We start from the raw sequence: 41,681 nt of genomic DNA, 5'->3' as shown, positions 1-41,681 counted from the left end.
GAGAAATCCCACCCTCGAAATGTCCATAGCTCTCGATTGCGGAGCTCGTCATCGAGGTCGCCCAACGTGACATCGATCGTTATTGGCTGCGAGATGTTGCCGAGATGGAAATCTACATCGGTGAATGCGAAGTTTTGCCGGCTGCTCAGGCAAAGATCGATCGCGTCGAGGATGGTTGACTTGCCGCTGTCTCCCGGTCCGATTAGGCAGTTGATACCGGGGTTGGGCCACCACTTCAAATAGGAGATGCGGCGAAAGTTTCTGATCTCGACCTCTCGAATTACAGCCACCGGTCTCGCCTTCCCGCTTTTACTTCTCAATCTTAAGTATCACCGGATTCGCTGAACAATGATGTAGAGAAACGCGAAATAAGGTATTTTCCAACAGAAACATTCATTGCACTAGGTCTGGAACGAAATGGTCCACTTTGATGCCGACGAGGGACCTGATCCTCGAATACGAACCCGAGTTTAACAGCCCGTAGTGGGTGAGTGACGAGCTGAAAGAAAGGGCGAGGTCACGGTTAGTAGGGCGTTCACGTTTGTAACGCGTGACTTGCTGAATCGTCGATCGAAGCGAACGGATGAAGATTCGATCTATCGGTTCCGATTTGCGAAAAGGGAGGCCGGCTATTTTCGAATTCCTGGCTGCGTCTTAGTATGTCAACATGACGTCCTCATCTCAAGCAAGGAAGTTTCTTTCGAGAGAAATACCTTCGTGGCGGAGCGCGGTGTGGGCATCTTTCGCCGTGTTGCTCGCGTAATGGAAGCCGACGGGGAAATTGTAGTCGGCGGCGACCGAGCTGGCACCATTCCGTCCGCGGTTTTCCGTGAGCTTCTCAGCAAGTTTCCAGCTCCATCAAGCTTGATCAGTATGCCAGTGCCCGTGCGGAAACGATCATAGGAGTATCTTACGAATACGTCGGACGCGCGCGAAAATACGAACGCTATCTCAATCGCCGCGCGTCCGACGTACATGACACCCAATTGCCGCACACCGAGTTGATCGAAGCCAAAATAGGAAAGTATCAACTTTTGCGAGAAATGATTTCTGGCTGGCTTGCCAGTTCTGTGAGCTACTCGAGAAGAATTAGGAGGCTGATATTAAAAGTTATCCTTTGTTGTTTCCCAAGTACGTCGCTTTCTTGGAGAATGTGCAGATTGTCGATGCCTACTCTATTCCTGGGCAAAGAAAAGCGCTTTATTGATATTTGTCTCATCGATGCGGGCGGAAATATTGACGTTGCGGGGTGAAAAGCCGTTCGATGAGGCGCTGCTGAGCAAGAGTCTTTATCGGGGCAACAGTATTCCGTCAAAGGAACTATCCGGGGCAAACATGCAGGCGGAGAAGTATCTCTTCCCTCGTTCAAAGTGGGGCATCGATGGCGAGGCTGAACTCACCAGACGCTATTCAAAGCAGGTTCCACCGGCGAGGCAGATCCGGATCAAAAATGCGAAAGCGCTGCTTTTATTGGGTCGCCACTTGCGGCAGTCCGGCCTGCCCGCCTTTTTGGAGCAGCAAAAATTCGATCTCGAAGTCATCAAGCGCAAGTATGCGAATATGAAGGACATCTTGACCTATAATGATCTTCTTCGGCGCTTGGCCGCCACCTGTTCCATGTGCGGGATGGACATCCGTATCCTGTCCCTATTAAGGTCTACGACGAGACGATACGCCTGATGAAGTCGGCGGTCCAAAAAGGAAGATTGGGGCATCAAGAGGAGCTATTGGCCTTGCATCGACTGGACGAACAGGCGAGGCGGCGAGCGCTACGTCACCGGGCCTGATCTTAAAGAGATTATTGCCGGCGAGTTTCATCGATCGCATGAGTTCGGCGGTCGCTCGATATTCGGCCACGAAGAAAATTCGGACAGCGATCGCAAGTCGTAACTTTACAAAACTGTTGCGCCATCAGTAATAGACGTTGCCCCTAAGCTGCGTGTCCGGGACACGATCATCTGCAAATCTGACCTCAGGCTGGGCACAGTATTTTTCTATAATGACCGAAGCCCGGAGGCCCGTCGGCCGTCCTTCAATGAAAGCATAGTGATGGAAAAAGCCGCCGCGATTGATCTCTGGTCGCAGCTCTTGGAGAGGGCAAGGAACAATGAGTGGTCATCATTCGATGACCCAAATCATGTTGTGAGCGATGAAGATCGGGAAGCCCGCGTTCACGCCTATCTCGCCTCTGGATGGACACGGGAAGACGCACGGGTCTTTGAGGAGATAACGCACCAAAAGCGATGTCCTCTCCAATCACCAGTCCGGGTCAATCGCAATTCCGAGGTTATGCTTCAACGGTTGGTTAAGGCCTTGCTGGCCGGATTGTCTCCGTCAGATCGACGGCTTGCCGAAACATTTTGCGGTGGAGCCAAAGGCTGGCCTTGGTGTCTACGATCAATGTGATGATGACTGACCAGACCATAATTGCGATGGGAACGCATTTCAGCGGTACTGCGGCCTTGTCGCTAGAAGTGCGAACCTGATCTGCTCCCTGGGAGACCGGGATAAACTTCAATGAAATGGAGGCCGGCAGCTGCGGCGACACCCTGGCTGGTGGGAATTTTTACGCATACGCGCTGGCCGGAACGTTTAACAGAATTTCGGCCGTCCACGTGAAGAAGTGTTGTTAATGGAGCAGATGGCGACTGCAATGGAATCTTCGCGCTTGCTCACGAATTGGGGCTCATATGTCTCAACCAAATGGGCGTTGACGCAAAAGCGAAGAAACTTGTTCGCTGCTAGATTGTAATGAGCAGATCGAAGGGACCAAAGAACCAGGAGGAGATACAGGGCTCGATCTTTGGACGGGCGCCGGTGGCTGCTTCTTGGTTCGATCGAAATATTTCGAAAAGTAGATATTTCAAAAGATACACATCCTGAATTTGCGAAAGAGCTATATCACTCAAAGGAACGCTTGATACGGCAATCTTCACACACGCGTCGTGTAGTTCCAGGTACTTCAATGCGTGTTGTCGGAGCTCGAGCCAATTATGAGCGTATGGGCTGAAATGCGAGCGCGAATTCCGGCGACTGGGAATAGCGCAGCAGTCGTTCAAGGTTGCGAAGATCTGTTCTTGAGCTTAATTTATTGACAGACGACTCGATGTGGCCAGATTTGCCGTTTGAGTTTAACGTAATGGGAACTCCGGTCAGCTTCAAAGTGAGCTTTTCAGGGTTGCAAATGGCCGCATGCCGGAGGAGCGTCTCTCGACCAAACTCGCCTCTCGGTCACGTTTTATTTTCCTCAAGCACCAATGATTGGCGACGTCGATAATATCATCAAGTTAACTCTCGATGCATGCAAATGGCCTTATTGATCGGGTTGTGGTTCAAAGATTCGGGCCGGATGCAAACGCGGCTTTTTTGGTAGAGGCAAGGATCGGAAGGTCCAATCCTCTATATCGAGTAGATTCATGAGGAACCAACTAATGATTGACTTTGCCGCATCGAAAGAAACTGGATGACTATCTGACCCGTCTTGGTGCGCAGGGTTACAGGGCGTGAGTCCCAAAGATCACCTTCCGGCGTTTCTGGCCGACTATGAATGACGCTGTTGCGATTGGTCCAAAGGGCAATATCGTTGTGGAAGTTGTGGCTAAAGGCAGCCCGACGGCACAAGCAAAGGAAGACTGCGGGAAATTTTGGCGGATCACCCCGACTGGAGGCATCGTTTATGGTGGCAAGCTCAGGTTCCAATGCAACGCCATTGAAACCGTTGAAGCGTTGAACAAATGACTGATCCGCGAGCCTCGTCGTGGGCATCTCGAAGCCATCGCTCGACAAGCCTAGAAACACTAAAACCACAAACCCCTGGACGTGTGGTTGAAACTGGCGGGTTTGTGACTCAAGCCAAGCAGAGACTTTGCGAAATCTCGCCACGATACGCAATCAAATCATCCATGTGGAGAGCCTTCAGTTTGCAGGGCCCATAGGGATTAATGAGCTAGCTTGAAGAGTCAGGCTTAGTTTCGAGACGTCGCAACGGCAGATCTCGGTTCGATTCCTTTCATCGTGGAGATCGCGCCAAGCCGCACCACCTGTCCGCTCATTTCACTGAAAGCGCCGTGCGCGCGTCATCCAGATGACTTTATCCGTGCAAAACGTCGGTCGAGTTCATTTATTCTCTCATTTTGTTTGAAAAGGGTTGCGGCTGACAAGTCCGCCAGCGCCCACTTTAAATAGCGTTATCTCTTCGTTGTTGGAGCGCCCAATAGTAGTATGACGTCAGGCTAATTTTGCTTGAACATGACTACGATTAATTACGCGTTCCTTAATAGGCTGAACGATGTCTTCGTGGAACACGGTATCGATAAAGTTGCCATCGACACGCACTCATCATCACTTTCGCGCATTTCCGAAGAAGGCAATCAGATCCACATTGCGTAAATTTGCCGCATATGAGTGGCGTGAGAAAGTGTGGCGGAGAAATAATGTCTGCTTCTGGCACGGGTCTTCGAGAGGCAGCAATCTCAGTTGTACCCTTTCTGCCTCAAAGCATCAAGTCTTTGTGATGTTAATGTCCCAGATTTTGATTTTTCGATGTCACGGCTTTGTAACATCGGTATTAGACTGGAAATGCGTCCAGAACCCAGTACAAGAAGCGATTTCGCATCTGGACGCGCGAGATAATCAGCGGCAAGTGCTGAAACGGCCACTGTACGCAAGCCCGTGATTGGCCATCCATCGCCGCAAGATGCTCACCGCCATCAAACAAATTATACGTGGAATTTAAGGCGGTTTCGGACTCGGCGTTACCTGAAAATATTAACCTGCTTCACCCCATAAATCTCCTGAAGGAGACCATGCAGGCCAACAGTAACGTGCCTTGCTGATTGTTTGCCTTCAATGGAATGATGTTCAGGTGCGCTGCAGTTGTGAATGATATCCGCAGCGCTGCCTTCATAGAAGTAGCGTCGAAAGCTCATCTGTGAGGATTTACAGGCGTGATGGCTATTAGTTTCGTTTTGACTGTATTAAATGTCACGAGATCACTTGTTCGCCTGGACGTCAGGCAGACTTAGGATCGTCAGGTTCTGAGCCATGCATGTGTTGGAAGCAGAGACAATTCACAGCGCAGTCACACTGGCCAACCCTGGCTGGGCAAGGCAACCCTATCTTCTGCAAAATCAAGAATAGGCCCTTGCGAGCTGACCATTCGGCGTTCTTCGACCGACCGAATAATCTGTCATCCATCATAGTTTCTGGCGGAGAGCGAAACACTTCATGAAAATGTCCTTTGGGACACGCGACAGTCCTTCAGAAAATGCATGCATCATGCCCGGGGTCCACACATATAAATTCGTGCATTTTGATCAGCTCGCGAGGCGCTAATGCGCTGATTGCTGTAGTAATCCTTGCCTTCAACATCGGCGAGGAGCGTCATAGAAGTCAAATACATATTGGCAGTCTGGTGTTCGCGTATTCGACTGAAGGCATGTGTTCTATTAAGATTGCATAAAGCAAGCTGATTTGAATCATTGTCGGGCCAAGTAGACTTATAAAGGTGCTATACCGCCTGCAAGGAAAATAAGCGGCTTAGGGAAAATCTTTAATGGCCTGATGGCGCAGATTAACTGTGTCGCCGTCTTTCAAGGGTGGAATTTGGCTGGACATCTTTCCTTCGAAGCCTTTAGTCACCTTTTTGGTGTCTGACAGCAGTCCTTGCAACGACCGCAACCCGTCAACGAGTATGCTCTGCTTAGCTCGTTATCATCACCTATCTGGATTTGAATATGCGTAATGCAGTTCTTCACCATCAACTTCGAATATCAGGCTTCGCACGCCAGATCGCTGACTGTCTTACTCTAAATTCTTTCCATCCTTTCCAAGACCTCTGACGCAGTTCAGTCCAATTCTATATTATCTGAATGATCTGTGAGGGATTGATCCGCTTATCGGATCGAGGCAAGCTATTTTTCAGACCCTGAGCAGAAAGTTCGGCACGATCCAGTTGCAGGACTGCCCCAGCCGCAGCCACGACGTTCTGCAAGACCCGGCGTGGGTTTGGCCACAAAGCGGGCTGCGCGTAGAGATGCGGACAGTCACCGCTTTGAATCGCCAGACCTTCACCGCTGCAACGGGATCGGGCGGCTTTCTCAATGAGGCACTACGGTGTTGACACGTAGTATCCGTTCTTTGCTGAACTTAAGACCAGAGGAAATTTTCTGCGCAGACCTGTGTCAATCTTCAGCGGGGAATGAAAATCCCATCGTTGCGCTGCAACAATTCCGAATACAGTTCAACACGTCCTGTTTCAGTGTCAAAGGCTCGAACCCTGTTCTGATCACGTGATGAGGTAGGCCTCTAGATCTATCTGTGCTTTGCTTTTACGGAGCAATGCGAGCTCAACAGTGTGTCGAGGGGCTCAAGCATATAGTTCCACCCATTCTCCGACTGCCATATTGCCATTCCCTTAGCCGCGAGATCAAAATGATATTGTCCGAACGAGATTCTCCGCGAGGTTCGACCATTCGTTGACGCAACTGCTGCATCTCGCTGATCTCAAAGCCGAACGAATACCTTCATGCTTATTCACTGGAAGAAATATTCGGCATACTTAGGCGGGTGCAAATTCGCAGTGGACATGAAAACGAGCGCTGCGAGCGAACTGTCCTTGAGAAATGCAAATTCGTACCAAAAGCCATCATTGCTCGTATGCTGTAAGGCATGGAATGGCTTTGTACATATCACGGGCTGTTACCCAGCCCATAGACTGGACCAATGCCTCATTTCTAATGTTTTGGAAACCTATTCAGAAACGGTCGGTAAGCGCGATAATTGAGGATTAAGATCACTTCGAACAGTTGATTTGCGTTGCGATTGCGCTGGATTCAAGTCGCATTCTGGGCAATTGCGCTTGCCGTGCTACCTAGAAGAAGACGCTGCGATGGCAGACGTTCGACAGCATTGGGAGATTCAATCTAGTGCGCGTCAACATGTCTTTCAGCAGATACGCAGTGAGATCATTGCAGGTCACGCGTTACCGGGAAGCATGTACTCGGTCCCGAGCATTGCAGAGACTCTCGGCACTTCAACGACGCCTGTGCGTGAAGCCCTGTTAGAACTGGTTCGGCTGGGCCTTTTGGAACCGCATCGAAATCGTGGTTTTAGAGTAACAGCGCCCTCGCTAAGCGAGACTAAAAATATCTTTGAAATGCGTGAAGTATTGGAAGTGCACGCTGCAAAAATTGTCGCATCCCGACAAGATCGCGATATATCGCATCTGAAAAAGATTGCAGATCAGATTGCAACAGCAGTTGAACGGGAGAATTTTAGAGCTTATTTGATATCAGATCGCGAATTTCACCTCGAGCTTACCAAGGCCGCAGGCAACAATATTCTTACGGAAACTATTTTTTCTTTGAGAGATCGCATGCGCTTTTATGGCGATGTTTCAGATGAGGGTTATAAACGTCAGAAGGCCTCGGTTCCGGAGCATTATAAAATTGCGGAATTGGCTTGTGCGGGTAAAGCCTCTGAAGTTGGCAAGCTCTTATCAAAACACATACGATCGTGGGAGCCGCTTTTCATTAGCGCTCTCAAGGGTGGACGAACGGTGTTTGCGACGAAGCAGGGATCTTTGACCTCTTAAACAAAATGGACCCAAAGCTAGCTGGAACGTAAATCGATATTCTTCCAAAATGGCTTAAGCGCTAGGACAGTTTGAAGATTCAGGTGCCGCGGCGTTTCCTTCCATCGCTTCCGTTACTGAATGCGTTTGAAGCTGCTGCGCGTACAGGGAGTATCACTGCTGCAGCAAGAGAACTAGATTTAACCCAAAGTGCAGTAAGTCGCCAGATCAAAACCCTCGAAGAGCAAATTGGCGTTGAGTTATTCCATCGCGAACGCCAAACAATTAAGTTAACAGCTGGCGGAGAAGGGTATGCACGTGATGTCCGTGAAGCTCTACGTCGTATCAGCAATGCTTCTTTAACCTTCGAGCTAATCCTGCCGGAGGTAGCTTGCGTCTGGCTGTTTTGCCGACATTCAGCTGTCGATGGCTTGCGCAAAGACTGCTTTCTTTTAATGAAAGCCACCCAAACATAAGCATCACTATCATCACTAAATGCAAGGAAGTCGATCTTTTTACACAAGTCGATGGGATAATTGACTTTGGATAGCCAGACGTGGAAGCTATGGAATTCGCTTTTTTAAAGCGTGAAACTGTCATTCCAGTTTGTAGTCCTAATTGTCTTTCAAAATATCCGATTTCTTGTGCTGAGGACATTAAATTCGCTCCTCTAATTCACTTAATCTCACGTCCGAATGCATGGGAGCTTTGGATGTTCTCCAATAATGTTCCGTTCATTTCATTACATGGAATGCTCTTTGATCAACTCGAAACAATCATCAGATCGACTGTTGCCGGATTAGGCGTTGCACTGGTGCCGGAGTTCATGATCCTTGAAGAATTAGCATCCGCTGAGTTGGTCGCTCCTTTGGATATGAAGTTACGAGAAAAGGGAATTTATTTCCTGGCTTGGCTTAGTGAACGCGCAGAGTACTGGCCGTTGGCGGCCTTTAAGGATTGGATCAAGAGTGAATTACGGGATGACAATAACTATATTACAGATTTCGAAAAATGAAACCGTTGAACTTGTGATCGAGCATAACATCTGCGCGATATTCGTCAGCTTTATTGATTGAAATAATTTTGATCAAAGGTGCATTAAATTGCATCTTAATGCACAATTTTCTTTCTGATGATGCAATTCGGATGTTCTTGACTGACAATCTGCAATGGCTGATGGGTGCGTGTTCTTGACTCTAACTCTAAGTCAGATAGGCGCCAACCAAATTGCCCCTCGCACAATCGCAACTGGCCTTGGCGCGTCAGGGCGCCTTTGTCGACCATATCCTGCAAATCACGTGTGGCGGTGGCACGCGAGGTTTTTGCAATGGCCATATAATTGTCGGCACTCAGGCCACCAACAAAGCCTTCGGGTCCGGCTTCAAACATCCGGACTACCACCTTTTCCTTTCGTGGATTGAGGACGCCGCGAAACCGGTCATAAAAATGCGCTTTGGCGATATAGAAGCGCACCAGTTGCAGGGTGAGCTGCTGTGCTGCCAGCACGGCTTGCCAAAACCATACCAGCCATTCTGTCATATCAAGGGTGCGCTGATGGTGTTCCAGTTCGGCTTTGCGGTTCTGTTGCGATGGCAAAACTCAGTAGGATTAGACTGGGCTGGCCCAGCCACTGGGCGAGGGCTTTTCCGGGGGTTGTCACGTTAAGTTTGGATGGCGAGCCTGATGCGAGGTTCTGAATATCCAGTCGAGACCGACTGCAATTTTCCATGCTTCGAACGCTTCGAGACGATGGTAACGAACTGTGTTTGCGGCACGGCGGTGGGATGGAACTGAAAAGCGATTGCGAGTGGCAGAATGCATGGAAACGAACCGTTGCAACGCTCCCGGCGATCGGTGGCCTTGCATAGTTCGCTCCCGTTTTCGAAACGGAAGGTGACTATTCTCAGCTCTGTTATTGAGCCCCCCTATGCGACCAATGATTGAGACTGGGAGCTACATCCGCCTTTGCCGCACCATAGGAGCGCAGTTTATCGGTAACGATCCGTTTGGGAATGAAGCCATAGCGCTTCATCAATGTCACAACGAAACGCTTAGCAGCCTTTTTTATCACGTCGCATTTGCAATATTTCTTCGAGAACGATGCCATGCTGCTCAACTGCGCGCCAAAGCCAGAACTTGGTTCCAGAGCATTTCACGACCACTTCGTCCAGATACCAAACATCGCCGAGGCGTGCTTGTCGCCGCCGCAGAGTATGGGCGATCTGAGGACCAAACTTTGCGATCGACCGTCGGACAGTTTCGTAGGAAACGTCCATCCCGCGCTCAAGCAGCATTTCCTCAACTTCACGTAAGCTCAAGTTGAACCGCAGGTAAAGCCAAACGGCGTGTGCAATAATATGCGGTGCAAAACGGTGGGGGTTGAAATTGATGTATGGTGTTTGCATCACCGAAATCTACAAATAGCCCGACAGGCAGGCAACTGCGAGCCGGTTAACGTGACAACACCGTTCGTATTAATGCTATTGAGTTGTTGCATAACTGCGACGCGCTCTGTTCCAAATAGTATTAAATAGTTCCAAATAGTTACAATTGCGTCCTTTAATAATAAAGACATCGATTATATGCTAAAAGCAGGTCGGAAAAAGAGGACATGACCGAAGGGTGTGGCGTATAGCGGGTGGTTTTCGTCGCACTAAGACATTGGTTTGGCAATTCGCGTGCATTAGAGGAAAAAAGACTGTGGGACTTCATGTTAAGATAGGGTACGCACGAGTATCGACCGACGATCAGAATCTGGACTTACAACTGATTGCTCTAAAAAAAGCTGGGTGCGACCATATCTTTACCGATTACGGGATATCTGGACAAGGTTTTGATCGTCCAGGATTAAGCAAGGCAACATCTGTTTTAACGCCTGGTGACACCCTCGTAGTTTGGCGGCTTGATCGTCTCGGCCGATCGCTGCCCAAGCTCATTCAGCTGGTCGAGGATATCGGTAATCGCAATGCCCAGTTTTCCTCATTGACTGAGAATATAGATACTTCTTCATCTGGCGGCAGGCTTATATTTCACATAATGGGTGCACTCGCTGAATTTGAGCGAACCTTGATCAGTGAACGAACACGCGCTGGTATGGATGCGGCACGACTTAGAGGAATTCACGTTGGGCGACGTCCATCTCTTGGTCCCTCTGATGTGATCGCAGCGCAGCATGCATTAGCAACTGGTGAGCATGCCGAAACTGTTGCGCAGCGCTTTAGTGTTACCTCTCGAACGTTACGCAGGCATCTGAAAAACATGAGTAAAATCGATTGAATATTTGCTTGTATTTACTTGATAACGCGTGCTAAATAGTTTTATACTTATATAGATTGTTGTGGGGGCTCCTCTAACAAGGAAATTTGATGAGATTAACTCGGGAAATTTATTTGCTAGATCCACTCAAACGGACTTTATTTATCTTGGAAACTAGTAGTTGTAAAACTATTACCGAAATAAAAAAGGCGATTGATTGTGAAAGTGTTGATGCAATTTTACTTGATGGTGAGCATGTTCTATACTTTGATGATGAGGGTTTGAAACCAGGGATAGATAATTATACCATTATTGAGGGGCATCCAGATCCGCTCGTTGGTAAAATCTTGATCATGCACCGAGAGCTTGAAGAGTCGGTTCTCTTTGCCGACCCGCAAGAAATACTTTCCAAACTACGGTCTTACAGGCCGGTGGTTGATCCAATTATCCAGATTGTCGAAACTGGAAGTGAAAATATTACAACCTTTCTATCGGCTGTTAACGGTTTCACGGCGCGCATCGTCGAGATAGATTTGGTCGTGAGACGCCTCTCGATGGCGAACGTAGACCAATTGTTTTCGCGTGGTGGTAAAGCATTTGCCTGAATTTGAAATATTAATTTGAAGCAATAAAGTCGCGGGTAATTTGGTGGTTATAGCGGGGCCCATCCGCTTTTAGATTGTTACACGCGCGCTAATGATTTTTTACGGTTGCGTATCATGCGCCTCAGAGCTCTGGGATCGAGTCCATATTTTGAAGCGATTTCAACGGGTAGCTCCAGTCCGTCACGCAGCGCTTTGTCGGCTGCATTAATCTGATCGTTGGATAGGATTGGTCGCCTTCCAATCGTAAGACCACATTCTCGTGCCGCATCCATTCCGGCGCGTGTGCGTTCGCTGATCAGCGTTCGTTCGAACTCTGCAAGTGCAGCCATCATGTGAAATACCAGTCTGCCGCCTGAAGAACTGGAATCAATATTCTCCGACAGGGAATGGAAGTGAATCCCCTTTTTCCCTAACTCGTCCACTAGCTGAACGAGGTGAATAAGGGATCGTCCCAAGCGATCAAGACGCCAAACAACCAGCGTATCACCCTCCGTCAGCATTTTCAGCGCATTATCAAGGCCGGGCCTATCCGTTGTGCGTCCCGACAGGCCGTGATCTGAAAATACTTCAGTGCATCCAGCGCGATTTAAAGCTTGTAGTTGGAGATCTAGTTTCTGATCGCCCGTTGAAACTCGCGCATATCCTATAAGCATAATTTTATTCTTCCGAACGTGGTGTCCGATGTTGACAATAAAGGGTCCCTTTTTTCCGCTTTAAAATGGTAAAATATTGAACTAAAAAACACTAACAATTTCAATGTCAGTATGGCGTTCTGTATCCCTCGAAATATATGTACCTCAAGGGACCCCTTTATGCAGGACGTGATAGGAATAAGCTTCCAGAGCGGCGGGAAGAATATTCGTGTGTTGTGCGAATTGCTTGAGTGTACTCGCGGTATACAGCATGTCCGTGCTACGCCGTCAGTCGATCTCCGAGCGCTTGACATGCCGGTTTTGGCGTACGGTGGTTTTGTCAAAACCTCGTCTATGGCCTTGCCTAAGCTGACGTCATATGCTTGCATTTTGGGGATTTTCACGCGCTTTGCGGTGGGTTTATCACGATGAAACCCACGAATTGCCTTTCAGTTGTGATCGACAACCTGCCATCTATTGAAGCTGCTTACTCTGAAGGAATGGCGGTACGAACGCTTTTTGAGGTGTGGCGACGTATAGATTCCTTCTTTGGATCTGAAATCGAGACATCTGAGATTGAGCCATGGGGCATAACTCTTCACTTCACGGACGAGCACGGTTTCTCGTTTGTCCGGCGGCTTGAGGATCTTCTCTCCTATATTTCGACGACGCCGGTTGGTGTCGGGAAAAACAAGCTGATTGTTGCGGTTTCAATACGCTCGTCGCGGTCTGACGAGTCGTTGGGAAGCGCAAAACTCGATGTCGAACAATATTTAGAGGATATGCGTACCGCTATCGCGGCCTATTCCAGCCTTTCGGACGGAAAGATCATTTTTGCCGAGCAGAATATTGTCAGTGTTAATCAATCGCATGCGCCCCTTTATAAGGAATGCTTGGTTCGGATAGAGGATGCCGATGGCAATGTCATAATGCCAGGCGCCTTTCTTCCGGCGGTTGAAAGACTGGGCCTGATGCGCCCGATCGACCGACAGGTGGTTCGCAGCGTTATGGATGAACTGCGCAGACGTCCAGACGTTATTCTTGGTTGCAATGTTTCCGGCATGTCGGTGTCCAATGACCTTTGGTGGCACTCCATATTGCGTGACTTAAGACATGATCCGCAACTTGCGCGGCGACTTGTTATTGAGATTACCGAGACATTGCTTCCGCCAAATCTTGACAGTGCTTTGGAATTGGTCACGGCGCTGAGGGCAACTGGTTGCAGAGTTGCAGTGGACGATTTTGGTGCGGGATACAGTACGATAGCTTTCGCACGTTCCGCTTCGCCTGATATCGTCAAGGTTGATGGGTCATTCATGCGAGAGTTAAATACGGGGCTCAGCAGACCAGATCTCCTTGAGCACCTTGTAATGCTGGCAAGTCATTTCGCGCCCCCATGTGGTTGTTGAAGGTGTGGAGACGGAAGCCGACTTCCTTGTTGCAAAACGCTCGGGGGCAAATTGGTGTCAGGGATACTTGTTTACGCCACCAGCACTTCTTGGCGTTCGGAATAAGCAAGTCAATACAACGTTGATTTCAAGAAAGCTATCCGAGATGAAAATGATCGATTGACCTCTTGCAAACTGTACCAATGATTTTCTGGTTTAGGCATGAAAATCAAAAAAACAAATACTTGCAAATAAAAATCCTCGGGCTAGCCAGTGTTAAAACGTGGCTTTCCTAGTTTGTATACCCATCAAGAAATAACGCAGATTCCGTACATTGTTGCGGACAGAAATGAAGAAGGAAGTATTGATATGTCGAGCAACCGTTACAAATTGAAAACAATGATGGGTATAGTTGCCTGTGCGCTCGTTGCAGGTGGGGCTGCAGCTACGACTTCGTTAGCGCAAGATAAAAAAGAAGATCGTGTCGCTGTAAGCAATGAACCGGGTGCAACGACTGCCACTTACGGAAATTGGGTCTTGCAATGTGTACGCACCAATGGCGGAGCAGCAGGTGCTGCTGCATCTGAAGGAAAAAGCTGTGAGGTTGTTCAGTCGATTCAGGTTCAGGGTCAGCCACAGCCTGTTGCTCAGATTGCGTTAGGCCGCCTTACGAAGGACTCGAAATTGCAGGTAACGGTCGTTCTGCCTGTTAATATTACACCGAGTCAAACGGTTCGTTTGTCAGGTAATGGAAAAATCGGAGCCGAGGAAAAGGGTTCTGTGGAATTGCCGTGGGTGCGTTGTATCGGTGGTGCGTGTCTTGCGACTGCCGAACCGACGCCTGACTTTCTGGCAACCGTCCGCACTGCTCCAGAAGGCAAAATGCGTTTCGTAGATGCGAATGGTCAGAATGTTGAACTTCCTCTTTCTTGGACCGGGATCAGCCAGGCGCTGAGTGCGCTTGATAAGGCATCATGATCTGTTTCGATTTGGGTCACCCCTAACTTAAATCGAAAAATCATGGTCATTCATTCTCGAAGGTCGGGGCAGTCACACGGTGCGATATCTTATAAGAAGCGTTTGTGACCTCCGGCCTGAGAACAGTTGGATGTAGTTTAGAAACTAGTATATCGCAGCAGGATTGGAAAATCTTATGAAGGCAGATGTTGGTCAGGAAAAAGGAAAAATACTTGAGCTCACCACCAATTTGGTGAGTGCTTATGCAAGCAATAACAAAATTGAATCTCAAGAGCTTGTAAATCTATGTAACCGCCTTTTTGTCGAGCTTTTAACTCTGTCTGGCAGCGATACACAACCAGAAGCGCCTATGCCACAGGAACCCGCAGTGCTTGTCGAAAACTCGATAACACCAGATTATCTCTACTGCCTTGAAGATGGAAAACCATTCAAGTCTCTAAAGAGGCATTTGAGTGCGCATTATGGCATGACGCCAGAGCAATATCGGGAAAAGTGGGATCTTGCTCCCGACTATCCAATGGTCGCACCAAATTACTCTAAGAAGAGATCTCTGTTGGCATTAGACTTTGGTCTGGGGCACTCTCGTAAGACGTGATTGCGTTTGAAAGCTCATTATGATGTGGGCGTATAAAAAAGCGCAGTGCACTCGATTTATTTAAAAGTCCATGTGAGATTTTATCTTGCATGGACTTTTATTTATTAATATCCGCATAAATATATAATTTCACTGAAGCTATCTTATTAGTTAAATTTTTAATAACAAAATCTCGTTGAATACATCGTATTCCAATTTATCTCCTTGCGCCCAATAACCCAGAACTGGCCCAAGAATCAGTGCGCGGGACTACTTTCCATATTAAAAAAGATGCGGTGGGTTATTGTGTTTCTTGGTGTCAGCCCTAATTTGAAAGGGCTTAGCAGGGATGGCTGCGAAAAATCTGTTTATATGTGTTCCGGTTTTGCAACACCGGATCAGCGCATAAGTTTGTGCTAATGAAATATAAAAACTCCATATTCATTTATTTATATAGTATAATGCACGCAATAATTGAAAGCCAAATATTTTTACGATTATATAAATATGGATAATTTTTTTTAAACATAAATAAGTTAGAGTAATGTAGTTAATTGATTTAAATAAATAGAATACTATTTGTCGTGTTATAATTATTACTATTATTATTTTATCATCTGTAAGTTACAAATTTGACCTTGATTAAATGGAGATATATTCAAGAACAGTCTGTGATTAACCTATATGGAAGTTGCGCTGTTCATGAAAATCTCTGCACCGAACACGAAATCGTCGTCCTCTAAAGCTGCCGCTTCGGCAGTTCGTGATCTGCACGAAGATAATTCTGTGATTGCGGCGCAGGCACGGGAGGATCAGCCCGCAGCGGCACAGCGCGGGATATTGAGCCGTATAGGTAAATTGGCAAAAGTTTCTGTGTCGGGTCTCGCACTTGCAGCGGTTGCGTGGCCTGCGACGGTTGGTGCGATCGAGTGGAGCAACAATCGTACGGTAACATCAGACGTAAACTACACTGGTGATGGCCTCATCATTAATAATAGCGCGATTGTTAACATCACCAACAATGCAAGCGTAAGAGCATACGATTTTTCGTTTCAGGGTGGTTCTACCGTCAATATTAATAGCGGAAGTTTCATGACCAACTATAATAGTTGGTCTCTGATCCGAAACAACGCGGTTGTGACAGTTGCGAACGATGCTTCTCTTCGTTCTTGGCAATATGTTAAGGTCACGGGCGATAGCTACGCCTTAGGCGGAACTTTGATCGTCCATGGCGGCGGTGCAATCCGGCGTAATGACGGAACTTCCCGACATGTTGTAGAGCTTGGAAATGGCGGTACGCTAGTGCTTGGGAACGGCACTGCTTTGGCACCGAGACTGGAATACTACGACGGCAATACTTTCAATTCGACAGGTGGCTGGATTGTTTCCGATGGATGGGACGCAAGCATAGTCGTCAATATGGCCGGTAGTTATGTAATTCCTAACATCCGCCCATATGCTGATGAAACAAGCAGAATGCGCTTTATCGGCCTCACTGTCCAGGCTGGTGCGGTGGTTCTTGATCAGCCTACTAACTGGGTAGGCTCACTTCGTGAGGTAACAGTTTCCGGTGGATCTCTGGAGATCGCTGACGTAATGGGCAGAATTGCTGTTGGCAATACAACTATCGCCGCGAGCGGTACGCTTATTATCAACAACGGCGGGGGCATGCGTCTTGATGGTGTGACCGGGGCGGGCAGTGTTGAGGTCCGTGGCACTTCGACGGCAAATGTTGTAGATGGGGCTGGAGCAGCATCCTATACTGGCGATACAAGGTTGTACAACACCGCTCGTTTCTCGGTGACCAACGTTAATCTTGATAGCACAGTTACCCAGAGTAGTTCTGGTAGCACTGTCTCGGTCAATAGTGGCAGTCTCAAGGGCGTGTATGGTCAAGGCACGCTATCCCTCAGCAACGCTGCACTCACAACACAAAGTAATCATAGTGGTACTTTGGGAATGTCGGGCGCAGTTTCTCTATCTGGCGGCATTCACCGTTTCAGTGGGACTTTACAATCGGGATCGACTGGAAATATTACGGTAACGGGCGGCGGAACATTCGCAGCCGCGGGCAATATTGATCTCAGCCCTCTTTCTTCTGTCACGGTTGCGAGCGGCAGCGCGCTCGATCTCTCTGAGCTCTCAAATGCTGTATCCTTGAACCGCTTGTTGAACAGTGGATCAAATGGCGGCAGTGTGCGGCTTGGTGCTGGCGGGCTTGTTGTATCCAATGGGCAAACAGGCGATCGCTTCTCTGGCGTAATTTCGGGCGCTGCAGGGTTTACTCTGAATGGGGGAGCGGGAAGTTCGTTAGAACTGGGTGGTATCAACACCTACACAGGTACGACAACGGTCCATAATGGCGCAACGCTCAAGCTGGTCGGTACAGGTTCGGTTGCAACGAGCGGACAGGTTAATATTTACAGCAACGGTACTCTGGACATTTCCGGCATTTCGCCGGGTACGACGTCGATCCGCGATCTGCGTGGAACGGTCAACGGTAATATTGTGCTTGGCAATAAGACGCTGCGCATAACAAATGCGACTGACAGCGACTCTTATAACGGCACGATCAGCGGCACAGGTGGCTTGAGACTGTCCGGCGGAACGCAGAAGTTCGGAGCAGACCTAACTTATACCGGCAACACTCTGGTGGATGCCGGTGCCGTCATGTGGCTGGGCAATGGTGGCACGACAGGGAGCGTTTTGAATGGTGCGACGGTCAACGGTGAGCTTGTCATCGACCGTAGCAACACTTACGAATTAGTCGCAGGTGGCGTGATCACTGGTAGCGGAGCTCTTTCCAAGCTCGGTACAGGCGAATTGCGTGTACGCGTCGCTCAGACCTATACCGGTGCCACCAATATTCGTAACGGCAGCATTGTCATTCTTGACGACGGTTCTCTCGCTCAATCAAGCACAGTCAATATTGATGCAAGCGGCACATTCGATCTTTCCAGATCCAATGATGGCGCAACCATTCAGGCTCTGAGTGGCGATGGTACTGTGATCTTCGGATCGCAGAACGGTCAGCGCGGCATGACCATCACCGCTGGCGGTGTGTTCGGTGGATCGATTACGGGCTATGGCGATCTGCGTATTGCGGGTGGCAATCAGACCCTGACCGGGAACAACAGTTTTACCGGTACAGTTTATCTCGGCGGTAATGGCAACCTGACCATCGGTTCTGCCAGCATTCCAAATCGCGGTTCATTGCTGAATGCGAATGTTGAAACCGGAACAAGCGGCCGGCTTATCTTCATGCGTTCGGATGCGACCGGTGTATTTGGCGGGCGTGTGTGCAGGGCTCGGGCGGTATCACACAGGCGGGAACCGGGACGACCACGCTCACCGGTAACGCCAATACATATACAGGCGATACCGTTATTTCTGCCGGTACATTGCGCCTTTCAGGCGCAAGCAGCCTTTGACCGCTCAAGCGGTATTTCGATTGCAACCGGCGGTACGTTCGACATTTCTGCAATCACCAGTGCCACGACCGTAAAGAGAGTATCGGGCAGCGGCACGGTCAATCTGGCAGGCAAAACGCTTACGCTTGCCGAGCAAAATGGCGCTTTCGGCGGGCGCTTCACAGGCGTTGGCGGCAGCCTCGTCCTTGCAGGGCCTCTGCTTTCCATTTCGCAGGACAGTGACTTTACCGGCAGCCTGATGATCAATTCAGGATCAAGCCTGATTGCGACAGGTGCGGCGAAGCTAAGTGGCGCAAGCAATCTTATCATCAGCGGTACGCTGGACGTGAGCGGGCTGAACGCCGCCACAACAACATTTGTTGCGACCTCCATCTCTGGAAGTGGCGGGTCGGTTATTCTTGGCTCCAAGGGCCTTGATATTACAGCCGGGCGTGCGATCGATAATTTCAGTGGTGCCATTCAGGGTGCGGGAAATCTCAGGGTTCTCGGTGGAACGCAGTCTCTAAGCGGCAGCAACACCTATACAGGTTCCACATCCATTGCCGATAACGCGACGCTTCGTATCACCGGCGGCGGTTCGGTTGGTAGTTCCAGTGGTGTGATCATCGGTCAGACTGGCACTTTCGATATTTCGGGAACGGCTGGTGGCGCGCTGCCAGGAACGGCTGTTCAGGCGCTATCAGGTGCAGGCACAGTCCAGCTTGGCACCACATCCGGCACGGCGAGAACGCTTTCCATAACGTCGTCTGGCACTTACGGCGGCGTTATTACCGGCTTTGGTGATCTACGAGTTTCGGGTGCTGGTACGCAAACGCTGACCGGTAACAGTACATTTACCGGATGGGTACGTGTTGCCGCCGGTTCCATCCGCATTGGTGACGGAGGAACAACAGGCGCATTGCTCAATGCAAATGTTGAGGTTCAAAGTGGACAGCAACTGATCTTCCAGCGTTCGGATGCTCTTGGAACCTTTGGTGGACAGGTCACTGGTACGGGTGATCTTGTGCAGCTTGGCACAGGTACGACGACCCTTGCGAATTTGAACAGCTATTCCGGCATAACGCGTGTGCAGGCCGGTCGCCTTGCACTGGGTGCTGCTGGTGACGTTTCGTCATCCAGCAATATTCTGATTTCTGGCGGAGCAACATTCGACATTGCCGCGACATCGGCTGGTGCAAGCGTTAAACAAATTGCCAGCACGGGTGCTGGCACAGCGTCGGTTGTCTTGGGCAGCAATACGCTCACGCTTACCCAACAAAATGGCACATTTGGCGGAACAATCAGCGGTACCGGCGGTCTCACGCTGAGCAATTTCAGCCAGTTGCTGACACTGACAGGTGCACAAACCTATACGGGTGCAACGACAATTTCCGCCGGAACGCTCAGGCTTTCCGGAGCAGCAAACATAGCGACATCCAATGGTGTGACCGTTGATGCGACGCTGGATATTGCCTCGCATACTGGCAATGCTGTGATTGCAAGCCTTGCTGGCAGCAACACGGCAGGCCGTGTTCTTTTGGGAAGCAATACGCTTGAAGTTGCCAATTCTGCAGGAACCTTCGCGGGTGTTATCTCCGGCAATGGCGGATTGCTGCTTCGCTCCGGTAATCTGACACTGACCAATGCGAATACATATACCGGATTAACAACCATCGCGACCGGTGGTTATCTGACACTTGGTAACGGCGGCTTCAGCGGCGAAGTTCAGGGCAATATTGCCTTTTCGGATGCAGGTGAATTGCGTTTCAATCGCAGCAATGCGTTGACTTTCACCAATGCAATATCCGGTGCCGGATCGGTGGTCCAGCAAGGTATTGGCAGCACGACATTCACAACTGTTCAGGGCTATACGGGTGTAACACGTATCACTGCCGGTAGTCTGCGCCTTGAAGGTAACGGCAGCATTTCCGCATCGAGCGAAATTGTTGCTGATGCGAATTTTAATGTTTCGCAAGTCACGAACCCAACAGTCAATATCCGTAGTTTGAGTGGTGCTGCATCCGGTACGGTGACACTTGGGGATCGAAATCTGGCGATTTCAAACGCCAATAGTGTGTTTGCCGGTGTAATCAGTGGGGCAGGTGCCCGGCTCTCGCTTGGCGGCGGAAACCTGACATTGTCTGGTGCCAATATCTATACAGGCCAGACGACAGTCCTTTCCGGGGCGAACCTTCAGATCGGCGCTGGTGGAACAACCGGCAGCATTGCGAGTGCTTCTGTTCTCAATAACGGGACACTGACATTCTCGCGTAGCAACACATTGACCTATGCAGGCTCGATTTCCGGTTCTGGTGTTGTGCGTCAGGCAGGACCCGGCACTACCGTTCTGACCGGCGCTGTGTTGGCGGGTGGCGGTGTTCAGATCGATTCCGGCACGCTCAGCATTGAAGGTGCTAACAGCTTCAGTGGTAACGTGAACACCGCCGCAGGTACGACGCTGCGTTTTGGTAAATCGCAAGAATTTGCCTATGGCAATGTTATCAGTGGTGCGGGCAGGCTTGTTCAGTCGGGAACTGGCGTAAATGGCAAGCTTATCCTAACAAGCGCGAACACCTTTACCAGTGGCACGACAATTGACGCGGGCTCTACTCTTCAGCTCGGTTCAAACGCAGCAGGCGGCGGCACTTCTGGATCGCTTATTGGCAATATTGCCAATGCAGGAACGCTGATTGTTAATCGCTCCAATGCCTTTGCTTTCGCAGGTGCAATTTCGGGCGCTGGTGGGTTCATTCAGAATGGCACTGGCAAAACCACATTATCCGGTGTCAATACCTATACAGGTTCAACGCAGGTCAATGCGGGTGAATTGGCTGTTATCGGAAGTCTTGGAAACACCAATGTAAGCGTCGCTACTGGTGCGATACTCTCTGGAACCGGTGTTATCGGAGGCAATGTAAATATTTCGGGTTCGCTCAATCCAGGACAAAGTCCTGGCACGATGACTATTTTGGGCAATCTTACACTCTCAGCTTCCTCCATTTCGAACTTTGAACTTGGTGAAGCTGGTGTTGTGGGTGGTGCCAATAATGATCTTGTGATCGTGAACGGTGCACTTGCTCTCAACGGAACGTTGAATGTCACAGCCGGTAATGCCGGATACTATCGCCTTTTCAATGCCGGGAATGGCATTACGGGATCGTTCCAGACCGTAAACCTTCTTGGCGGTGTCGCGGGTTCTACTGCAACTGTATATACGGACACTCCGGCCGCAGGCGGTCAGGCAACACAGGTAAACATCCGGCTTCTTGATGCTAACCAGCTTGTTCAGAATTGGGATGGCAGCCGTTATACTGGTGGTGCTGTGGCACAGGGTGGCAATGGCACCTGGAATGCGAGTAACACCAACTGGCTTGCTCCTGGTTCTGAAATCAGCGGCTCATGGGGAGGTTCAATTGCACGTTTTGGCGGAACCGCTGGTACGGTTACACTCCAGGGAACACTTGGATTTGGCGAGCTTAGCTTCGATGTAAGCGGTTATAGACTTGTTGGCAGCACTGGTGATGCCCTCCAGCTTTCAAGTGGTGGCTCCACCCAAACATCCTCGATCATCAATGTTGCGAATGGGGGAACCACCACCATTGACGCCAGGATCATTAATGGTGATCTTGCCAGCTTGACCAAGGTTGGATCGGGTCGTCTAATCCTAACTGCTACCAACAGCTATACCGGAACGACCTACGTTACGGCAGGCGTTCTTCAGCTTGGCGACAATGGTCCGTCGAACACTGGTTCGGTGGCTGGAAATATCGCCAATAGCGGCGAAGTTGTTATCTCGCGCAATGGGCCAATGACTTACAGCGGTATAATCTCGGGCGGCATCGAGCCAAACGAGGGCGGTATTGTTTCGCTCGCAGGCACCAGCGATTTAACCTTGAGCGGTGCAAACACCTACACAGGTGTTACCAATGTCAATGATGGGATTTTGCGCCTTTCAAACAATGGCTCCATTTCCACTTCTGCTAATGTTAACATTGGCACGGGCACATTTGATATTTCGCAAGCCGCAAATGGTGGATCATCGATCCGCTCGATTTCAGGATCGGGTTCCGTCAATCTGGGCAATAATACGCTGACCGTTTCCGCGGCCGCTGGCACTTACGCAGGCGTGATATCTGGCGATGGTGGCCTTACACTTCGCGGCGGTACACTTCTCCTAAATAATGCGAACACGTTTACCGGAAATACAACGCTGCTGGGCGGCGCAATCCAGCTGACCGACTTCACTCCAATGGGCGATCCTACGCGCATTGGAAGTGTTGCAGGGCAGATCGTCACCGGCATCGGTGCGGATGCTGGCCGACTGGTGCTTAATTACAGCACCGCAGTCGACCCTATATTGGCCAATAATATCTCCGGTACCGGCGTCCTTGAGAAGCAGGGAGCGGGCATCGTTCACCTGACAGGAAACGCGACCCATACTGGCGGAACTCTTATCCGTGGCGGCGCATTGAGAATTGGTGCATCTGGAACGACAGGTTCGCTTGCGGGCAATGTCGATACTGGTATCGGCCCCAACTTCGGTCGTCTGGAGTTCTGGCGCAGCAATGACTACACATTCGCAGGCAATATCTTTGGAACTGGTAGTCTTAGCCAGAAAGGGACTGGCCGCTTAACTTTGACAGCCAACTCTTCCCATGTCGGTGGAACAGAAATTAGCAGTGGTACACTGGCGGTCGGTAATGGTGGCGCTACGGGCACGCTTTCGGGCAATGTTTCGACAGCAACCGGCAGCACGCTTGCATTCAATCGTGATGCCACATCTGTATTGAATTTCACCGGTATCGTAAGCGGTGCGGGTAATGTTCGCCAAGAAGGCACCGGAACCACAAAGCTTACCGCAACGCAGACATATACCGGTACGACAAATATTGCGAACGGCACTCTTGCCCTTCAAGGCAATGGTTCGATCAGCCAGACATCCTTGTTGACCATCGGTGCTGACGGCGTGTTCGACATTGCGGCCACGACAAACGGAACCTCGGTCAATCGTCTTGGCGGCTTGGGTAGCGTCGTGCTGGGCGATCAAACTCTGGTCATTGGCCAGGCTGCGAATGATATTTATTCGGGCATTATCAGCGGCAATGGTGGCGTCACTATCGCCGATGGATCGCAGAAGTTCGAGGGCGCGAACAGCTATGCCGGTCTTACGACAATCGGCTCAGGTGCTTCGCTCGCAATTGGTGGTGCCAATGGTGCAGTGGCGGGCAATATTCTCAACACTGGCAATCTGACTTTCAATCACGATGGTGGTGTTCACAGCTATGCTGGTTCGATCTCCGGCACCGGCAATCTGTTGAAGGCCAATAATGGCACGCTTGTTCTGGCAGGTGCGAACAATTACACCGGCGCAACCAACGTTGTTGGCGGAACGTTGCGTGTTGACGGCTCGCTGACAGGAAGCACGGTTAACGTCGCTTCCGGGGCAACGCTTGCTGGTGGCACGCAGTATGATGACGATGGTGTCGCCATCAATGGCACAGGCCTCATCAATGGTGCTGTCACCATTCAAAATGGCGGCGTGCTGAATGCCGGGTCGGATCTGAAGATTTCGACGCTGACGCTTCTGGCGGGTTCAACGACCAACTTCAGCGTTGCTACGCCTGATGTCATTTCGAGCGCCCTCAACAGCCGCGTTATCGTGACGAACGGTCTTTCGCTTGATGGCACTCTCAACGTATCGGTTGCAAAATCAGGATATTACCGCCTGTTCTCGGCTGGCAGCATCACTGGCGACTTCTCCGACATCAATGTAACATCGTCGACTCCAACCCAGATTATCCGTGATTATAACGTCTATATGGAAGGCGATAATCCTGTCACCGAAGTGAACATGATCGTTCTTGGTGATGATGAAGTTCGCCAATATTGGAATGGAACACGCACAACTGCGGGAGTTCTGGTCGGTGGATCAGGTACCTGGAATAGCGACAATACAAACTGGCTGAGCCCTGATTATGCCTTCGTTGCGCCATGGGTAGGTTCCTATGCCATCTTCGATGGCAGCGCGGGCACCGTTACGGTTGAGGGTCAGCAGGAATTTGATCGTCTACATTTCAAGACAGATGGTTATGCATTGACGTCTGGCACGAATGCTTCGCTTCAGCTTAATAATCTTGGAATGATCATTGTCGATGGCCAACGCACAGCTACAGTTGGCGTTGCGCTCGTCGACGGCACCAGCGAAGGACTGACCAAGACCGGTAGCGGTACACTTAATCTGTCCGCAGCCAATAGCTATACCGGCTATACATTGATCGAGGCTGGAACGCTGTCTCTCACGGGTGCAGGCTCCATTTCTCAATCAAGCGAAGTGCAGGTCGGTATTGATGGAACGTTCAATGTCGGCGGTTTAGGCACGGCGGGAACCTCCATCAAGGGTCTAAGCGGTACTGGTTCGGTTCAGCTTGGCACCGCGACGCTGGAATTGACCGAAGGTACGCATACATTTGCCGGCGTAATTTCTGGCGGGGGCGGCATTACCGTTTCGGGCGGCACCCATACTTTGAGCGGATCAAACACCTTTAACGGTATAGCCCGTGTTACCGATGGCACGCTTGTGGCCAATAATGGGAATGCACTTTCGCGTGCACGTTATGTTTCGCTTGATAGTGCCGATGCAGTTCTCGACATTTCGGGGTTGCCTGTTGGTAGTGTAGCGATCAATTCGCTCGCTGGCGATGGTCAGGTTAAGTTGGGCGAACGCAATCTAACCGTTATGAACGGCTCGGTTATGGGACGTGAATCCGGCTTGTTTGGCGGCATAATTTCCGGTTCAGGAGAGGTAACGCTTCTTGGCGGCACGCTGATACTGACCGGCGAGAACACTTATACGGGCATCACAGGCCTGACATCCAATGCAACGCTTGATATTGGCGGCGGCACAGCTTCGGGCAGTGTGGCTGGCAACATCAGCAGTGATGGAACGCTGGACTTCAATTATTCCGGCGGCACGCACGAGTATAGTGGCATAGTATCAGGTATTGGCAGCCTCAACATCAGGGGTGCAAGTGCCGCTGAGGTTATTCTGAGCGGTGAAAATACATTCACCGGCGAGACTGTAATTCATAGTGGTACACTGCTTCTCTCTGGCGCAGGATCGGTCGCATCTTCAAGTCAGGTAACAGTTGGAAACACAGGTCGTTTCGACATCTCCAATATTGATGATGACGCGACCAGGATTAACGGTTTGGGTGGTGCGGGCTCCGTATATCTCGGATCGCGGGTTCTTTCACTCGAAGGTGGCAGTTCCACTTATTACGGTACTATTGAGGGTACAAATCAGAGCCTTCTATCGATCACGTCTGGTCAGTTGACGACCCTTGGTTCGATCAATGATACGTTCGTTCGTGTTGCCGATGGCGCAAGTTTGCAAATCGGCAACGGTCAGAATACCGGCTCGCTGAATGGTAACGTATTGACCGATGGCGAACTCATATTCAATCGTTCAGATGCGGCGAGTTTCAACCACACGATTGCAGGAACGGGAGAGCTTTATAAGCGTGGGGCAGGGACACTGACCCTGAACGTGGAAAACAGCTTCTCAGGCATGACAACTGTCAGCGCTGGTGCACTCAGACTCGCAGCAGATGGTACGCTGAACGGCAATATCGTCAACAACGCCCTTGTCCAGTTTGCACGCGCAGGTGATTGGACCTATGGCGGCGATATGTCTGGTTTTGGTAGCCTGTCGACCAGCAGCTCTCAGACGACTGTTACAGGCAATCTCACACATACCGGTGGTACAACAATTGAAAGCTCTTCGCTTCAGATTGGCAACGGCGGAACGACCGGATCTATTGCTGGAAACATTGTCAATGACGGCAACCTGATCTTCAATCGTAGCGATACGGTTGTCTATGATGGCTCGATTTCCGGTGTGGGTTCGCTCACGCAATTGGGTACTGGCACGACAATCCTTTCGGCAAGCAACACCTATAGCGGTGCCACGACTATCATTGACGGGATCTTGCAGCTCGGCGACGGCGTACAGAATGGTACGATCGAAGGAAACGTATCAAACGCAGGTACGCTTGCCTTTAATCAAGGCATAACAAGCATATTCTCTGGTCTGGTATCGGGTACAGGTGACCTCGTTCAAAAGGGTCCAGGTCATGTGATCCTGACGGGAGACAACACCTATACCGGAACGACAACTGTAGCTTTGGGACGCAACCTTCAGGTGGGCAATGGTGGCTCGTCCGGTCGCATCAGTGATACGGTTTCAAACAGCGGCAACCTGTCTTTTGTTCATAACAGTGACCTAACCTATAATGGTGTCATTTCGGGGACGGGCAACCTTCTGCAAGCTGGCAGTGCAACACTCACGCTGACCGCTGAGCAGCAGTATACAGGTTCAACTGACGTGTTGGCGGGGGCAACTCTTGCTCTTGATGGCGATGGATCGATTGCAGGTACGTCGGCATTGAGCCTGCGCGGCACGTTCGATATCTCCCGCATCACAGCGGATTCGACCAGCATTGGTGACCTTTCCGGTGACGGTAGTGTTCAGTTGGGTTCCAAGTCGCTTGTCTTGTCCAATGCCGCCAGCGCATTCTCGGGTGTCGTTGATGGTGATGGTGGCGTTGCGGTGAATGCCGGATCGTGGACTGTTCTAAGCGGTCAGTCCTTTACTGGGGAAGCCAATATTGCAACCGGTGCAAACCTGATACTTGCTTCAAATGGCTCGATTGCCGATGCAGAACGTGTTGTCGTCGATGGAGATTTTTCGATTGCCGATACGTCGGCGGGTACTTCGATAAAAAGCCTTGCCGGTTCGCAGAGCGGTACAGTTGACCTTGGCGATCATGTGCTGACGATCACCAATGCCGCCGATATTTATGAAGGAATGATCATCGGCAATGGCGGTCTGACCGTTCTGGATGGAACGCTGGTGCTCAGGGGTGCAAACCGATATTCGGGTGCGACAACAATCGCTTCACCAGCCACACTGGATCTCTATGCCAATCCAGCATCTGCGAGTGCAGGTGACTTTGACGTCGATGGTACGCTTAATGTGTCGGTCGGGTCTGGACTGGTCTTTGGCTATAACGAAACCATAACCGGTACGGGAACTATCAATAAATCCGGGGATGGACGACTTGTCTTGACCGAAATCAGCAATGCCAGTGGCTTTGCCGGTAACACTTTCATCACGCAAGGCGACTTTACGGTAAATGGCAACCTCGGTGGCAATGTGACCGCTTCAACGGAGGGTACTCTGTCGGGCAAGGGTTTCATTGGCGGCAATGTCGTTATCGGATCGGGTGGTACGCTTTCAGCCGGTACAAGCCCTGGCACGCTTACCATCAATGGCGATCTTTCCCTTGAAAGCAACTCGACCTCAGTCTTCGAGCTAAGTCAGGCCAATGTCGTTGGCGGTCCTGCAAATGATCATGTGATCGTTAGTGGCGCTCTTGATGTAGATGGTTCTCTGGAAGCTATCGTTTCTTCCATTGGTTATTACCGCCTGTTCAATGCCGGTTCAATCAATGGTAACTTCGACACGATTAACGTGACAGGTCTAACGGGCACGATTGATGCGAGCGTCTATGTCAATAATCCGGGTCCAGCGACGGTCATGAACCTGTCCGTCCTTGGACAAAGCGACCATCTGCAATTCTGGGATGGTGCAGACACAGTTGGCGACAATCTGCTGGATGGTGGAGCGGGAACATGGTCTTCTGCTGGCACCAACTGGACCGATGCATTCGGTAATATCAATTCAAGCTGGTTGTCTTCGCTTGCGGTTTTTGGCGGTAATTCGGGTGTCGTGACAATTGACGGCGACCAGAGTTTCAGCGCCTTGCAGTTTGATGTCGACGGTTACGTCTTGGATGGCAATACACTAGGCGGAAGGCTGCTTCTCGCACCAAGCTCGGTTAATCCAGATGCAAATATCAACGTCGGTGCGGGGAGCACAGCAACGATTGCTGCGACCATCGCAGACGGTCTTACCAATAACTTTGTTAAGGGTTTTGGAGGACAATTGGTGCTGTCGGGTGAAAATACTTACACCGGAAGCACCACAATCGCCGGGGGCACCCTCGCTCTGTCAGGGAACGGCACGATCGCAACGTCAAGTGGCGTCATCGTCGGTCAAAACGGTGTGTTTGATGTAAGTTCAACGCTCGCACCGCAGGTAGAGATTGCACGGATTGCCGGTCTTGGATCGGTCGTCCTTGGCAACCACACTCTCATGCTCACAACACAGGATACTGCACAGCCAGGATTTGACAGTGTGTTCGGTGGCGTGTTGTCGGGGCAGGGCGGCGGTCTGGCCCTTGCTGGTGGCAATCTGACGCTGTCGGGCGCCAATACCTACACAGGTCTGACGCGTGTTGCTGCCGGTGCCAGCTTACAAATTGGCAATGGTGCAGCAACAGGATCAATTCTCAGCGATCTGCAAATTGACGGTACGACAACATTTAACCATGGCGATGGCACCCAGCTTTTTGCTGGAGCTATTTCGGGCAGCGGAAGGCTCGTCAAAGACGGTACAAGCATCCTCAACTATACCGGAAACGGCGCAGCATTTACGGGTGATGTGGTTGTTGAAAGCGGCAAGCTGGCGGTGAATGGAACGCTTGGCGGTATCGTTACGGTTCAGGATGGAGGAACGCTTGGCGGTAGCGGTACTATTGTTGGCAACACAGCGGTTCTCGCCGGTGGTACTCTCTCTGCGGGAAATAGCCCGGGTACACTAACCGTCAATGGCAATCTTACGCTCAACAGCGGTTCTACCTCCGAGTTTGAGATGGGCCAACGCGGTTTGATCGGCGGACAACTCAACGATCTGGTCATCGTCAATGGCGCACTCGTTTACGGTGGCACGTTGAATGTGTCAGCAACATCTGCAGGCTTCTACAGGTTGTTCCAGGCTGACAGCGTTGCTGGTGCTTTCGATAACGTCAATGTTGCAATCAACGGCACAACGGCCAACGGACTTGTGTATGTCAACGCACCGGGAGATGCGAAATCTGTCAATATTTCGGTCTTGAAGGACGGGCAGAATTTGCTCTTCTGGGATGGCACCGATACGATGGGCGATGGCACGATCCAAGGCGGTGCCGGAACATGGTCTTCCGGTTACACGAACTGGACGTCTGCGCCGGGTGAAGCAGAAGTCAATGGCCCATGGGCTGGATCAGTCGGTGTCTTCTCAGGTGTTGGCGGCAATATCACAGTTGAAGGTGCACAGCAGTTCGATACGCTACAGTTTACAGTCAATGGCTATAATCTGGTGCCGGGTGCTACAGGCTCGCTCAACTTCGGAGAGGCGACCGGCGGTACGATTAACGTTGACGCAGGTGTGACAACGAGTGTTGCAACGCCTATCACTGGTGGATCATCGCTTGGCTTCGTCAAAACGGGTGGTGGCTCGCTGATCCTGTCGGCTGACAATAGCTATACAGGCGGCACGAAGATTGATGCTGGTGTCCTGCAACTCGGTAATGGTGGAACTTCAGGCTCAATCGTTGGCGATATTGTCAACAACGCGTCACTTGTAACAAATCGCGGCGACTTGCTATCGCTGTTGGGTACGATCAGCGGGACTGGTAGCCTGACCCAGAACGGCGGCGGAACCACCTTGTTGACCGGAAACAACACCTACACAGGTGGAACAACGATCAACAATGGCGCTGTTCAGCTTGGTGCTGGCGGTGAAAGCGGAACTCTGACCGGGAATGTGATGATCGGAAGCGATGGAACGCTTGTGATCAACCGGTCTAACGATTTCACACTCGTTACCGAATTGAGCGGAACCGGCAATCTGCGCCAGATCGGCCCGAACATCACAACAATTCAGGGCAATAGCTGTGGCTTTGCTGGAACAACAACGGTTACGAATGGCAAGCTCGTTGTTGACGGCTGCCTTGGTGGAACCGTGATCGTTGAAAATGGTGGCAGTATCGATGGCAACGGCACCATTGGCGGTGGCGGTAGCGGCGGCACCGGCGGCGGAACGGTTACTATTGGAAATGGCGGCACATTCTCACCGGGTGGAAATACCACGATCGGCCAGACGACGATCACCAGCAATCTGACTATCAATTCCGGTGCACTCTATGTTGTGAACGTCAATGCCGCTGGTCAGAGTGACCATACGCAGGTTAACGGTGTTGCGACCATCAACGGTGGTACGGTTCAGGTTCTGGCGGCCAATGGCGACTATCGTCCGGTAACGCGTTATACCATCATGACGGCCAATGGCGGCGTTAAGCTTGGTGGAGCGAATGGTGGTTTTGATACAGTCACCAGTAACCTTGCCTTCCTTGTGCCGACACTCGATTATGACCCGAACCACGTCTATCTCACCATGACACGCAACAATGTGAGCTTTGATTCAGTGTCGCAGACACCGAACCAGACGAATGTTGGCCGTGCGATAGAACTGCTCAATCCGGGTAATGCGGTTTATGATGCGGTGGTGGGCCTTGATAAGGACAGCGCACAGAAGGCATTCAATGACTTGTCGGGTGAAATTCACGCGACGTTGCTGGGCAGCGGTGTAGAATCGAGCTTCACGCTTCAGGACGCGGTTTCCAACCGTTTGCGTGCCGCATTCGACCGAGCCGGTGCGCAGGATAATCCTTCCATGGCGGTTGTTCGTGATGCCGCATCCGCTATCGATCCTCAGGCGCAGGCTCCTGTCATTTGGGGTGCGGTCTATGGCACTACCCGTTCCACAGACTCCGACGGCAATGCCAGCTCTGCGGATATGAAGAGCAGCGGGATTATCAATGGTCTTGATATGACTGTTGATGGCGGAATGTTCGATAACTGGCGTCTGGGTGGCGTTGCACGCTATGAAAATAGCAGCCTGTCTGTTGACGATCGCTCTTCGTCTGCTGAGGCCGATGCATATTCCATCGGTGTCTATGGCGGGGGACGTGCTGGTCAGTTCAATATCAATCTGGGTGCATTCTATACTCTGATGGACGTTGAAACGGACCGGAATGTCACGATTGGTTCGTTCTCAAACGCACTTGATGCAGACCATCGAATTGGGGTGTCGCATTTGTTTGGTGAAGTCGCCTATCAGATGGATCTGGGCGGTGTTGCAATTGAGCCTTTTGCTGGCTTGGCCTATGTTCATGCCAAGAGTGGATCGTTCACAGAAAGCGGTGGTGCTGCTGCCCTTTCTGCTTCGGGTAACAGTTTCTCGACGCCATTCACGACCTTTGGTGTTCGGACGCAAAAGACATTCGAAATCGACAATGGTATTGCGATCACATCGAAAGCATCGCTTGGCTGGCGTCATGCATTCAACGATGTTCCTGAAGCAGCAATGAGCTTCGGTGGTCAGAGTGGGTTTGATGTTCAGGGGCTACCGATTGGGAAAGACTCGCTTCTGTTGGAATTCGGCTTGGAAACCAAGCTGAGCGAGAACGTCAGTCTGGGTCTGAATTATTCGGGACAATTGTCGAACGGTTCGTCGCAGAACACAGGAAAGGTAACACTCGATTGGAAGTTCTAAGCGCAAGCGCTGAAACACTGCTCTCAAGCAGGTCGTGACAGCGACGTCGATACGACTGTCAAACTTGGGTGTTAACATAACATAATGGTCCGCAGTACAATTGCTGCTGCGGACTACGGAGAGCGCGTTTTGATCTGACTGAAACAGATCAGCGTGTCTCAACCAACTGTTTCAACGCGCATCTTATTCGAAAGTCGTTTCACACTTTTCGAAATGCGCTCTAGTCAACGTGAAGAAAAGGAATAAGCCATGACTGATATGGTTCAACCATCCGAAGCTCCTGTCACCCCTGCTGGTCTGCCGCTGTTTTACAAGAAGCCAACTCTTTTGCGCTTTGAAGAACATAAAGACCTTGCGTTGAAGCGCAGTGACAATGTTCGCTTTGCAGCAAAGTCGAATGCTATTCCTCTCGTGGCCGGCGAATTCGCTGCAGCCCTGCGCTCATTCCCTATTGTGTTCACAGGTGATGACGTGCCTGTTCCGATTGCTGTTCTGGGACTTGAGAATGAGAAGAACCTTTTCGTGGATGGTTTTGGCTCCTGGCGCAAAGGCACATACGTCCCTGCCTATGTTCGCCGTTATCCGTTCATCTCGCTAAAGGTTGAGGATGATCAGCAATTGTTGTGTGCTGATCTCTCCAGTGACCGTATCGTCAAGGCAGGCCGCGACGGTGCTGAGCTGTTGTTCAATGAAAAGGGCGAAGCGACTGAATCAACCGCTGCGATCATCGCTCTTTGTCAGGCCATGAACGATGATTATTCCCAGACAACTGAATTCGCAAAAGCCATCAAGGATGCAGGTCTGCTTGTTCAAAAACATGCTGATGTGACCTTAAATGACAAGCGTCGTTTCACCCTTGACGGCTTTTACATTGTTGATCTTGAAGCTTTCCGTAATCTTCCGCCAGAAACACTTGGCGAATGGAATCGCAAGGGATGGCTGGAACTGATCGTGTTGCATATCGCATCTCAGTCCAATTGGCAGGAGTTGATGGAATTGCAGATCACATCGACAGCGAAAGCTGCCGGTTAAGGGCATAATCGACAGCCGCGGGCCTTCTTTTTGGTTCGCGGTTGTTGAAGCATATTGTTTAAGATTCACCATAACAGGAAGTGACTAAAATTTTCCTCCGCTGCGGCTTGCGGATCACATTTTATTTTTAACCTTCTATCGAAGATGCATGGCATGATGCGGATGATAAATACTGCCCCCAGCGACCAGTCATCTCTTTGACACAGGATTTCAATATATGATTTCCGATTCGTACCCCGTTATTCTGTCCCCCTAATATTTTTGCTGTTTATCAACATTAAAACTATTGGGAATCAATTGGATTTTGATATGCTAAAATACTGAAAAATATCAGTATAGCAGCGCTCGGCGCATCACATCCCATTGGACAAATGTATGGACAATTTATTGATACGTCGTGGGGTAGGGGCAGTTGTTGGGTTACGCATAGCGCATCAGAAACCTCAAACATGTAAAATGCAGATATACAAAATTCTGTTCATAATTATTGCGCTGCTGAGTGGTGTTGAGGTGTCTTGCGCAGATGACGACATATCTAAAATGCGGGTTCTGGAAATACCATTGCTTTCGTCGGACACCATTGATCTGAGTGGCTTCGTTGATGTTGCGCTTTTTGATAATGAAGCTCTGAGCTTGAACGATATCCTTGATGAGCAAGCGCTGTTCGAGCCCTTAGAAGGCCACGATATCAATCTTGGTTTCGTGCGTACGTCAGCTTGGATGAGATTTGCGGTTACGTTGCCTCCGGAGGCTGAGCAGTCGCAAAACCTTATTCTGTCGATCATGCCGAACTTCACCGACGAGCTTGACGTCTTTGTTACCGCGCAGAAAAGCGGGTTGAGCGTGGCTGATTTCATGCGTTATCAGATGGGCGATCATCTTCCACGCTCGCTTGCCAATCTAAACACCTCTGCAAATATCGTCCCGATTATGCTGCATCCCGGTCAAACAACCATCGTTTACATCCACGCTCGTAATCAAGATGCAAGCCTGAATGTCTCTGTGAAGTTGCTTTCCCCTCCCTACTATCAATATCGATCCATTATTCAGAATATTGGTCGAGGGATGTGGTTTGGAGGCATGGGCATATTGCTTATCATCCAACTGTTCTTTTTTTATTTTGACAGAAAAAAATTCTACATTTTCTTGGCCCTGTACATATTGTCCGTCGCTTGCATCTATTTCGGCAGCCTTGGACTGGCACGGCTGCTGTTGTTTAACGATGGTGGTCTTGGTAATGATTACTTTTCGAGCATGTCCTCGTGGTTTGGTTTGACCGCCGGTGCTTTGTGTATATCAGCGATCCTCGATCTTCATTCACGCCATCCTCGGATCAATCTCTACTTTTATTTTGCAACGGTTGTCGGCATAGCCGGCGTTATTTGCGTCTTTTTTGGTGTAAACCGTTATTTTGTGCTTGTGGCAGGTCCGGTTATTCTGGTGCTCACCACATTGTCAATGTTGGTTTCGCTCATTGATTTGAAGCGAGCACCTGATGCACAAACCGGGCTTAATTTTGCTGCTTTTGGCTTGTTATGGGCTGGTTTGATGGCCACCAACGGCCAGCGCTATGGTGTGTTTCCTTTACCCACCTGGGTTGCTGAATCTTATGCCGCAACAAGCATTGTGCATTTCACACTGCTGACGGGTTCGCTTGCTGTTAGGCTTCGCAATGCAGAAAATTTGGCGAGAAGTGCTGATCGGCGGGCGCTCGAGACGGCCAATGCCGCAGAACAGCATGCCAACGACCTTGTGTTGGTAAGAACTCGGGAGCTTGAAGAGGCAAAGCGTGTTGCAGAAAATGCGTTGCGCGCCGAGTTGCTGGCGCAGGAAGAACAGGTCCGCTTCATGGAGGTGATTTCTCACCAATACCGGACCCCTCTGGGTGTGATACGCACCAACCTGCATAGCATACGATTAACACTACCAAAAGACGATGAACCAAATCGCCGCCGGTTGGATCAGGCTCATGTCGGCATTACACGGCTTGTTGAGGTGATTGAAGTGAACCTGACGCGAAGCAAAGTTCAGGGATTGGCTTACAAACCGTCATTTTTGGATATCAGTTTGGGTGAGGTCGTTGCCAATTCTGTAACTAGTGCGCGTGATTTGCTTCACGGTGTTACCTTGAATGTTTCCATGACCACTGATGCGAAGCACGCAATCATTCGCGCGGATAGCGAAATGCTTCACCTTGCGATCATCAATCTTCTTGATAATGCCTTTAAATTTTCCGTGCCCCTCAAATCATCATTGGTTTGGCTAAATGTATATTGTGAGAGGGATGAAGTGTTTCTGTGTGTTAAAGATAAGGGAGTGGGTATTGGTTCAGATACCGTTGAATATCTTCTCAGAAAGAACACACGAGGCTGCAATTCTAAACACATAGAGGGTACGGGGGTTGGCTTATCTATTGTAAAGCGAACAACCGACGCCCATGGCGGACGTTTCTCACTGTTAGGTTGTCATGATGGTGGCACAGAAGCTACAATAGTATTGCCGATTCTTAATTAATCTTTCCTGTAGCGGAACCCCCGGCAGGTCTGCGGAACAAGATGTTGCCGAGATTTTCTTTTGGGGGACACTGTTGTTCGCTTCTGCCATTAAGGTTCTATCACTTGTGATCAAACCGCGTTAGAAAGAATTTGGTTTGGGATCGCATAAGTACATTAAGCTTTACAGAAAAATGTTAACCAAATGGTTCAAATTCACGATATAGAATGTGATGTAATGTTATGGAGCAACCAGCCTATCCGCGCTATTGTTGTTGAAGATGACCCTAACTTGCGTCTAGGCCTCGCAGATTTTCTACGTCTTAATTCCCTTTCTGTAACAGCGGTGGGAAGTGGTGCTGAGTTTAATCGCGCATTTGGGACTGAGACATTCGATATAGCCATTATTGACGTCAATTTGCCTGACGTTAGTGGGTTTGAAATTGCTCGTTATATAACAAAAATAACAGGTATTGCTGTCATAATGCTGACAGCTCGAGCAATGCGCGATGATAAGCTGAGAGGCTATGCAGAGGGTGCAAATCTGTATTTGACAAAGCCGGTTGATTGCGACGAACTGATCCTCGCGATTAGAAATCTGGTACATCGAACCCGACAAACGGGTGAAATGTCAAAGCAATCAAGTCAACCATCGAAAAGTTGGATTGTCGACCGGATTGCTCAGCAGTTGATTTCACCACTGGGCGCAATAATTAAACTATCTGGACGTGAAGCAAAGCTAATTTTACGACTCGCGGAAGATAACGGGAGAACTGTCTCGCGTAAGGACCTTAGTATTGCGCTAGGATACAATAACGCAGATATCGAAACAAGAAGCCTTGATGCTGTATTGCGACGCTTGCGCAGTAAGGTTCGAGACACTGAGGACGAGCTCCCAATACACGTCGTTCATTCGATGGGGTTTCACTTCTCTGCTGAAATAAAGATTAGGTAGATATTAAAATACTAATTTAATAAGTGTATTAATCTTTTATATTCAATAAGCCTCTGAGGGCCGTTGTAAGTCCACGAGTGAGCCGCCGCTTTATTCGTTTGCTGTGATTGAGTTGAAATCTCAATAAAAATGGTGGTAGTCAGCCTATAGCACCCGAAGTTCATATTATGCGGAATAACAATAAGCGGCCTCTGGTTTGTGGCAAAAGCTAATCACAGCGCCGCTGAGATGCAACTGCCAGCTATGGAAAATATCACGCAGCAGCATCGTTATACATTCTGAAAAGAAAATTATCTCTTAATGATAGGCTTATCGTATTTGATGATTGACGTGACTTCAATTGGTTTATACAAAATAAAAAATAGCAATATTCTCTAGACGTTCGTGAGATGGAAGTAAGCTACAGTTTATATTATATCTGGCGGAAAAGATGCGTTAGAACAATATAGAATGTATTCGTTACCATCTCAGTCCTTCTTTATACTTTGTTTGGATTAATTAGATGGTGTCCATCAAGCTCGCTGCGCCTTTGCTCCGTTGCTCGCGTAAAATTCTGCTTTCGGGGATCAGCCGGACGGCGATGGTCGTTCCCCTAGCTCTTATGACGGCGCAGGCCAGCGCCGGTACAGAGTCAACGGCGCTTCCATCTAATGTTGAGAGCGTGTTTTTCCGCGAGTTCTATGGCGCGAAGGGTAATGATGCGACCGCGCGCACCTTCAGTCCTAACACGCCTGCCACACCGGGTTTGACCGGCGGCATCATCATGCTGCTTAACGACTATACGACCCGCGAGGCGCGGGGCGTCGCGGTCCAGCTCGGATCCATGGGTGGGATGGGCGGCGCGGGGGCTTCTGCTGCTTTTGCGTGGGAGCCGGGCGCACGGGGCGGTGATGGCGGACGCGTTAGCGTGGTGCAGCGTGGGGCGTTGTCCGGCAGGGGGGATCAGCCGACCCGCGCCGCAGAACCGCTTTTCGAACTGCCACGAGGCAGCAAGTGGTTTCCCCGTATCAAGATCGAGCGCGATGGGCCCGTGGTGGACCGGCGGTGGCGCTATGATGCTGGTCTATTCGCAAGGCGGACGGGGTGGCGACGCGGAAAGTCAGGTAGGTCGCGGCGGTGACGGCGGTCAGGTCGATGTGTGGCTGCAGTCCTCCATCGAAACCGAAGGCCGGCAGTATTCCGGCATCTGGGCCCGCTCGATCGGCGGCAATGCCCCTTTTCGGGGCGCTCGCCATGGAGGATCTCCGAGCGTCTTGAGCGGTGGCAACGGCGGCACCGTAAATGTCAACGTCGAGCCATCCGGTTCCATCATCATTAAAGGTGCAAACGCGCCGGGTATGATTGCCGAGTCACTCGGCGGCGAGGGCAGCAGCGCTACTCTTCATTACGGCGAGTACAACGCCACCAACGGCGGTGCTGGCGGTAATGTATGGTTCAACAATAGCGGCAACATTCGCACGGAGGGCGACCGGTCTCTCGGCGTGATCGTACAGAGCGCCGGCGGCAACGGTGGTAGCCAGCGCCGCGATGAGGGTGGCAATGGCGGCAGTGGTGGCGTCGGCGGGTGGCTGCTCGCCATTAACCAAGGCTTGATTTCCACCAATGGCCAATACAGCACCGGCCTGATGGCACAGTCGATTGGTGGCACCGGCGGGCGCGGCGGTGACGGATTATTTCATGGCAATCCAGGCGGAGCGGCTGGTGTTGGCGGCGACGTAAACATTGGCAATTTCGGCAAGATCACCACCAAGGGAGAAGGTGCGACAGGTATCGCGGCGCAGAGCGTCGGCGGAGGCAACGCTATTGCCGCCTTCCAGGCAGGCGCCATTGAGCCCGGTAAGGCGGGCTCAGGCGGCGGCGGCGCTGGCGGTGGCGCGGATGCCTGGTTCTTTGGACGCGGTGGCGAAGGCGGCAGCGGCGGCGCAGGCGGCAATATCCATGTGACCCAGCTCGGCACCATCCAGACGGATGGACTTAACGCCTATGGGCTTGTGGCGCAAAGCATCGGCGGCGGCGGCGGCATGGGTGGAACGTCCAGCACTTCTTCGCCCTTTGTCGGCTTTGCGCTTGGCGGCGATGGCGGCGGCGGCGGCGCGGGCGGCAACGTGCTTGTTGACGGTTTTAGCAATGCCTATCGCCCCTCATGGGGTAAGGAAGCGGCGCTTGGCGACGCGCTGCGGCAGGCAGTGCCGGCAAGCGGGCCGACCGTAGCGCCTTCTATCACGACGATTGGCGCGGGCTCGACCGGACTTATAGCGATGAGTGTGGGCGGCGGCGGCGGCATAGGCGGCAGTGCGACGGCCAAATCCGCAGGTCTCGGCGCAGCGCTCACGGTTGCCGTAGGCGGTAAAGGCGGCGGCGGCGGTAAAGGCGGCAATGTGGAGGTGAACAACGAATCCTCCATCATCACCTCTGGCATCCAATCGGCTGGTATCATTGCAAAAAGTGCGGGCGGTGGTGGCGGCATTGCAGGTAATGCGACCAGCTATGCACTTGCCGTTTCGCCACCCGAATGGCCAGCGGTTAGCCTTTCTTTCGCAGTCGGCGGTGCAGGTGGCGCGGGTGGTGCCGGCGGTAGTGTGACAGTGAGAAACTTTGGCGATATCGTCACAACTGGTTCAAGTTCCGACGGCATCGACGCTATCAGTGTTGGCGGTGGCGGCGGCAGTGGTGGTGTTGCTAAATCTGCAGCTGATGTCATCGGCTTTTTTCAGAACGTGAGCTTTGTCGTCGCGGTCGGCGGTAAGGGCGGTGGTGGCGGCAATGGCTATACCGACCCCGCCAAAGGCGTCCGGGTCGAGAACCATGCCGCGATCGAAACCTCCGGCGCTTTTTCGCGGGGCATTTCCGCCATGAGCATAGGTGGCGGCGGCGGTCACGGCGGCTCGGGTGATGCGAAGGCTTATGCTGGTATCTCGTGGAATGATCATCTCGACAACCTCGTATCTGCGTTGCCGACAGCTGGCGCCATGACGATGAACTTTGCCATTGGCGGTGCTGGCGGCGAAGGCGGCAATGGCGGCCGGGTCGACGTCGACAATATCGGCAGCATCCTGACGCATGGTCACAATGCCAAAGGTATTCACGCCCAAAGTGTAGGCGGTGGTGGTGGCGACGCCGGTGGCTACATGGCAACCGGGAAAGGCAAGTTCAACATTACACTCGAGGCGGGCGGCGATGCCGGGTTCATTGACCCGGCGAACCCGACAAAGAACCGGAGCGGTGGCAAAGGCGGTGCCGTAACTGTGACAAACCAGTCCGGCGCCGTCATCAGGACCACGGGCGCTGGCTCTGTCGGTATTTTTGCGCAGAGCGTTGGCGGTGGCGGTGGTGAAGGCGGCGGCTTTGCCGGTACCGTGAAGGCGGCGCCAAAGTTGAAAGAGAACACCGGTACTTTCATTCTTCAGCTTGTCGATGAACTCGTGAAGGTCAACGATGTTCGCAAGTATGTGGCGACTATAGCTACGTCAAAACCCAATCCAGGCGATAAAAAAGCAGATGTTGCGCAATCGGATGGGGATAAGGTAAGCGAAGAAGACAAGAAGAACGCACTTGAGGTCATCGCTAATCTCAACGGCAAGCCGGGTGACGCTAAAAAGCCGGACCGGATTAAACAGATAAAGTCGTTCTTCAAGATCGCCAAGTCCGCCTACGTCAATGGCAAGAAGCTTTGGAACCGCGACGAAAATGGAAACTTTATCCTTCCAGGTTTTGGCGATGTGTTTAACGCAGTGACGTTGGTCACTGAAACGGTTTTGGTTGAGGCTTACAAGGACCAGATCAAAAAGGCCTATGAGAACGTGTATGGCGAGGCTGAGAAGCTGACGGAGCTCGATCTCACGGTCGCATTGGGCGGCAAGGGCGGCGCTGGTGGCGCGGGTGACACCGTCAAGGTAACGAATTCAGGCCTGATCTTCACCGAGGAAGCAAACAGCATTGGCGTTCTCGCCCAATCTATCGGCGGCGGCGGCGGGCGAGCCGGTGCGAGCCTTGCGACCGGCACCAATAAGTTGAACGCCAATATTTCCGTCGGCGGACGCGGCGGCGACGGCGGCAAGGGCGGTGACGTGACGGTTGCAAACACCAACTGGATCGAAACCGATGGCGCTGGCTCATTTGGCCAGTTCGCACAAAGCGTCGGCGGCGGCGGCGGCTATGGAGGCGTGGCCGCCAGTGCCAATTCTATTTCGTTAAGTGGTGAGCTCAAGGTAGGCGGCAGCGGTGGCAAAAGCTCTAATGGTGGCACGGTAAGGGTCGATAATTCCGGTACGATCTCCACTTCGGGCAAGGAAGCGCATGCGTTGATCGCACAAAGCGTCGGCGGCGGCGGTGGCACGGCGTTCGTGAGCCGGGTCGATCCTGATGATCCGGCGGTCGTGTCTGATTCCGCCGATATGAAAGAGGCGATCAAGCAGGCCGAGGAGCTGCTGAAAGCAGCCGCCACAAGTGTTTTGACCTCCAAGACTACCACTGAAAAGCAGAAGAGCGACGCCCAGAAGCTGGCGGACCTGCTGGCGTATAACGACAGCGGTGCCAAGAGCGGCGGGACTGGTGACGTATCGTCGACCATTCTTCCAACGCCTTCTATCGGCGCCTCCTTTGGTGGCAGCGGTGGTGAAGGCGGCAGCGGCGGCAAGGTTGCAGTCAATCATTCTGGCACCATCATTACCGAAGGCATCGGTTCCTTGGGCATCTTCGCGCAAAGTGTGGGCGGCGGCGGCGGGTTCGGTGCCGATGCCGGCAATGATGGTCTTCTGGCAATCAAGGCGCGCCTGGGCGGCACGGGCGGCGTTGGCGGCAATGGCGACGAGGTGAAGATTACCTTCGGCAAGAACGCCTCTGTTGCTACCTCTGGCGCGGGTGCGACGGCGGTCATGCTGCAATCGATCGGGGGCGGAGGCGGATATACAGGCGCGGGCAATGTGAACCTGAACTTCGCCGACCCATTACCAGTCGAAAAGGAAGAGCAGGTTTGGATGCCTCCAACCGTCATCGCAACACAGGCTGGAGTTGTCTCGGTACCCGGCTATTGGATAACGCGTACATCGACCCAGGTTCTCGGCAGCAGTGGTAATGGTGGCGCGATCATCGTCGGTATGGAGGACGCCAATTCGCGCGTATCGATCACGACAACCGGTGAAGCAGCCCATGGCATCTATGCGCAGACGATTGGCGGCGGTGGTGGTGCAGCCTTTCAAACCGCGGCCATCCCAGCGCGAAAGGACGAGGGGAAGCGCCGCGAGGCGATGACCGGTCACGGCGGCTCGGTCTCGATTATCACGCATGGCG

18 protein-coding genes and 3 pseudogenes (1 of these 21 only partly in view) are annotated in these 41,681 nt (G+C 51.2%); 16 read left to right on the top strand and 5 right to left on the bottom strand.

Going from position 1 to position 41,681, the window contains the following annotated elements:
- Nucleotides 1-290: ATP-dependent nuclease (locus C9380_RS24250; protein WP_128094950.1), on the bottom strand; the 290-nt coding region annotated here is incomplete at its 3' end.
- Between the two features lie 931 nt (nt 291-1,221).
- On the opposite strand from C9380_RS24250, the gene C9380_RS24245 reads away from it, so the two are divergent.
- From C9380_RS24245 to C9380_RS24230, 3 genes and pseudogenes are all read left to right on the top strand, one after another.
- Nucleotides 1,222-1,680, top strand: coding sequence for a Shedu anti-phage system protein SduA domain-containing protein (locus C9380_RS24245; protein ID WP_128094949.1), 459 nt, complete (start codon nt 1,222-1,224; stop codon nt 1,678-1,680).
- A pseudogene (locus C9380_RS27985) lies at nt 1,623-1,890 on the top strand (DUF763 domain-containing protein); the annotation flags it as partial. The gene C9380_RS24245 and the pseudogene C9380_RS27985, both read left to right, overlap by 58 nt.
- Before the next feature lie 1,653 nt (nt 1,891-3,543).
- Nucleotides 3,544-3,738: a hypothetical protein gene (locus C9380_RS24230; RefSeq protein ID WP_128094948.1), complete on the top strand. Its 195-nt coding sequence runs from the start codon at nt 3,544-3,546 to the stop codon at nt 3,736-3,738.
- A gap of 734 nt (nt 3,739-4,472) precedes the next feature.
- On the opposite strand, the gene C9380_RS28925 is transcribed toward C9380_RS24230, so the two are convergent.
- Nucleotides 4,473-4,667, bottom strand: coding sequence for a hypothetical protein (locus C9380_RS28925; protein WP_435373151.1), 195 nt, complete (start codon nt 4,665-4,667; stop codon nt 4,473-4,475).
- A gap of 2,222 nt (nt 4,668-6,889) precedes the next feature.
- Between C9380_RS28925 and C9380_RS24220 the strand changes: the two genes are divergently transcribed.
- Together C9380_RS24220 and C9380_RS24215 are read left to right on the top strand one after the other, a co-directional pair.
- Nucleotides 6,890-7,594, top strand: coding sequence for a GntR family transcriptional regulator (locus tag C9380_RS24220; RefSeq protein ID WP_252869880.1), 705 nt, complete (start codon nt 6,890-6,892; stop codon nt 7,592-7,594).
- Nucleotides 7,595-7,671: 77 nt separating this feature from the next.
- Nucleotides 7,672-8,588 (top strand): annotated as a pseudogene (locus C9380_RS24215) (LysR substrate-binding domain-containing protein).
- A 95-nt stretch (nt 8,589-8,683) separates the two neighbouring features.
- On the opposite strand, the gene C9380_RS24210 reads toward C9380_RS24215, so the two are convergent.
- Nucleotides 8,684-9,112 carry a Fic family protein gene (locus tag C9380_RS24210; protein WP_210249796.1) on the bottom strand — a complete coding sequence of 143 codons (429 nt, stop codon included), beginning with the start codon at nt 9,110-9,112 and terminating at the stop codon, nt 8,684-8,686.
- Nucleotides 9,113-9,229: 117 nt separating this feature from the next.
- Nucleotides 9,230-9,978, bottom strand: a pseudogene (locus C9380_RS24205) (IS6 family transposase).
- 295 nt (nt 9,979-10,273) lie between these two features.
- Here C9380_RS24205 and C9380_RS24200 point away from each other — a divergent pair.
- Both C9380_RS24200 and C9380_RS24195 read left to right on the top strand, forming a co-directional pair.
- Nucleotides 10,274-10,849, top strand: a complete 576-nt coding sequence (locus tag C9380_RS24200) for a recombinase family protein (protein ID WP_128094947.1) — start codon at nt 10,274-10,276, stop codon at nt 10,847-10,849.
- An 89-nt stretch (nt 10,850-10,938) separates the two neighbouring features.
- Entirely contained in the window at nt 10,939-11,433 is a 495-nt protein-coding gene (locus tag C9380_RS24195) for a hypothetical protein (RefSeq protein ID WP_128094946.1), read from the top strand.
- A 77-nt stretch (nt 11,434-11,510) separates the two neighbouring features.
- On the opposite strand, the gene C9380_RS24190 is transcribed toward C9380_RS24195, so the two are convergent.
- On the bottom strand, nt 11,511-12,086 hold the full coding sequence (locus C9380_RS24190) for a recombinase family protein (protein WP_128094945.1): 576 nt from the start codon (nt 12,084-12,086) through the stop codon (nt 11,511-11,513).
- 407 nt (nt 12,087-12,493) lie between these two features.
- Between C9380_RS24190 and C9380_RS24185 the strand changes: the two genes are divergently transcribed.
- The 9 genes from C9380_RS24185 to C9380_RS24130 all read left to right on the top strand — a co-directional run.
- Nucleotides 12,494-13,474, top strand: coding sequence for an EAL domain-containing protein (locus tag C9380_RS24185; protein WP_128094944.1), 981 nt, complete (start codon nt 12,494-12,496; stop codon nt 13,472-13,474).
- Nucleotides 13,475-13,822: 348 nt separating this feature from the next.
- Nucleotides 13,823-14,431 carry an invasion associated locus B family protein gene (locus C9380_RS24175; protein WP_128094943.1) on the top strand — a complete coding sequence of 203 codons (609 nt, stop codon included), beginning with the start codon at nt 13,823-13,825 and terminating at the stop codon, nt 14,429-14,431.
- A 175-nt stretch (nt 14,432-14,606) separates the two neighbouring features.
- The gene (locus tag C9380_RS24170; RefSeq protein WP_128094942.1) at nt 14,607-15,026 is read left to right on the top strand and encodes a Ros/MucR family transcriptional regulator; all 420 of its coding nucleotides are present in this window, start codon (nt 14,607-14,609) and stop codon (nt 15,024-15,026) included.
- 681 nt (nt 15,027-15,707) lie between these two features.
- Nucleotides 15,708-31,913 carry an autotransporter-associated beta strand repeat-containing protein gene (locus C9380_RS28385; protein ID WP_164844740.1) on the top strand — a complete coding sequence of 5,402 codons (16,206 nt, stop codon included), beginning with the start codon at nt 15,708-15,710 and terminating at the stop codon, nt 31,911-31,913.
- Nucleotides 31,914-32,162: 249 nt separating this feature from the next.
- A complete protein-coding gene (locus C9380_RS24160) occupies nt 32,163-32,945 on the top strand; it encodes a SapC family protein (RefSeq protein ID WP_128094940.1) in 783 nt (260 codons plus the stop codon).
- A 375-nt stretch (nt 32,946-33,320) separates the two neighbouring features.
- Nucleotides 33,321-35,459: a sensor histidine kinase gene (locus C9380_RS24155; protein WP_128094939.1), complete on the top strand. Its 2,139-nt coding sequence runs from the start codon at nt 33,321-33,323 to the stop codon at nt 35,457-35,459.
- 183 nt (nt 35,460-35,642) lie between these two features.
- Nucleotides 35,643-36,392, top strand: coding sequence for a response regulator transcription factor (locus C9380_RS24150; protein WP_128094938.1), 750 nt, complete (start codon nt 35,643-35,645; stop codon nt 36,390-36,392).
- Nucleotides 36,393-36,894: 502 nt separating this feature from the next.
- The gene (locus C9380_RS24145) at nt 36,895-37,512 is read left to right on the top strand and encodes a hypothetical protein (protein ID WP_128094937.1); all 618 of its coding nucleotides are present in this window, start codon (nt 36,895-36,897) and stop codon (nt 37,510-37,512) included.
- Nucleotides 37,415-41,681 carry the 5' portion of an autotransporter outer membrane beta-barrel domain-containing protein gene (locus C9380_RS24130; protein ID WP_164844739.1) on the top strand. It continues 1,862 nt past the right edge of the window, so 4,267 of the gene's 6,129 nt are visible here — the first part of the coding sequence; it begins with the start codon at nt 37,415-37,417; its stop codon lies off the right edge, out of view. Before C9380_RS24145 ends, C9380_RS24130 begins: the two co-directional genes overlap by 98 nt.

Source organism: Brucella pituitosa, assembly GCF_003049685.1.
GTDB classification, from domain to species: domain Bacteria; phylum Pseudomonadota; class Alphaproteobacteria; order Rhizobiales; family Rhizobiaceae; genus Brucella; species Brucella pituitosa.
The sequence above is the reverse complement of the archived record's forward strand: the minus strand, read 5'-3'. Positions and strand labels throughout refer to the sequence as shown.

Excerpts from the sequence above, each read along its gene's own strand:
- C9380_RS24170 (WP_128094942.1), top strand. The coding sequence starts at position 14,607 with ATGAAGGCAGATGTTGGTCAGGAAAAAGGAAAAATACTTGAGCTCACC.
- C9380_RS24210 (WP_210249796.1), bottom strand. The coding sequence starts at position 9,112 with ATGACAGAATGGCTGGTATGGTTTTGGCAAGCCGTGCTGGCAGCACAG.
- C9380_RS24155 (WP_128094939.1), top strand. The coding sequence starts at position 33,321 with ATGGACAATTTATTGATACGTCGTGGGGTAGGGGCAGTTGTTGGGTTA.
- C9380_RS24195 (WP_128094946.1), top strand. The coding sequence starts at position 10,939 with ATGAGATTAACTCGGGAAATTTATTTGCTAGATCCACTCAAACGGACT.
- C9380_RS24190 (WP_128094945.1), bottom strand. The coding sequence starts at position 12,086 with ATGCTTATAGGATATGCGCGAGTTTCAACGGGCGATCAGAAACTAGAT.
- C9380_RS24160 (WP_128094940.1), top strand. The coding sequence starts at position 32,163 with ATGACTGATATGGTTCAACCATCCGAAGCTCCTGTCACCCCTGCTGGT.
- C9380_RS28385 (WP_164844740.1), top strand. The coding sequence starts at position 15,708 with ATGAAAATCTCTGCACCGAACACGAAATCGTCGTCCTCTAAAGCTGCC.
- C9380_RS24175 (WP_128094943.1), top strand. The coding sequence starts at position 13,823 with ATGTCGAGCAACCGTTACAAATTGAAAACAATGATGGGTATAGTTGCC.
- C9380_RS24230 (WP_128094948.1), top strand. The coding sequence starts at position 3,544 with ATGAATGACGCTGTTGCGATTGGTCCAAAGGGCAATATCGTTGTGGAA.
- C9380_RS24220 (WP_252869880.1), top strand. The coding sequence starts at position 6,890 with ATGGCAGACGTTCGACAGCATTGGGAGATTCAATCTAGTGCGCGTCAA.
- C9380_RS24150 (WP_128094938.1), top strand. The coding sequence starts at position 35,643 with ATGGTTCAAATTCACGATATAGAATGTGATGTAATGTTATGGAGCAAC.
- C9380_RS24245 (WP_128094949.1), top strand. The coding sequence starts at position 1,222 with ATGCGGGCGGAAATATTGACGTTGCGGGGTGAAAAGCCGTTCGATGAG.
- C9380_RS24185 (WP_128094944.1), top strand. The coding sequence starts at position 12,494 with ATGAAACCCACGAATTGCCTTTCAGTTGTGATCGACAACCTGCCATCT.
- C9380_RS24145 (WP_128094937.1), top strand. The coding sequence starts at position 36,895 with ATGGTGTCCATCAAGCTCGCTGCGCCTTTGCTCCGTTGCTCGCGTAAA.